General features: G+C 42.7%; 48 protein-coding genes. 40 read left to right on the top strand and 8 right to left on the bottom strand.

Features of this window, described 5'->3' with window-relative positions:
• Positions 1–117 precede the first annotated feature (117 nt).
• The 27 genes from tepA to MOF34_RS16585 all read left to right on the top strand — a co-directional run bounded on the left by tepA (position 118) and on the right by MOF34_RS16585 (position 30,334).
• The gene (gene tepA / locus MOF34_RS16715; RefSeq protein WP_003220980.1) at positions 118–855 is read left to right on the top strand and encodes a translocation-enhancing protein TepA; all 738 of its coding nucleotides are present in this window, start codon (positions 118–120) and stop codon (positions 853–855) included.
• On the top strand, positions 852–1,064 hold the full coding sequence (locus MOF34_RS16710; RefSeq protein ID WP_019714450.1) for a YlzJ-like family protein: 213 nt from the start codon (positions 852–854) through the stop codon (positions 1,062–1,064). Before tepA ends, MOF34_RS16710 begins: the two co-directional genes overlap by 4 nt.
• 129 nt (positions 1,065–1,193) lie before the next feature.
• Positions 1,194–3,557, top strand: a complete 2,364-nt coding sequence (gene spoIIIE, locus MOF34_RS16705; protein ID WP_268400942.1) for a DNA translocase SpoIIIE — start codon at positions 1,194–1,196, stop codon at positions 3,555–3,557.
• Positions 3,558–3,700: 143 nt separating this feature from the next.
• Positions 3,701–4,426 carry a GntR family transcriptional regulator gene (locus MOF34_RS16700; RefSeq protein WP_019714452.1) on the top strand — a complete coding sequence of 242 codons (726 nt, stop codon included), beginning with the start codon at positions 3,701–3,703 and terminating at the stop codon, positions 4,424–4,426.
• Positions 4,427–4,564: 138 nt separating this feature from the next.
• Complete coding sequence (bcbE, locus tag MOF34_RS16695) at positions 4,565–5,776, top strand: bacillibactin exporter BcbE (protein WP_268400941.1); 1,212 nt, start codon at positions 4,565–4,567, stop codon at positions 5,774–5,776.
• Positions 5,777–5,977: 201 nt separating this feature from the next.
• Positions 5,978–7,258 (top strand): EF-P 5-aminopentanol modification-associated protein YfmF, encoded by a 1,281-nt coding sequence (yfmF, locus tag MOF34_RS16690; protein ID WP_268400939.1) that lies wholly within the window; start codon positions 5,978–5,980, stop codon positions 7,256–7,258.
• The gene (yfmH, locus tag MOF34_RS16685) at positions 7,255–8,541 is read left to right on the top strand and encodes an EF-P 5-aminopentanol modification-associated protein YfmH (protein ID WP_268400938.1); all 1,287 of its coding nucleotides are present in this window, start codon (positions 7,255–7,257) and stop codon (positions 8,539–8,541) included. The genes yfmF and yfmH overlap by 4 nt, the downstream gene beginning before the upstream one ends.
• A gap of 53 nt (positions 8,542–8,594) precedes the next feature.
• Positions 8,595–9,323 carry an elongation factor P 5-aminopentanone reductase gene (gene ymfI / locus MOF34_RS16680; RefSeq protein WP_268400936.1) on the top strand — a complete coding sequence of 243 codons (729 nt, stop codon included), beginning with the start codon at positions 8,595–8,597 and terminating at the stop codon, positions 9,321–9,323.
• A gap of 80 nt (positions 9,324–9,403) precedes the next feature.
• On the top strand, positions 9,404–9,661 hold the full coding sequence (locus tag MOF34_RS16675) for a DUF3243 domain-containing protein (protein WP_003220996.1): 258 nt from the start codon (positions 9,404–9,406) through the stop codon (positions 9,659–9,661).
• Positions 9,662–9,790: 129 nt separating this feature from the next.
• Complete coding sequence (locus MOF34_RS16670) at positions 9,791–10,582, top strand: DUF3388 domain-containing protein (RefSeq protein WP_003220998.1); 792 nt, start codon at positions 9,791–9,793, stop codon at positions 10,580–10,582.
• An 18-nt stretch (positions 10,583–10,600) separates the two neighbouring features.
• A complete protein-coding gene (gene rodZ / locus MOF34_RS16665; protein ID WP_419901036.1) occupies positions 10,601–11,515 on the top strand; it encodes a cell shape determination protein RodZ in 915 nt (304 codons plus the stop codon).
• Positions 11,516–11,564: 49 nt separating this feature from the next.
• Complete coding sequence (gene pgsA, locus MOF34_RS16660) at positions 11,565–12,146, top strand: CDP-diacylglycerol--glycerol-3-phosphate 3-phosphatidyltransferase (RefSeq protein ID WP_014113836.1); 582 nt, start codon at positions 11,565–11,567, stop codon at positions 12,144–12,146.
• 17 nt (positions 12,147–12,163) lie between these two features.
• Positions 12,164–13,414, top strand: a complete 1,251-nt coding sequence (locus tag MOF34_RS16655; RefSeq protein ID WP_019714459.1) for a competence/damage-inducible protein A — start codon at positions 12,164–12,166, stop codon at positions 13,412–13,414.
• Between the two features lie 172 nt (positions 13,415–13,586).
• Complete coding sequence (recA, locus tag MOF34_RS16650; protein ID WP_019714460.1) at positions 13,587–14,633, top strand: recombinase RecA; 1,047 nt, start codon at positions 13,587–13,589, stop codon at positions 14,631–14,633.
• Between the two features lie 177 nt (positions 14,634–14,810).
• On the top strand, positions 14,811–15,986 hold the full coding sequence (locus tag MOF34_RS16645; RefSeq protein WP_268400935.1) for a serine hydrolase domain-containing protein: 1,176 nt from the start codon (positions 14,811–14,813) through the stop codon (positions 15,984–15,986).
• Positions 15,987–16,262: 276 nt separating this feature from the next.
• The gene (gene rny / locus MOF34_RS16640; protein ID WP_003221010.1) at positions 16,263–17,825 is read left to right on the top strand and encodes a ribonuclease Y; all 1,563 of its coding nucleotides are present in this window, start codon (positions 16,263–16,265) and stop codon (positions 17,823–17,825) included.
• Positions 17,826–17,895: 70 nt separating this feature from the next.
• The gene (gene ymdB / locus MOF34_RS16635; protein ID WP_019714462.1) at positions 17,896–18,690 is read left to right on the top strand and encodes a 2',3'-cyclic-nucleotide 2'-phosphodiesterase; all 795 of its coding nucleotides are present in this window, start codon (positions 17,896–17,898) and stop codon (positions 18,688–18,690) included.
• A gap of 199 nt (positions 18,691–18,889) precedes the next feature.
• Positions 18,890–19,150, top strand: coding sequence for a stage V sporulation protein SpoVS (gene spoVS, locus MOF34_RS16630; protein WP_003154135.1), 261 nt, complete (start codon positions 18,890–18,892; stop codon positions 19,148–19,150).
• A 266-nt stretch (positions 19,151–19,416) separates the two neighbouring features.
• Positions 19,417–20,460: an L-threonine 3-dehydrogenase gene (gene tdh, locus MOF34_RS16625; protein WP_019714463.1), complete on the top strand. Its 1,044-nt coding sequence runs from the start codon at positions 19,417–19,419 to the stop codon at positions 20,458–20,460.
• Positions 20,461–20,473: 13 nt separating this feature from the next.
• Positions 20,474–21,652: a glycine C-acetyltransferase gene (locus tag MOF34_RS16620; RefSeq protein ID WP_268400934.1), complete on the top strand. Its 1,179-nt coding sequence runs from the start codon at positions 20,474–20,476 to the stop codon at positions 21,650–21,652.
• A gap of 144 nt (positions 21,653–21,796) precedes the next feature.
• Positions 21,797–23,326 carry a tRNA (N6-isopentenyl adenosine(37)-C2)-methylthiotransferase MiaB gene (miaB, locus tag MOF34_RS16615; protein ID WP_268400933.1) on the top strand — a complete coding sequence of 510 codons (1,530 nt, stop codon included), beginning with the start codon at positions 21,797–21,799 and terminating at the stop codon, positions 23,324–23,326.
• A 1-nt stretch (position 23,327) separates the two neighbouring features.
• The gene (ricA, locus tag MOF34_RS16610; RefSeq protein WP_019714465.1) at positions 23,328–23,759 is read left to right on the top strand and encodes a regulatory iron-sulfur-containing complex subunit RicA; all 432 of its coding nucleotides are present in this window, start codon (positions 23,328–23,330) and stop codon (positions 23,757–23,759) included.
• A gap of 259 nt (positions 23,760–24,018) precedes the next feature.
• On the top strand, positions 24,019–24,564 hold the full coding sequence (cotE, locus tag MOF34_RS16605; protein WP_019714466.1) for an outer spore coat protein CotE: 546 nt from the start codon (positions 24,019–24,021) through the stop codon (positions 24,562–24,564).
• Positions 24,565–24,696: 132 nt separating this feature from the next.
• Positions 24,697–27,273: a DNA mismatch repair protein MutS gene (mutS, locus tag MOF34_RS16600; RefSeq protein ID WP_268400931.1), complete on the top strand. Its 2,577-nt coding sequence runs from the start codon at positions 24,697–24,699 to the stop codon at positions 27,271–27,273.
• Positions 27,274–27,288: 15 nt separating this feature from the next.
• The gene (gene mutL / locus MOF34_RS16595; RefSeq protein ID WP_268400929.1) at positions 27,289–29,175 is read left to right on the top strand and encodes a DNA mismatch repair endonuclease MutL; all 1,887 of its coding nucleotides are present in this window, start codon (positions 27,289–27,291) and stop codon (positions 29,173–29,175) included.
• 431 nt (positions 29,176–29,606) lie between these two features.
• A complete protein-coding gene (locus tag MOF34_RS16590; RefSeq protein WP_268400928.1) occupies positions 29,607–30,107 on the top strand; it encodes a hypothetical protein in 501 nt (166 codons plus the stop codon).
• Between the two features lie 11 nt (positions 30,108–30,118).
• Positions 30,119–30,334 carry a type II CAAX prenyl endopeptidase Rce1 family protein gene (locus MOF34_RS16585; protein WP_268400944.1) on the top strand — a complete coding sequence of 72 codons (216 nt, stop codon included), beginning with the start codon at positions 30,119–30,121 and terminating at the stop codon, positions 30,332–30,334.
• Between the two features lie 44 nt (positions 30,335–30,378).
• On the opposite strand, the gene MOF34_RS16580 is transcribed toward MOF34_RS16585, so the two are convergent.
• Together MOF34_RS16580 and MOF34_RS16575 are read right to left on the bottom strand one after the other, a co-directional pair.
• Positions 30,379–30,834 (bottom strand): regulatory YrvL family protein, encoded by a 456-nt coding sequence (locus tag MOF34_RS16580; protein WP_268400926.1) that lies wholly within the window; start codon positions 30,832–30,834, stop codon positions 30,379–30,381.
• 145 nt (positions 30,835–30,979) lie between these two features.
• A complete protein-coding gene (locus MOF34_RS16575; RefSeq protein ID WP_268400925.1) occupies positions 30,980–31,537 on the bottom strand; it encodes a hypothetical protein in 558 nt (185 codons plus the stop codon).
• 120 nt (positions 31,538–31,657) lie between these two features.
• Between MOF34_RS16575 and MOF34_RS16570 the strand changes: the two genes are divergently transcribed.
• Positions 31,658–32,254: a TetR/AcrR family transcriptional regulator gene (locus MOF34_RS16570; RefSeq protein ID WP_268400924.1), complete on the top strand. Its 597-nt coding sequence runs from the start codon at positions 31,658–31,660 to the stop codon at positions 32,252–32,254.
• A gap of 172 nt (positions 32,255–32,426) precedes the next feature.
• On the opposite strand, the gene MOF34_RS16565 is transcribed toward MOF34_RS16570, so the two are convergent.
• The 3 genes from MOF34_RS16565 to aprX all read right to left on the bottom strand — a co-directional run bounded on the left by MOF34_RS16565 (position 32,427) and on the right by aprX (position 35,124).
• Positions 32,427–32,783 carry a hypothetical protein gene (locus MOF34_RS16565; protein WP_268400922.1) on the bottom strand — a complete coding sequence of 119 codons (357 nt, stop codon included), beginning with the start codon at positions 32,781–32,783 and terminating at the stop codon, positions 32,427–32,429.
• 78 nt (positions 32,784–32,861) lie between these two features.
• Entirely contained in the window at positions 32,862–33,686 is an 825-nt protein-coding gene (locus MOF34_RS16560) for an MBL fold metallo-hydrolase (protein WP_268400921.1), read from the bottom strand.
• A 109-nt stretch (positions 33,687–33,795) separates the two neighbouring features.
• Positions 33,796–35,124 (bottom strand): serine protease AprX, encoded by a 1,329-nt coding sequence (gene aprX, locus MOF34_RS16555; protein ID WP_268400919.1) that lies wholly within the window; start codon positions 35,122–35,124, stop codon positions 33,796–33,798.
• Positions 35,125–35,339: 215 nt separating this feature from the next.
• Here aprX and MOF34_RS16550 point away from each other — a divergent pair, with 215 nt between their 5' ends.
• The 3 genes from MOF34_RS16550 (at position 35,340) to MOF34_RS16540 (ending at position 37,088) form a co-directional block, all read left to right on the top strand.
• Positions 35,340–35,570, top strand: coding sequence for a hypothetical protein (locus MOF34_RS16550; RefSeq protein WP_268400917.1), 231 nt, complete (start codon positions 35,340–35,342; stop codon positions 35,568–35,570).
• 283 nt (positions 35,571–35,853) lie between these two features.
• The gene (locus tag MOF34_RS16545; RefSeq protein ID WP_268400916.1) at positions 35,854–36,561 is read left to right on the top strand and encodes a poly-gamma-glutamate hydrolase family protein; all 708 of its coding nucleotides are present in this window, start codon (positions 35,854–35,856) and stop codon (positions 36,559–36,561) included.
• Between the two features lie 74 nt (positions 36,562–36,635).
• Entirely contained in the window at positions 36,636–37,088 is a 453-nt protein-coding gene (locus MOF34_RS16540) for an OsmC family protein (protein WP_268400914.1), read from the top strand.
• 11 nt (positions 37,089–37,099) lie between these two features.
• Here MOF34_RS16540 and ebrB read toward each other — a convergent pair whose 3' ends face one another.
• The 3 genes from ebrB to MOF34_RS16525 all read right to left on the bottom strand — a co-directional run bounded on the left by ebrB (position 37,100) and on the right by MOF34_RS16525 (position 38,172).
• On the bottom strand, positions 37,100–37,453 hold the full coding sequence (ebrB, locus tag MOF34_RS16535) for a multidrug efflux SMR transporter subunit EbrB (RefSeq protein ID WP_268400912.1): 354 nt from the start codon (positions 37,451–37,453) through the stop codon (positions 37,100–37,102).
• Between the two features lie 13 nt (positions 37,454–37,466).
• Positions 37,467–37,784, bottom strand: coding sequence for a multidrug efflux SMR transporter subunit EbrA (gene ebrA, locus MOF34_RS16530; RefSeq protein WP_268400911.1), 318 nt, complete (start codon positions 37,782–37,784; stop codon positions 37,467–37,469).
• A gap of 139 nt (positions 37,785–37,923) precedes the next feature.
• Positions 37,924–38,172 (bottom strand): hypothetical protein, encoded by a 249-nt coding sequence (locus MOF34_RS16525; protein ID WP_268400910.1) that lies wholly within the window; start codon positions 38,170–38,172, stop codon positions 37,924–37,926.
• Positions 38,173–38,261: 89 nt separating this feature from the next.
• Between MOF34_RS16525 and MOF34_RS16520 the strand changes: the two genes are divergently transcribed.
• The 9 genes from MOF34_RS16520 (at position 38,262) to MOF34_RS16480 (ending at position 45,131) form a co-directional block, all read left to right on the top strand.
• Entirely contained in the window at positions 38,262–38,675 is a 414-nt protein-coding gene (locus MOF34_RS16520; RefSeq protein WP_268400909.1) for a YmaF family protein, read from the top strand.
• 99 nt (positions 38,676–38,774) lie between these two features.
• Complete coding sequence (gene miaA / locus MOF34_RS16515; RefSeq protein ID WP_268400908.1) at positions 38,775–39,719, top strand: tRNA (adenosine(37)-N6)-dimethylallyltransferase MiaA; 945 nt, start codon at positions 38,775–38,777, stop codon at positions 39,717–39,719.
• A gap of 39 nt (positions 39,720–39,758) precedes the next feature.
• On the top strand, positions 39,759–39,980 hold the full coding sequence (gene hfq, locus MOF34_RS16510) for an RNA chaperone Hfq (protein WP_003221097.1): 222 nt from the start codon (positions 39,759–39,761) through the stop codon (positions 39,978–39,980).
• Between the two features lie 191 nt (positions 39,981–40,171).
• Positions 40,172–40,444 (top strand): YmzC family protein, encoded by a 273-nt coding sequence (locus MOF34_RS16505; protein WP_268400907.1) that lies wholly within the window; start codon positions 40,172–40,174, stop codon positions 40,442–40,444.
• 81 nt (positions 40,445–40,525) lie between these two features.
• On the top strand, positions 40,526–40,756 hold the full coding sequence (locus MOF34_RS16500) for a hypothetical protein (RefSeq protein ID WP_003238362.1): 231 nt from the start codon (positions 40,526–40,528) through the stop codon (positions 40,754–40,756).
• A 243-nt stretch (positions 40,757–40,999) separates the two neighbouring features.
• A complete protein-coding gene (nrdI, locus tag MOF34_RS16495) occupies positions 41,000–41,392 on the top strand; it encodes a class Ib ribonucleoside-diphosphate reductase assembly flavoprotein NrdI (protein WP_268400906.1) in 393 nt (130 codons plus the stop codon).
• Positions 41,352–43,454: a class 1b ribonucleoside-diphosphate reductase subunit alpha gene (gene nrdE, locus MOF34_RS16490; protein WP_041907113.1), complete on the top strand. Its 2,103-nt coding sequence runs from the start codon at positions 41,352–41,354 to the stop codon at positions 43,452–43,454. The genes nrdI and nrdE overlap by 41 nt, the downstream gene beginning before the upstream one ends.
• 17 nt (positions 43,455–43,471) lie before the next feature.
• Positions 43,472–44,461, top strand: coding sequence for a class 1b ribonucleoside-diphosphate reductase subunit beta (gene nrdF, locus MOF34_RS16485; protein ID WP_003221108.1), 990 nt, complete (start codon positions 43,472–43,474; stop codon positions 44,459–44,461).
• A 49-nt stretch (positions 44,462–44,510) separates the two neighbouring features.
• Complete coding sequence (locus MOF34_RS16480; protein WP_268400905.1) at positions 44,511–45,131, top strand: hypothetical protein; 621 nt, start codon at positions 44,511–44,513, stop codon at positions 45,129–45,131.
• The last annotated feature ends 135 nt before the right edge of the window (positions 45,132–45,266 follow it).

Raw genomic sequence — 45,266 nt, 5'->3', positions numbered from 1 at the left:
TACTTGACAGGGGTAAGACCACTGCTCCGGTCTTTATTTTTTTGCCTTTCAAGCCGGGATTGAATTGAGTATCTTTGTTCATAATACAAAGAGAAAATCGGAAAGGGTGAAAGCGAAATGGATCATCGTATGGAAAACGCAGAAGAAGAGCGTCCTGAAAAAAATGACGCGAAAGACAGCATTATGAATAAAATACAGCAGCTTGGTGAAACGACGCTTCCGCAGCTGCCCCAAGATACAAATATTCATTGTCTGACCATTATCGGACAAATAGAAGGCCATGTTCAGCTTCCTCCGCAAAACAAAACAACAAAATATGAGCATGTCATCCCGCAGATCGTGGCGATTGAACAAAATCCCAAAATTGAAGGCCTGCTGATTATATTAAATACTGTCGGAGGAGATGTTGAGGCGGGTCTCGCAATAGCAGAAATGCTGGCATCGTTATCAAAACCGACCGTTTCCATTGTGCTTGGCGGAGGTCATTCCATCGGCGTTCCGATTGCGGTATCTTGTGATTACAGCTATATTGCTGAAACAGCAACGATGACGATTCATCCAGTTCGGCTGACCGGGCTGGTAATAGGTGTGCCGCAAACGTTTGAATATCTGGATAAGATGCAAGAAAGAGTTGTTAAATTTGTGACAAGCCACTCAAATGTAAACGAAGATAAGTTCAAAGAGCTGATGTTTTCAAAAGGAAACTTAACACGTGACATCGGAACAAATGTCGTTGGTAAGGATGCTGTCGAGTACGGATTGATCGATCACGTCGGAGGAGTCGGACAAGCGATCAATAAACTGAATGAGCTGATTGAGGAAGCAAGAGCAGAAGAAGGACGGATGATTCAATGATTCTGTATACTATGATGCCGCAGGAAATTGTTTTTGCTGAACAGAACCAACAGACAAGCGCACATGAGCAAATTGAATATAGAGGTGTGCCGCTTCTCGTTGAGATGAAAGGCAATGAAGCGGAAGTGATTCAAATCATGAGCACCAATCCAATGCATTTTCTGCACCCGGACATTTCACCGGGACAAAAGCTGAAAATAAACCTATAAGATCCACCCCTTTTTTAAGGGCAAAATATGCTATAATAGGGGAATCCTACAGAAAAAACGCAGCCTGTAAACGGCTGCTTTCTTCATTATGTATGAACTTACATTTTTTAACGCAGTAAGGTGATGAGTGTGGCAAAGAAAAAACGTAAATCAAGAAAAAAACAGGCGAAACAGCTCAATATAAAATACGAACTCAACGGATTGCTGTGTATAGCCATTTCAATTATTGCAATTCTGCAGCTGGGGGTAGTCGGGCAAACCTTTATTTACTTGTTCCGCTTTTTTGCTGGAGAGTGGTTTATCTTATGCTTATTAGGTTTATTAGTGTTAGGAGTCTCGCTGTTTTGGAAGAAGAAAACGCCAAGCCTATTAACGAGACGAAAGGCCGGGTTGTACTGTATTATGGCCAGCATATTGCTGCTTTCTCACGTACAGCTGTTTAAAAATTTGACGCACAAAGGGTCTATTGAGTCTGCAAGCGTGGTGCGCAACACATGGGAATTGTTCTTGATGGACATGAATGGCAGCTCCGCTTCACCTGATTTAGGCGGAGGAATGATCGGTGCGCTGCTATTTGCTGCTTCACACTTTTTATTTGCGTCAACTGGTTCTCAGATCATGGCGATTGTTATGATTTTGATCGGGATGATTTTAGTCACAGGGCGCTCTCTTCAAGAAACGCTGAAAAAGTGGATGAGCCCGATTGGCCGCTTTTTAAAAGAACAATGGTTTGCATTTATTGATGATATGAAATCCGTCAAAACCAATATGAAGTCATCGAAAAAAACGAAAGCGTCGAGCAAAAAACAAAAACCCGCCCGCAAAAAACAGCAACTGGAACCGGAGCCTTCTCCTGAAGAGGGGGATTTAGAAACGGTATCGCCTCTTATTCATTCAGAGCCGATTATCTCAAGCTTTTCAGATCGCAATGAAGATGAAGAGTCTCCAGTCATAGAAAAACGCACTGAACCTGTATCAGAGCCAATTCAGGACATCCAGACTGAAACAGGTGATCAGGAAACTGTTTCTGCTCCGCCTATGACCTTTACGGAGCTTGAAAATAAGGATTATGAGATGCCGTCACTTGATATACTGGCAGATCCGAAGCATACTGGCCAGCAGGCCGATAAAAAGAATATTTATGAAAATGCGAGAAAGCTCGAACGCACCTTCCAAAGCTTTGGCGTAAAGGCGAAAGTCACACAGGTTCATCTTGGGCCGGCCGTAACAAAATATGAAGTGTATCCTGATGTCGGAGTGAAGGTTAGTAAAATTGTCAATTTAAGCGATGATTTGGCTCTTGCACTTGCTGCAAAGGATATCAGGATCGAAGCACCAATACCAGGCAAATCTGCAATCGGAATTGAGGTTCCGAACGCAGAAGTGGCGATGGTATCGCTGAAGGAAGTGCTAGAGTCCAAGTTAAATGACAGACCGGACGCAAAGCTGCTAATCGGACTCGGCCGCAATATTTCAGGTGAAGCTGTGCTGGCTGAGTTAAACAAGATGCCCCATCTTTTAGTCGCAGGGGCAACAGGAAGCGGAAAAAGCGTCTGTGTCAACGGCATTATTACAAGTATTCTGATGCGCGCGAAACCGCATGAAGTGAAAATGATGATGATCGATCCTAAAATGGTAGAGCTGAATGTCTACAACGGGATACCGCATTTGCTAGCTCCGGTAGTAACGGATCCGAAAAAAGCGTCACAGGCTTTGAAAAAGGTTGTCAATGAAATGGAGCGGCGGTACGAGTTATTTTCTCATACGGGTACACGAAATATTGAAGGATACAATGATTATATAAAACGTGCCAACAATGAAGAAGGAGCGAAACAGCCGGAGCTGCCGTATATCGTTGTGATTGTGGACGAGCTTGCCGATCTCATGATGGTCGCTTCATCTGATGTGGAGGATTCGATTACGAGATTGTCCCAAATGGCGCGGGCTGCCGGCATCCATCTCATTATTGCGACACAGCGGCCGTCGGTTGACGTAATCACAGGGGTCATCAAAGCGAATATTCCGTCACGAATCGCGTTCAGCGTATCTTCACAGACGGATTCAAGGACGATTCTTGACATGGGTGGCGCTGAAAAGCTGCTCGGCCGCGGCGATATGCTGTTTTTGCCTGTCGGGGCTAATAAACCTGTCCGTGTGCAGGGAGCATTTTTGTCGGATGACGAAGTGGAAAAGGTCGTCGACCATGTGATTACGCAACAGAAAGCGCAATATCAGGAAGAAATGATTCCTGAGGAGACGACGGAAACTCATACCGAGGTTACAGATGATCTTTATGATGAAGCTGTTGAATTAATCGTCGGCATGCAGACAGCATCTGTTTCAATGCTGCAAAGAAGATTCAGAATCGGTTATACGAGAGCGGCGCGTCTGATTGACGCCATGGAGGAACGGGGCGTTGTTGGGCCGTATGAAGGCAGCAAACCTAGGGAAGTCTTATTATCAAAAGAGAAATATGATGAGCTCTCTTCTTAATGAAGGGAGTTCAGCTTTCTTCAATTATCAATAATAACATTATGTAAACTGACAACCTTTCTATTTATTTTTTCGACAAAACATGATATAGTTGTCCCAATTGTTCAATAATTTTTATCGAAAGTGGTTTACGGAGGGGAAACATGTCTACAAAAGCTGATAACCGGCACTTGTATTTAAAAGTAATTGAACGAATTAAAGAGGATATTAAAAATGGCATCTACACAGAGAAGGAAAAGCTGCCTTCTGAATTTGAGCTTTCCAAAAAGCTTGGTGTCAGCAGAGCGACGCTTAGAGAAGCCTTGCGGATACTGGAAGAAGAGCATGTCATTATCAGAAGGCATGGTGTAGGCACTTTTGTCCATTCTAAGCCGTTATTTCTTTCGGGCATTGAACAGCTGAACAGTGTAACGAAGATGATAGAACAGGCAAATATGACGCCTGGTACGATTTTTCTATCATCCCAAGTGCTTATGCCGACTGAAGATGATAGCAAGAGATTTCATATGGAAGATGGACAAGAACTTTTTTACCTCGAACGAGTCAGAACCGCTAACGGACAGCCGATTGTGTATTGTATAGACAAAATTCCGATGGATATTTTGCCGAATTCTTTCTCTCATCAGCAAGAATCAATGTTTGACCTGCTTGAGAAAAATTCAGGCTCCGTGATCAGCTATGCCGTGACTGATATTGAACCGATCGGCTATCATGATACCATTTCGCCAGTGCTGGAATGCGATCCGGAAACAGCTCTTTTACTGTTAAAACAAACCCATTACGATCAGCACGATAAACCGGTGCTTTACTCATTAAATTATTTTAGAGCGGATAAATTCAGATTTCATGTTTTGCGTAAACGATTCTAAAACGGGCGCTGTAAATGTGTCTGTTTTTTTATTTGCACTGATTCATGTTTCTTTGTACATACTTTCACTCCTGTTAACGCAATATATAAGGGATGACAAGAAAGTGAATGGGTGAAAATGTTGAGAGAGAAAAATGGAATGAAAAATATTATTGCATTGTCTTCTGTACCGCTTGTGATGACACTAGGGAACTCCATGCTGATTCCTGTTCTTCCAATGATGGAGAAAAAGCTGGGAGTGACTTCATTTCAAGTGTCTTTAATTATTACTGTATATTCAGTAGTAGCGATTATTTGCATTCCAATTGCCGGATATTTATCAGATCGATTCGGGAGAAAAAAAATATTGCTTCCATGCCTTCTCATAGCAGGATTAGGTGGGTTGGTGGCTGCTTTTGCCTCAACTTATATGAAAAGTCCTTATGCTATGATTTTGGCGGGTCGGGTTCTTCAAGGTATTGGCTCTGCAGGGGCAGCTCCTATCGTTATGCCGTTTATCGGCGATTTGTTTCAAGGAGACGATGAAAAGGTCAGCGCCGGCCTTGGTGATATTGAAACTGCCAACACGTCAGGGAAGGTATTGAGTCCTATACTAGGCGCCTTACTAGCTTCTTGGTACTGGTTTGTACCTTTTTGGTTTATTCCGTTTTTCTGTTTGATCAGCTTTTTGCTCGTGTTGTTTCTGGTGGCCAAGCCTGAAGAAGATGAAGATGCGCCAGCGGTTTCTGAATTTATCAAGAGTGTGCGAAAAATTTTTAAGCAGGACGGACGCTGGCTTTATACGGTCTTTATTATCGGGTGTGTCATTATGTTTCTGTTATTCGGCATATTATTTTATTTATCAGATACGCTGGAGAAGAAGTATGCCATTGACGGAGTAGCTAAAGGCGGATTACTGGCAATCCCACTTTTATTTTTGTCAACGAGTTCTTATATAGCTGGCAAGAAAATTGGTAAAGATAAAGGCCGAATGAAGTTTTGTGTTGTTACAGGAATGACTCTGTTAACCCTGTCGTTTATTGCCTTGTGGTGGAACCACAGTTTTTATTTTTTATTTGTCTTTTTAAGCTTTGGAGGGATTGGGATTGGAATGGCGCTTCCTGCTTTAGATGCACTGATAACCGAAGGAATTGAAAGTGAGGAATGCGGAACCATTTCCTCCTTTTACAATAGCATGCGCTTTATAGGAGTAGCTATCGGTCCGCCTGTTTTTGCGGCGTTAATGTCTAATGCAAACTGGCTGATTTTCATTCTATCGGCGTTTTGCAGCATCGTTTCTTTATTCTTAGTGCTCTTTACTGTAGATGCTAAAAAAAGTGAAGAGGAAGAAAAAAACTTAGGGACGGTCTAGCCAACCGTCTCTCTTGCAGTTTACAATTGTCGTGCTGCAGGCGCAAATGAATTAACCTATACAGCCTCCGTCCTGTCGGGCGGAGGTTATTGTTTCCTTATAAATCCTACAGTTGCTATAATTACATGAAAGAGTGTTTCTGCGTATGCTGAAAATTGGTCATAATACATACTAATAAGAAATGAACGAAGGAGGTTCCATATGTCATATGTAAATGAAATCAAAACAAAGCACGGCGGTTTAACCGCACACATCGTAAAAACAGAAAAATTCAAAACCGTCTCGCTTATTTTTAAAATGCTTGCACCGCTGACAAAGGATCAAGTCACTAAAAGAGCGTTGCTTCCGCATGTGCTTCTTCGCGGTACAAAAAGCCATCCGAAAACCGCAGAGTTGCGTTCTTATTTGGATGAACTATACGGGACGTCCGTTTCGGCAGATCTTTCGAAAAAAGGAGAGCGGCACGTCATTACGTTCAGGCTTGAAGTCCCGAATGAAAAATATTTAAGAGATCAAACGCCGCTTCTTGAAAAAGGACTGCAGCTCCTTGCAGAAATCGTCTTTTCACCTGCTTTAGAGGGAGGCGCATTTCAATCACAATATGTGGCTCAGGAAAAACGGACGCTCAAGCAAAGAATCCAAGCCGTCTATGACGACAAAATGCGCTACTCTAATTTAAGGCTGATACAGGAAATGTGCAAAAATGAGCCTTACGCGCTTCATGTCAATGGGGAAATCGACGATGTCGATGCCATTACAGCCGATCAATTATATGAAACATATCAAAGCGCTATCCAAAAAGATCAGCTCGATCTTTATGTCGTTGGCGATGTGGACAGTAACCAAGTGCAAGCGGCAATTGATAAGTATTTCCAAGCAAAAGAGCGTAATATCGGCATGCCAGAAAACAATCATGCTGAGCAAAAAGCCCAGCCTAAAGAAGTAATTGATGAAGAAGACGTCAAACAAGGAAAGCTGAATATCGGCTACAGCACCAGCATCACTTATACGGATCAGGATTATGCTGCTTTGCAAGTGTTTAACGGATTGTTCGGCGGATTCTCTCATTCCAAGCTTTTCATCAATGTTCGGGAAAAAGCCAGTCTTGCATACTACGCCGCTTCACGTATAGAAAGTTTTAAAGGCTTATTAATGGTGATGTCGGGCATTGAAGTGAAAAATTACGAACAGGCTGTTTCTATTATTGCTGAGCAATTTCAGGCAATGAAAAACGGCGACTTCAGTGAGCAGGACATCGCTCAGACAAAGGCTGTCATTCGAAATCAAGTGCTGGAAACCATTGATACAGCGTACGGTTTATCTGAATTTTTGTATCAGCAGGCCGCTGCCCAAGTCGATATTCCTATCGAAGACTTTCTTGCCAATATTGAGCAAGTCACAAAAGAGGATATCGTGAAAGCCGGTGAAAAGATTCAGCTTGATACGACTTATTTCTTAAAAGGGACGGAGGGTGCATCTTGATCAAACCAATCGAATACGAACAGCTTCAGGAGACGCTGTACCATGAAAAAATGTCAAACGGCCTTGACGTTTACGTTTTGCCGAAAAAAGGCTTCAACAAAACATATGCGGTTTTTACAACAAAGTACGGCTCTATAGATAACCGGTTTGTCCCTTTAGGTAAAAATGAGATGGTTCACGTACCGGACGGCATCGCCCATTTTCTTGAGCACAAGCTGTTTGAAAAAGCGGACGGAGACGTTTTTCAAGATTTCAGCAAACAGGGCGCTTCTGCCAATGCGTTTACATCATTCACAAGAACGGCTTATCTTTTCTCATGCACATCAAATGTTGAACGTAATTTAGAGACGCTGATCGATTTCGTACAGGACCCGTATTTTACTGAAAAAACGGTTGAAAAAGAAAAAGGGATTATCGGGCAGGAGATTAACATGTACGATGACAACCCCGATTGGAGGCTTTACTTCGGGGTCATTGAAAACATGTACAAAGAACACCCTGTCAGAATAGACATAGCGGGAACGGTGGAAAGCATTTCACATATTACAAAAGATCTTCTTTATGAATGCTATGAAACGTTTTATCACCCGAGCAACATGCTCCTCTTTATTGTCGGACCTGTAGATCCAGAAGCGATCATTTCTCAGGTAAGAGAAAATCAAGAGAGAAAGCCATATACTGACCAGCCGGAGATCAAACGGGAAGAAGTGAAAGAGCAAGAAGCTGTTTTCCGAAAAGAAAAAGAGATCAAAATGAATGTGCAGGGTCCGAAATGCCTTGTCGGGCTGAAATCAAAGAATCCGTTTAAACTAGGCAAAGAGCTGTTGAAGCATGAACTTTCCATGAACTTATTGCTGGAATCTCTTTTCGGCAAAAGCTCTGCCCAGTACGAATCACTTTATGAAAAAGGGTATATTGACGAAACGTTCAGCTTTGATTTTACAGCTGAATATGGTTTCGGTTTTGCGGCGATCGGCGGCGATACACCCGAGCCTGATCAATTGGCTGAAGATATATCAAGCATGCTTCTGCGGGCCGGTGAACTGATTAATGCTGAAAAGATTGAACTTGCCAGAAAGAAAAAGATCGGCACGTTCTTAAAAGCGCTGAATTCACCTGAATACATTGCCAACCAATTTACCCGCTATGCTTTCTTGGATATGAGCCTGTTTGACGTCGTAACGGTTCTCGAGCAAATTACTCTCGAGGATGTCCAGAAAGTCATACAAGAGGAAATTGCTGCGGACAGACTGACTGTCTGCAAGGTTGTTCCTAAATCATAAACAAACATCCCTCCAGTGTGGGGGGTGTTTTTCTGCGGAAAGAAGGAAAGAGGATGAACAAAACAGCACTAATCACCGGAGCAAGCGGCGGCATCGGCAAAAGCATAAGTGAAGCCCTTGCGGCAGAGGGATACAATCTGCTTTTGCATTATCATACAAATCAAAACGCGGCAGCGGAGCTTGCTGAAAAACTAAGAGAGACCTTTGGCGTGCGTGCTGAAAGTTTGCAAGCCGATCTGTCCGCGCCAGAAGGAGCAGATAAGCTGACAAGTTCAATTGTTCAGCCGGTTGATGCGATTGTTTTAAATAGCGGAAGAAGCCATTTTGGACTGATTACGGATGTGGATAATGCAACAGTTCAGGAAATGGTTCAGCTCCATGTGGCGAGTCCGTATATGCTAACGAGAAACCTTCTTCCAGGCATGATCCGGAATAAATCAGGAGCGATTGTGGCTGTCAGCTCTATTTGGGGCGAGACTGGAGCATCTTGTGAAGTGCTGTACAGCATGGCAAAGGGAGCTCAGCACTCGTTTGTAAAAGGACTGGCTAAAGAGCTGGCGCCTAGCGGAATCAGGGTAAACGCCGTAGCGCCGGGCGCGGTTGATACAAATATGATGAATCAATTTACCCCTTCTGAAAAAGAAGAGATTGCGGATGAGATCCCGATTGGCCGGCTGGCACGGCCGCAAGAAATTGCCGATGCAACAGCTTTTCTCCTGTCTGAAAAAGCATCATATATTACTGGCCAAATTCTGTCGGTGAATGGCGGCTGGCACTGCTGATTCGAAAATATTCGGTGCATAGTTTCTTTTGCGACGGACACAATAATCATGTAACTTCACATGAAATGGAGGAAACGAGCATGTCAGTATTAGAAAACTGGGATAACTGGAAAAACTTCCTTGGCGACCGTCTGAACTATGCGCAAGATAAAGGTATGAGCCAGGATACGATTACAGATCTTGCGACAGAAATCGGCAGTTACTTGGCTAATGAAGTGGAATCTAAGAACGAGCAGGAAAAAGTGCTGGCAGATCTTTGGAGCGTAGCATCAAAAGATGAACAGCACGCAATTGCCAATATGATGGTCAAGCTTGTTGAAAATAACAGCACTCACTAAGAAGAGAGGGGATTTTTCCTCTCTTTTTTATGTTTTCCTCATCACAGCAACATTCTTCTTTCTAATTAGAGAAAAATGCTTTATGATAAAGGAAGGTAAAATTTTGCCACAATGAAGGGGGTATATCATTTGGCAAAGCTCGAATGGTATTTTGAATATGAAATTCAAGTGAACCGCCCCGGACTGCTCGGGGATATTTCATCTCTTCTTGGGATGCTTTCTATTAACATCGTAACGATAAACGGCGTCGATCTTTCCAGAAGGGGAATGCTTCTCAGGTGCCGCCATATAGATCAAATTAAACGATTAGAATCAATCTTAAAAACGATGGAAACAATTAAAGTAACGAAGCTGAGAGAACCGAGGCTTCGTGACCGTCTTGCCGTCCGTCACGGCCGTTACATTCAAAGGGATGCCGATGACAAGAAAACCTTCCGCTTTGAACGGGACGAGCTAGGCTTATTAGTCGATTTTATGGCCGAACTGTTCAAAAAAGAAGGCCATAAATTAATCGGAATCAGGGGGATGCCGCGTGTCGGAAAAACGGAATCGATTGTGGCCTCGAGCGTGTGTGCAAGCAAAAGGTGGCTGTTTGTGTCATCAACCTTGCTGAAGCAGACGATAAGAAGCCAGCTGATTGCCGATGAATACAGCACTGAAAATGTCTTTATCGTTGACGGAATTGTGTCAACACGAAGAGGATCAGAACGCCATCTCCAGCTGGTCAGAGAAATCATGAGGCTGCCTGCAACAAAAGTGGTGGAGCATCCGGACATATTCGTTCAAAATACAGAGTATACACTAGATGACTTTGATTATATTATTGAACTTAGAAATGACCCTGATGAGGTTATTACATATGAACATGCCGAAGAACCCCAAATGTTTGATCAATCCGGGTTTTCAAGCTTTGATTTTTAAAATTGGAAGGTGTTTGTTGTGACTGAACTAGGAATCCGGCTCAAAGAAGCCAGAGAGGAAAAAGCAATGTCATTGGATGATCTCCAAGCGGCAACAAAGATTCAAAAAAGGTATTTAACTGCCTTGGAGGAAGGAAACTATGACATTATTCCGGGGAAGTTTTATGTTCGGGCATTCATCAAGCAATATGCGGAAGCTGTAGGGCTTGATGCGGATCAGCTGTTTGAGGAGCATAAAAAAGATATCCCAAATACGTATCATGACGATGTGTCTGAAAAGATCTCCGGCATGAATCTTCAAAAGGAAATGCCAAAACCAGCATCTAAGGTGCTGGAACTGCTGCCAACGATACTTGTCATTCTCGGCGTCATTGTCGTGATTGCGATCGTGTACGCGATCATTCAATTTATGAATCACAAAAACAGTGATGATAACAATGCCGCATCTGAAAAAACAATTACACAAAGTGAAAGCAAGTACGAAATCCCAAAAGATTCAACGCTAAAAGAGAATCAAAGCAACAGCTCTGAAAAAGAGACAGATACTAAAAAAGTAACGAAAGAAAAAGAAGATAAAAAAGAAGAAAGCGACAGTGATAAACTGGAGATTAAAGCAACTGGCACTGAAGGGTCATTAACGACTTATGAAGTGTCCGGCGCTGATAAAATCGAACTCGAACTGAAGGCATCAGACAGTTCTTGGATTCGAGTGCGCGATGAAAACAGCAGTTCGTTAAAAGAGGGAACGCTAAAAAAAGATGAAACTTATAAAAAAGATATAACTGATCAGAAACAAGTTGAAATCCGCACCGGATATGCACCTAATCTGAAAATTAAAATCAACGGTAAGGTTCTCTCATATGAACTTGATCCGAAAAAAGTGATGGCACAAACCATAAAGATTGTAAATAACCAGGAAGAAAAGTCATCTTAATTACCAGATGACTTTTCTTCACGTCCGAGTATGAAATTGGAGGGGCTTTATGTTTAACTTACCAAATAAAATCACACTAGCTAGAATCGCATTAATCCCAATCTTCATGATTATCATGCTGGCGCCATTTGACTGGGGCAGGCTCGAATTTGGAGACGAATCGATTCCGGTCGCACACTTGGCGGGGGCTATCCTATTTATTATTGCATCCACAACAGACTGGATAGACGGATATTATGCTCGAAAACTGAATCTCGTTACAAACTTCGGGAAATTTTTAGATCCGCTTGCGGACAAACTGCTTGTATCCGCAGCGTTAATTATCCTTGTTCAATTTGATCTTGCTCCGGCCTGGATGGTCATTGTGATTATCAGCCGGGAGTTTGCCGTGACAGGTTTAAGGCTTGTCTTAGCTGGAACAGGAGAAGTTGTAGCTGCTAACATGCTTGGTAAAATTAAAACCTGGGCACAAATCATTGCGGTTTCCGCATTGCTTCTTCATAATCTTCCGTTTGAACTTGTGTCATTCCCGTTTGCTGATTTAGCGCTGTGGGTAGCTGTCTTCTTTACTGTCGTATCAGGCTGGGAATATTTCGCTAAAAACTGGGAAGCGTTAAAAACATCTAACTAAGAAAGAAGGACTTCGTCATGGAATTTCCAAAAAAAGCAGAAATTATTGCAGTCGGTTCAGAGCTGTTGCTTGGCCAGATCGCTAATACAAATGCTCAGTTTATTAGCAAACAGCTCGCTGAAATCGGAGTGAACGTATTTTACCATACAGCAGTCGGAGATAACCCGGAGCGGCTGAAGCAGGTCATCCGCATTGCTGAAGAACGCTCTGACTTCATTATTTTTTCAGGAGGTCTCGGACCGACAAAAGATGATTTGACGAAAGAAACGATTGCAAATGCGCTGGGGCGTCCGCTTGTGTTAAATGATGAGGCGTTCCAATCCATTGAGGACTATTTCAAACGAACAAAACGCACGATGTCACCCAATAACCGAAAACAAGCGCTTGTGATCGAAGGATCTGACGTACTGGCAAATCACTTTGGAATGGCACCGGGAATGCTCACTGAGCATGAATCGCGCTTTTATATGCTTCTTCCTGGGCCGCCAAGTGAATTGCGTCCCATGTTTGAAAATGAAGCAAAACCTCTTCTGATGAAAAAGATGGGTTCCAATGAAAAAATTGTGTCAACCGTTCTTCGCTTTTTCGGTATCGGAGAATCTCAGCTTGAAGCCGATTTGGAAGATATTATTGATGCACAAACCAACCCGACAATCGCTCCATTGGCGGCAGATGGAGAGGTAACGCTTCGTCTGACAGCCAAGCATGCTGACGAAAAGGAAACAGAGCGTCTGTTAAAAGAAACAGAGGCTGTTATTTTAGAACGTGTCGGTGAATTTTTCTATGGTTACGATGATACTTCTCTTGTAAAAGAGCTTTCTAAAGCATGTAAGGAAAAAGGCCTTACGATTTCCGCGGCGGAAAGTTTTACCGGCGGGCTGTTTTCTGAATGGCTGACGGATCTGAGCGGTGCTTCAAAACGATTTGCCGGCGGCGTCGTTTGCTATACAAACGACGTGAAACAGAATGTGCTTGGCGTCAAGAAGGAAACATTAGATCAATTTGGCGCGGTCAGCAAGGAGTGCGCATCAGAGCTGGCAAAGGGTGTTCAAAAGCTCACTGGCAGCGACATCGGCATCAGCTTTACCGGTGTAGCAGGACCGGATACTCAAGAAGGGCATGAGCCTGGACATGTGTTTATCGGTATTTCAGCAAATGGAAAAGAAGAGGTTCACGAGTTTCACTTTGCGGGTTCCAGAACGGGAATCAGAAAACGCGGTGCTAAATACGGCTGCCATTTACTCTTGAAGCTTTTAGAGCGAAAATAATATTTTCAGTACCTTATCCTCCTAAGAAAACATGATTTCTCTGATACATTATGTTATTTTGATAGAAATCACGCCAAGAAAAAATCCGAATATGCGTTCGCTTTTTTCTTGGCAAATCCCTTCAAACAGGGTATAGTATATGTAGTGGTAACATAAAGGAGGAAAAAATAGAATGAGTGATCGTCAGGCAGCCTTAGATATGGCTCTTAAACAAATAGAAAAACAGTTCGGCAAAGGTTCCATTATGAAACTGGGAGAAAAGACAGATACAAGAATTTCTACTGTCCCAAGCGGCTCCCTCGCTCTTGATACAGCACTGGGAATTGGTGGATATCCGCGCGGACGGATTATTGAAGTATATGGTCCTGAAAGCTCAGGTAAAACCACTGTGGCGCTTCATGCGATTGCTGAGGTTCAGCAGCAGGGCGGACAAGCCGCGTTTATCGATGCGGAGCATGCGCTAGATCCGGTATACGCGCAAAAGCTCGGAGTCAATATCGAAGAGCTTTTACTGTCTCAGCCTGATACAGGCGAGCAGGCGCTTGAAATTGCGGAAGCGCTGGTTCGAAGCGGTGCAGTTGACATTGTTGTTGTCGATTCTGTGGCAGCTCTCGTGCCGAAAGCGGAAATTGAAGGAGACATGGGGGATTCACATGTCGGTTTACAAGCACGCTTAATGTCTCAAGCGCTTCGTAAGCTTTCAGGGGCCATTAACAAATCGAAGACAATCGCAATTTTCATTAACCAAATTCGTGAAAAAGTCGGCGTTATGTTCGGGAACCCGGAAACAACTCCTGGCGGCCGTGCGCTGAAATTCTACTCTTCCGTGCGTCTTGAGGTGCGCCGTGCTGAACAGCTGAAACAAGGCAACGACGTAATGGGGAACAAAACGAAAATCAAAGTCGTGAAAAACAAGGTAGCCCCGCCGTTCCGTACAGCCGAGGTTGACATTATGTACGGAGAAGGCATCTCAAAAGAAGGCGAAATTATTGATCTTGGAACTGAACTTGATATCGTGCAAAAAAGCGGTTCATGGTACTCTTATGAAGAAGAGCGTCTTGGCCAAGGCCGTGAAAATGCAAAACAATTCTTGAAAGAAAATAAAGATATCATGCTGATGATCCAGGAGCAAATTCGCGAACATTACGGCTTGGATAATCACGGAGCAGCTCAGCAGCAAGCTGGAGACACACAAGAAGAACTCGAATTTGAAGAATAAAAATAAAATAAGTTTGAAATGATACAAAAGGCTGAGTTAAAAAACTCAGCCTTTTTGTATTTTTGCAAAAAAATGATAAAAATATTGCTTTTTTTGACAACTTTTTCAGTGCTTTATTCGTCTAACAAAACGTGTGCAAAATGGAATTTATTTTGGGAGGAAAAGAGGAAAAAATGAATGACAAGCCCAACCCGCAGAAGAACTGCGAATCGCAGACGGAGTAAACTAAATAAAAGAGGAAAACTTTTGCTTGGTCTTTTAGCTGTGATGATTTGCTTTGCGATTTTGAATGCGCTACACCGAAATAGTAAAGAGAACCAGCTATCTCAAGAAACTGCAGCTGTTTCAGATAACGGCCAGAAAAAAGAAGTCAAAAAGAAAACCGCCAAAAAAACAGAGGAACAAATCAAAACAGTCGACCGTAATCAAAAAATCAGCAATTATTTAAAAGAGATCGGTTTCAGCGGTACAGCCATGATTGTCAGAAATGGAGAAATCGTAACAAATAAAGGTTTTGGTTATGCAGACCGTAAACACCACATTCAAAATAATCCATTGACATCTTTTTATGTCGGTTCATCACAAAAAGCATTGATTGCAACCGCTATTTTGCAGCTTGAGGAAAAGGGGAAACTGCAAACAAGTGATCCGGTAAGCACATATTTACCTCATTTTCCTAACGGTCAAACGATTACTTTGAAGAATCTGCTAACACATACATCGGGAATAAACGGACATATTGAAGGCAACGGGGCAATCGCTCCGGACGATTTAATACAAGACATAGAACGTCAGGGAATCAAACGCCAGCCGGGCGTATGGGACTATAAGGATTCCAATTATTCTGTTCTCGCTTATATTATTGCTGAAGTAAGCGGTGAGCCCTATGAACAGTACATAACGAATCATATTTTTAAACCAGTGGGTATGACGCATGCAGGCTTTTATAAAACATATCATAAAGAACCTTATCCTGCTGTCGGGTATAAGCTGAAGGGCAGCAGAATTGTTACACCGTATATGCCTGATTTATCTCAGTTGTATGGAGCCGGTGATATTTATATGAGCGCTATAGATATGTACAAATTTGACCAAGCGCTGATAGACGGCAAACTGTATTCGCAAAAAAGCTACGAAAAGATGTTTACGCCAGGGAGCAGCTCCACATATGGTATGGGATTTTATGTCGCTCCCGGGAGCTATTCAAACCATGGTGTCATGCCGGGCTTTAATATCTTGAACAGCTTTAGCAAATCAGGGCAAACCATTGTTATTTTGTTGTCAAACATTCAAAATAACGCTAAATTAGGCCAAGTGAACAATAAGATATACCAGCTTCTGAATCAAGAATAGTTTATGATCTTCTTTGGAAGGATTGCATTCGGCACGTGAAAAGACGGCAGGTCGGTAAACGTTAAGATGGCAAGCTTGACAAGTATTTCCGACACATTTACAATGAAGTTGTAACATTTGTTTTTTTAACATGATTGTTAAACCATTTTAAACTTGACAAGGGCGATGAAAATACTCATTCCCTGTGAAGGTTCTGTATGTTGAGAAAACTAGACAATGTACATGCCGACACTTATGTAAGCAACAACCAAGTTCATAGCAAGAGGAGGTGAAAGTATGACCCCAATTATGATGGTTCTCATCTCCATTTTGCTGATTCTACTCGGTTTAGTTGTTGGCTACTTTGTTCGTAAAACCATTGCCGAAGCGAAAATTGCGGGCGCACGCGGTGCAGCCGAGCAAATTCTTGAAGATGCAAAGCGTGATGCTGAAGCACTGAAAAAAGAAGCTCTGCTTGAAGCAAAGGATGAAATCCACAAACTTCGAATAGATGCTGAACAGGAAGTTCGTGAAAGACGAAATGAGCTTCAAAAACAAGAAAACCGTTTACTCCAAAAGGAGGAAAACCTTGATCGCAAACATGAGGGAATTGATAAACGGGAAGCGATGTTGGAGAAGAAAGATCATTCTCTGAATGAACGACAACAACATATTGAAGAGATGGAAAGCAAAGTGGATGAGATGATTCGTATGCAGCAGTCAGAGTTGGAACGAATTTCGAGTCTGACTCGTGATGAAGCAAAACAAATCATTCTTGAGCGGGTTGAAAACGAGCTTTCACATGACATCGCCATCATGACAAAAGAAACTGAAAACCGCGCGAAAGAAGAGGCGGATAAGAAAGCGAAAAACATTCTTTCACTCGCCTTACAGCGCTGCGCAGCGGACCACGTTGCCGAAACAACGGTATCAGTTGTCAATCTTCCAAATGATGAGATGAAAGGACGTATCATCGGACGGGAAGGGCGTAACATTCGTACGCTTGAAACGCTGACAGGAATTGACCTGATTATTGATGATACGCCTGAAGCTGTCATTCTTTCTGGATTTGATCCGATCAGACGTGAGACAGCAAGGATTGCTCTTGATAAACTCGTTCAGGATGGCCGTATTCATCCGGCACGGATTGAAGAAATGGTTGAAAAATCTCGCCGCGAGGTCGATGACTATATTCGTGAGATGGGGGAGCAAACGACATTTGAGGTTGGCGTTCACGGCCTCCACCCAGATCTCATCAAGATCCTCGGCCGCTTAAAGTTCCGTACAAGCTATGGTCAAAATGTGCTTAAGCATTCTATGGAAGTCGCATTCTTGGCTGGTTTAATGGCATCGGAACTTGGAGAAGACGCAAAGCTTGCTAAACGTGCGGGACTTCTTCACGACATCGGGAAAGCAATTGACCATGAAGTAGAAGGAAGCCACGTTGAAATCGGGGTAGAGCTTGCAACCAAATATAAAGAGCACCCAGTCGTGATTAACAGTATTGCATCACACCACGGGGATGAAGAGCCGACTTCTATTATCGCTGTCCTGGTAGCTGCAGCAGATGCGCTTTCAGCTGCAAGACCTGGCGCAAGAAGCGAGACGCTCGAGAATTATATTCGAAGACTTGAAAAGCTCGAAGAAATTTCTGAGTCCTACGAAGGTGTTGAAAAATCATTTGCCATTCAGGCTGGACGTGAAGTGCGTATTATGGTGAAGCCGGATTCAATTAATGATCTTGAAGCTCATCGACTGGCGCGAGATATCCGTAAGCGAATTGAGGACGAGCTCGATTATCCAGGTCATATTAAAGTGACAGTAATCAGAGAAACTCGAGCCGTAGAGTATGCAAAATAAAGTGATGCGCTAAGCATCACTTTATTTTTTTGACGGCTAAGAAATTTTTAAGATAGAAGGGAATTACAAAATGAGGATTTTATTTATCGGAGATGTCGTCGGTTCACCGGGCCGCGACATGGTAAAAGAATATGTACCAAAGCTAAAAACAAAATATAAGCCGCACTTTACCATTATTAATGGTGAAAACGCCGCACATGGAAAAGGATTGACTGAAAAGATTTATCACAGCCTAATCCAGTCCGGCGCAGATGCCATCACGATGGGGAACCACACATGGGATAAAAAAGAAATTTTCGATTTTATAGATGATGTTCCGAACTTGGTTCGCCCCGCAAACTTTCCTGAAGGAACACCGGGGAAAGGGATCACATATGTGAAAGCAAACGGCAAAGAGCTTGCCGTCATGAATTTACAAGGGCGTACGTTTTTACCGCCGCTTGATGACCCGTTTTTAAAAGCGGATGAGTTGATTGCCGAAGCCTCGAAAAGAACGCCGTACATTTTTATCGACTTCCATGCCGAAGCGACAAGTGAAAAGCTTGCACTCGGCTGGTACACAGACGGACGGGCATCAGCTGTCGTTGGAACTCATACACACGTGCAAACAGCGGATAACCGCATTTTGCCGAAGGGGACGGCATATATTACTGATGTAGGGATGACTGGACCATACGATGGTATACTGGGGATGGACAGAGAAACGATTATTAAGCGATTTAAAACGAATCTCCCGGTCCGTTTTACTGTCGCTGAAGGAAAAACAACACTGAGCGGGGTCGTCATTGACATTGACGATCAAACGAAAAAGGCTGTCAAAATTGAACGTATTCTAATCAATGATGATCACATGTTCTTTGAATAATTGAACATATGGTTATTTTATAAAAATATTAAAAAGAAAAGCAGGAATATAGCAACTCCTTAGTGAATATAGTAAAAATGGAAGGTAGCCCGCTATTTTTGAAAAGCATTGTGGGGATGGCTTTTTGGATAGCAACATCTAATAATGATTGTTCTAATGAACACTCACTTATCCATTGTAAAACTAAGGGGGAGCAGAAATGGAAATCTTAAAAGTTTCAGCAAAATCAAGTCCAAATTCAGTGGCAGGTGCGCTTGCAGGTGTGTTAAGAGAGCGAGGAGCCGCCGAGATTCAAGCGATTGGAGCGGGTGCATTAAACCAGGCTGTAAAAGCTGTGGCGATTGCCAGAGGATTTGTGGCGCCTAGCGGCGTTGATTTGATTTGTATTCCGGCTTTTACAGATATTCAGATCGATGGGGAAGAAAGAACAGCAATTAAATTAATCGTAGAGCCTCGCTAAAAACAAATAAAGCATTCTCAACCTGTTTGCCGAGGGCAAACAGGTTGTTTTTCATTTATTGTGATATTTTCTTCCTATAGTATTTTCAGCATGTAAATCGAGGAAATGCAAAAGTTAGAAATGATCTGGAACGTTTCAGAAAAAAATTTGCGCCCATTTTTCAAGACGGAAACTTTTGTCTTTCTCAGAAAGACAGTGATGTTTACGCTTATTCCATATCATGGTACAATCCGAATGTAACAAGAAATTTTCAAGGAGGATTGTACATGCAGAGTGGAAAGATGAAAGCTCTAATGAAAAAGGACGTGGCGTTCGGTGCTGTACTGACTGAAGTTCCCATTCCTGAGATTGAAAAACATGAAGTCCTCATAAAAGTGAAAGCTGCTTCCATATGCGGTACGGATGTGCACATTTATAATTGGGATCAATGGGCACGCCAGAGAATCAAAACTCCCTATGTTTTCGGCCATGAGTTCAGCGGGATTGTTGAAGCTGTAGGAGAGAATGCCGGCAATATAAAAGTAGGGGAATATGTGTCTGCGGAAACGCATATTGTCTGCGGTAAATGTGTCCCTTGCTTAGCCGGAAAATCTCATGTTTGCACCAATACAGCTATTATCGGGGTGGACACGGCAGGATGTTTTGCGGAGTATGTGAAAGTCCCCGCTGATAACGTTTGGAAGAATCCCGCCGATATGGACCCGGCGATTGCTTCCATTCAAGAACCTTTAGGAAATGCGGTTCACACAGTACTCGAGAGCCAGCCTGCAGGAGGAACAGCTGCAGTCATCGGATGCGGACCGATTGGTCTTATGGCTGTTGCGGTTGCAAGAGCAACAGGTGCTTCTCAGGTGATAGCGATTGATAAAAATGAATACAGATTGGCGCTTGCCAAACAAATGGGAGCCACACGTACGATTTCAATTGAAGAAGAAGATCCGCTCAAAATTGTAAGCGCTTTAACGAATGGGGAAGGAGTGGATCTCGTTTGTGAGATGTCGGGTCATCCCTCAGCGATTGCCCAAGGTCTTGCGATGGCTGCGAATGGCGGCAGATTTCATATTCTCAGCTTGCCGGAACATCCGGTGACAATTGATTTGACGAATAAGGTAGTATTTAAAGGACTTACGATTCAAGGAATCACCGGAAGAAAATTGTTTTCAACATGGCGGCAGGTGTCTCAATTGCTCAGCTCAAACGTGCTCGATCTTTCACCTGTTATTACCCATCAGTTTCCGTTAGAGGAGTTTGAGAAAGGATTCGAACTGATGAGAAGCGGCCAGTGCGGAAAAGTAATTTTAATTCCATAAAAGGGGGATAAACATGACGAAGGAATTTGAGTTTTTAAAAACAGAGCTTGATAAAATGAAAGAAAATCATACATGGCAAGAGATAAAACAGCTTGAATCAATGCAGGGCCCATCTGTCACAGTGAATCACAAAAACGTCATTCAGCTTTCTTCTAATAATTACCTCGGATTTACTTCACACCCAAGACTCATCAAAGCCGCGCAGGAGGCCGTTCAGCAATTTGGAGCAGGCACCGGATCAGTGAGAACGATTGCCGGTACATTTACAATGCATCAAGAGCTTGAGAAAAAGCTGGCAGCCTTTAAAAAAACGGAGGCGGCACTTGTATTCCAATCAGGCTTTACAACAAATCAGGGCGTACTTTCAAGTATTCTTTCAAAAGAGGATATTGTCATCTCAGATGAATTGAACCATGCCTCTATTATTGATGGAATCCGATTGACAAAGGCGGGTAAAAAGGTGTATCAGCATGTCGATATGAGTGATTTAGAGAGGGTGCTGAGAAAGTCAATGAATTTTCGGATGCGTCTGATTGTGACAGACGGTGTATTTTCCATGGATGGCAACATAGCTCCGTTGCCTGATATTGTAGAACTCGCTGAGAAATATGACGCATTTGTGATGGTGGATGACGCCCATGCATCGGGAGTGCTTGGCGAAAACGGCAGGGGGACGGTGAATCACTTCGGTCTGGACGGCAGAGTCCATATTCAGGTCGGAACGCTAAGCAAGGCAATCGGAGTGCTCGGCGGCTATGCTGCCGGTTCAAAGGTGCTGATCGATTATTTGCGCCATAAAGGCCGTCCGTTTTTATTTAGCACGTCCCATCCGCCGGCAGTCACTGCAGCTTGTATGGAAGCGATTGATGTCTTGCTGGAAGAGCCGGAGCATATGGAGCGCTTGTGGGAGAATACAGACTATTTTAAATCTATGCTTGTGAAAATGGGTCTGACTCTCACGCAGAGTGAGACGCCAATTCTTCCTATTTTAATAGGTGACGAAGGTGTAGCAAAGCAATTTTCTGATCAGCTCCTATCTCGCGGCGTTTTTGCTCAAAGCATCGTTTTCCCGACTGTAGCAAAGGGAAAAGCCAGAATTCGCACGATTATTACCGCCGAGCACACTAAAGAAGAACTGGATGAGGCCCTTGACGTCATCGAAAAGACGGCTAAGGAGCTTCAGCTGTTGTAAGAGGAAGAGCATACTCTTCCTCTTTTGATTCCTTATTGATTATTATTCTCAATGATTGTACAATGATAGGTTGCCAGTTGTGCAGAGCTTCAATAACCTTTATACTGAAGGGTGGAAGTTTGGTTTGAAAGGAGAAATTATGACATGAATGAAAAGCAAAAATTAGAGAGCGGACAAGTTAATCCATCGGACAAAAAATCCGAGAAGGATTACAGCAAGTACTTTGAAGCTGTGTATATTCCGCCTTCCTTAAAAGATGCGAAAAAACGAGGCAAGGAAGCCGTTACTTATCATAATGACTTTAAAATTTCTGAACAATTTAAAGGTTTGGGAGACGGAAGAAAGTTCTATATCCGTACGTATGGCTGTCAAATGAATGAACACGATACAGAGGTTATGGCAGGGATCTTTATGGCGCTCGGTTACGAAGCGACAAATTCTGTTGATGATGCCAATGTGATTTTGTTAAACACATGTGCGATCCGTGAAAATGCCGAGAACAAGGTGTTTGGTGAGCTGGGGCATTTAAAAGCGCTGAAAAAAAACAATCCCGATCTCATTTTAGGCGTGTGCGGCTGTATGTCCCAAGAGGAATCAGTCGTGAACCGGATTTTGAAAAAGCATCCGTTTGTCGATATGATTTTTGGAACGCATAACATACATCGTCTGCCAGAGCTTTTGTCAGAAGCATACCTTTCAAAAGAAATGGTCATCGAAGTTTGGTCCAAGGAAGGGGACGTTATTGAAAACCTTCCGAAAGTCCGGAACGGAAAAATTAAGGGCTGGGTCAATATTATGTACGGCTGTGACAAATTCTGTACGTATTGCATTGTGCCTTACACACGCGGAAAAGAAAGAAGCCGCCGCCCTGAAGAGATCATTCAGGAAGTGAGAAGGCTCGCTAGTGAAGGCTATAAGGAAATTACACTATTAGGCCAAAACGTAAACGCGTACGGAAAAGATTTTGAAGATATGACGTACGGACTTGGTGATTTGATGGATGAACTGAGAAAAATCGATATCCCGAGAATCCGTTTTACTACGAGTCATCCACGCGACTTTGATGACCGTCTCATTGAAGTGCTGGCAAAAGGCGGCAATCTGCTTGATCACATTCATCTTCCGGTTCAATCAGGAAGCTCAGAGGTTCTGAAGCTGATGGCCCGCAAATATGACAGAGAGCGTTACATGGAGCTCGTGCGAAAAATTAAGGCAGCAATGCCAAACGCATCTTTGACAACGGACATTATCGTCGGATTCCCGAACGAAACGGACGAACAGTTTGAAGAAACGCTTTCTCTATACCGTGAAGTAGAGTTTGACAGCGCCTATACGTTCATTTATTCTCCGCGTGAGGGTACTCCAGCTGCCAAAATGAAAGATAATGTACCGATGCGCGTGAAAAAAGAACGTCTGCAGCGCCTGAACGCATTGGTAAATGAAATTTCTGCTAAAAAAATGAAGGAATACGAAGGCAAGGTTGTCGAAGTATTAGTTGAAGGTGAAAGCAAAAATAATCCTGATATTCTTGCAGGCTATACTGAAAAAAGCAAGCTTGTCAATTTCAAAGGGCCGAAGGAAGCCATCGGCAATATCGTCCGCGTGAAAATCCAGCAAGCGAAAACATGGTCGCTTGACGGAGAAATGGTAGGAGAAGCAATCGAGGTGAAATAAGATGACGCTCTACTCAAAAAAAGACATTGTGCAGCAGGCTCGAAACCTTGCAAAAATGATCTCTGAAACAGAAGAGGTTGATTTTTTCAAACGGGCTGAAGCGCAAATCAATGAAAATGACAAAGTGTCTACAATTGTTAATCAGATTAAAGCCCTGCAAAAGCAGGCTGTCAATCTGAAGCATTATGAAAAGCATGAAGCACTCAAACAAGTAGAAGCAAAAATTGACGCGCTGCAAGAAGAGCTTGAAGAGATTCCTGTCATCCAGGAATTCAGAGACTCGCAGATGGTAGTAAATGACCTTCTGCAGCTCGTTGCGCACACCATTTCCAATCAAGTCACAAATGAAATTATCACGTCAACCGGAGGAGACCTCCTGAAAGGGGAAACCGGTTCGAAGGTGAAACATTCAAATAATAGCTGTTCTCTCTAAACACGGTGCCTTTACAGGCCCGTGTTTTTTTAATTCAAATGGATAAAGATGAACTAAATAATCTATGTGCCAAGTGTTCAATGTGTTTTTCTCTGCTCGGCCGCAAGTAAACTTTATCGCACTTAAAAGTAAAGTTTCTAGGCGGGCCTGCATACAATGGAACAGAAACTTTGTATTTTTATATTTTATTTATAAAAATGCACACTAGACAAATGCCCAGCATAAGATAACACGAAGAAGAACAAGGAGGCATGCCGGAATGTCTGAATACAGGGAAATTATTACGAAGGCGGTAGTAGCGAAAGGCAGAAAATTCACCCAATGCACCAATACCATCTCCCCTGAGAAAAAACCGAGCAGCATTTTGGGCGGTTGGATCATTAACCACAAGTATGATGCTGAAAAAATCGGGAAAACGGTAGAAATTGAAGGGTATTATGATATAAACGTATGGTACTCTTACGCGGACAACACAAAAACAGAGGTTGTCACAGAACGGGTGAAATACGTAGATGTCATCAAACTCAGATACAGAGACAACAATTACTTAGATGATGAGCATGAAGTGATTGCAAAAGTTCTTCAGCAGCCTAACTGTCTAGAAGTGACCATTTCACCGAATGGAAATAAAATTGTTGTGCAGGCAGAAAGGGAGTTTTTGGCGGAAGTGGTAGGAGAAACAAAGGTAGTGGTTGAGGTCAATCCTGATTGGGAAGAGGAAGACGAAGAAGATTGGGAAGATGAGCTTGAAGAAGAACTGGAAGACATCAACCCGGAATTTTTAGTAGGAGATCCAGAAGAATAAAAAAGGGACTAGGGGAGACAGTACCCCCAAGTCTCTTTTTTATATTGATATATCATTCTTTTATCACTTTTTGTTTATGTTATAATGAAGGCTGGAAAATAGAAACGTTGATACATAGTGAGGGATTAAACAATGGCCGGTTATACGCCTATGATACAGCAATATTTAAAAATAAAGGCAGAGCACCAGGATGCCTTTTTATTTTTTCGCCTTGGTGATTTTTACGAAATGTTTTTTGAGGACGCCAAAAAAGCGTCACAAGAGCTGGAAATTACGTTAACAAGCAGAGACGGCGGTGCGGCTGAAAAAATACCGATGTGCGGTGTGCCGTATCATTCTGCTTCCGCGTATATCGAGCAGTTGATTAAAAAAGGGTATAAAGTGGCTATCTGTGAACAGACGGAAGATCCGAAAGCCGCAAAGGGCGTTGTGAAACGTGAAGTGGTTCAGCTTATTACACCCGGAACTGTAATGGACGGCAAGGGTATCCATGAATCAGAAAACAACTTTATCGCATCTGTTTCCGCTTGCTCGAACGGATACGGGCTGGCGCTGTCTGATTTAACAACGGGAGAAAATTTGGCTGTCTTGATTGAACGGCTCGAAGATGTCATATCAGAAATTTATTCAGTCGGCGCACGGGAAATCGTCGTTTCAGGCAGCCTGGATGCGGATACGGTCGCACAGCTGAAAGAGCGGTGCGGTGCCACGATCTCGATTGAAGATGGTGAAACAGACGAACACGTCATGATCATTGAGCATTTAGATAATGAAGATGTGACAAAAACATTTTTGCGCTTGTATACGTATCTGAAAAGAACTCAAAAGCGCAGCCTTGATCATCTTCAGCCCGTAAAGGTGTATGAGCTTGAGGAAGCGATGAAAATTGATTTGTACTCAAAGCGAAATCTGGAGCTGACTGAAACGATCCGTTCGAAAAATAAAAAAGGCTCTCTTTTGTGGCTGCTGGATGAAACAAAAACTGCAATGGGAGGCCGGCTGCTTAAACAGTGGATTGACCGGCCGCTTATTAGAGTCAATCAAATCGAAGAACGCCAAGAAATGGTGGAAACATTGATGTCCCATTTCTTTGAACGGGAAGATCTGCGTGAGCGGTTAAAAGAAGTATATGACTTAGAACGACTTGCAGGCCGTGTCGCATTTGGGAATGTCAATGCACGGGATTTAATTCAGCTGAAGGAATCGTTAAAGCAAGTGCCTAGCATCAAACAGCTGGTTGCTTCACTGGCTCATGACAAGGCCAAGGAACGTGCGGAGCGCATTGATCCTTGCGGGGATGTGCTTGAACTGCTGGAAGAAGCGCTGTATGCAAACCCTCCTTTATCGTTAAAAGAAGGGAACCTGATTAAAGACGGATATAATCAAAAGCTTGATGAATACCGTGACGCAAGCAGAAACGGAAAAGACTGGATTGCCCGCCTGGAACAGCAGGAGCGAGAATACACAGGCATTCGCTCTTTAAAGGTCGGTTTCAATAAAGTTTTCGGTTATTATATTGAAGTGACAAGAGCGAATCTGCATTTGCTTGAGGAAGGGCGCTATGAGCGGAAGCAGACGTTAACGAATGCAGAGCGCTACATTACACCTGAATTAAAAGAAAAAGAGGCGCTCATTTTAGAAGCGGAAAATAACATCTGCGAGCTGGAATACGAGCTGTTCACCGAGCTGCGTGAGAAAGTGAAACTGTATATTCCGAGGCTGCAGCAGCTTGCCAAACAGATGAGCGAGCTTGACGCACTGCAGTGCTTTGCGACAATCAGTGAAAATCGTCACTATACGAAACCGAAGTTCTCTAAAGATGAAGTCGAAGTGGTAGAAGGCAGACACCCGGTTGTGGAAAAGGTCATGGACAGCCAGGAATACGTCCCGAACAATTGTATGATGGGCGATAATAGACAAATGCTTCTCATTACCGGTCCAAACATGTCAGGGAAGAGCACGTATATGAGACAAATTGCGCTCATTTCTATTATGGCGCAAATCGGCTGCTTTGTACCCGCGAAGAAAGCGGTGCTTCCGATTTTCGATCAAATTTTCACGCGAATCGGCGCTGCGGATGATTTGATTTCCGGACAAAGTACATTTATGGTGGAAATGCTTGAAGCTAAAAATGCGATTGTAAATGCGACGAAAAACAGCCTGATTCTGTTTGACGAAATCGGGCGGGGAACGTCCACTTATGACGGCATGGCGCTGGCACAGGCCATTATCGAATATGTTCACGATCATATCGGCGCCAAGACGCTGTTCAGCACGCACTATCACGAGCTGACTGTTCTTGAGGACAAGCTGCCGCAGCTGAAAAATGTTCATGTCCGCGCTGAAGAATATAACGGAACGGTTGTCTTTCTTCATCAAATTAAAGAAGGAGCCGCTGACAAAAGCTACGGAATCCATGTAGCCCAGCTTGCTGAGCTGCCGGAAGATCTTATTTCGCGCGCTCAAGATATTTTAAAAGAGCTTGAGCATTCTGGGAACAAACCGGAAGTGCCGGTGCGGAAACCCCAAGTAAAAGAAGAACCGGCACAGCTGTCCTTTTTTGACGAAGCAGAAAAGCCGGCTGAAGCGCCAAAGCTTTCAAAAAAAGAAAAGCAAGTGCTCGATGCTTTTAAATCACTTAATATATTGGATATGACGCCGCTTGAAGCGATGAATGAAATGTATAAGCTGCAAAAGAAATTACATTAAAACGGGGTGATGAATGTGGCAAAAGTCATCCAGCTGTCAGATGAGCTTTCAAATAAAATAGCGGCGGGCGAAGTTGTGGAGCGGCCCGCCTCAGTCGTCAAGGAATTAGTGGAAAATGCGATTGACGCTGACAGCACAGTCATTGAAATCGATATTGAGGAAGCAGGTCTTGCATCCATTCGGGTACTTGATAACGGCGAAGGAATGGAAAATGAGGATTGCAAGCGTGCTTTCCGCCGCCACGCAACGAGTAAAATAAAAGATGAAAATGATTTATTCAGGGTGAGAACGCTTGGTTTTAGGGGAGAAGCACTGCCGAGTATCGCGTCAGTCTCTCATCTGGAGATGACAACCAGCACCGGTGAAGGAGCAGGGACGAAGCTCGTACTCCAAGGAGGAAACATCATTTCCGAATCGCGTTCCTCGAGTAGGAAGGGAACCGAAATTGTCGTTTCCAATCTGTTTTTTAACACACCGGCCCGCTTAAAATATATGAAAACCGTTCATACAGAGCTTGGGAACATTACAGATGTGGTCAACCGTATAGCACTTGCCCATCCGGAGGTATCGATCCGCCTGCGCCATCATGGGAAAAACCTGCTTCAAACGAACGGGAACGGAGATGTGCGCCATGTACTGGCAGCGATTTATGGCACAGCTGTCGCCAAAAAAATGCTTCCGCTGCATGTGAGCTCTTTGGATTTTGAAGTAAAGGGATATATCGCTCTCCCAGAGATCACACGGGCGTCGAGAAACTATATGTCGTCTGTGGTCAATGGCCGTTACATTAAAAATTTCCCGCTCGTCAAAGCGGTTCATGAAGGATATCATACGCTTCTGCCGATCGGACGCCATCCAATTACTTTTATAGAAATTACGATGGACCCGATTTTAGTTGATGTCAATGTGCATCCATCGAAGCTTGAGGTCCGTCTCAGCAAGGAAACAGAGCTTCATGACTTAATTCGTGACGGAATTAAAAATGTGTTTAAACAGCAGCAGCTGATTCCAAGTGCCCAGCTCCCGAAAAGATCAGCACCTGTCATCAAAAATGAGCAGCAGTTCATAACCTTTGATGAAAAGCCTGCTGAAAGAAAAGTACCGGAAAAAGCGCCTGCACCATCTTATTCGCCAATGAAGCTCAGCTCAGTCGTGAAAGAGCCGGTTAACCCGGAGGAAGAATGGTCCTCTGCCCAATTTAATGCACCACCTATTGTTAATCAGGAACAAAGCATTGAAGTGCCGGATGTTTCAGAGGATCAGCCTGTGGCACTTGAGCAGGAACACCATCAAGAAGAACAGTCGGAGCCAACGACTGAGCGGGTTCCGATTATGTACCCGATCGGCCAGATGCATGGGACTTATATATTGGCGCAAAACGAAAACGGCCTGTATATTATCGACCAGCATGCCGCCCAAGAACGTATTAAATACGAATATTTCCGTGAAAAGGTGGGGGAGGTTGAGCCTGAGGTGCAGGATATGATCGTGCCGCTGACGTTCCACTACTCCACGAACGAGGCACTGATTATTGAACAGCACAAACAAGAACTCGAAAGCATCGGTGTCTTTTTAGAGTCATTCGGCTCAAACAGCTACATCGTCCGCTGCCACCCGGCCTGGTTTCCAAAGGGGGAAGAAGCTGAGCTGATTGAAGAAATCATTCAGCAGGTGCTCGATTCCAAAAATATTGATATTAAAAAACTGCGCGAGGAGGCAGCGATTATGATGAGCTGCAAGGGCTCCATCAAAGCAAACCGCCACCTCAGAAATGACGAAATCAAAGCACTTCTGGACGACCTCCGAAGCACATCAGACCCATTTACATGCCCGCACGGCCGTCCGATCATCATTCACCATTCCACGTATGAGATGGAAAAGATGTTCAAACGCGTGATGTAGTTGGGTTTGGCGAAGGGTAAATTTAGCATTGAGACATTCTTTGAATGGATCAATGCTTTTTTTGTACTCATTTGGTGTAATACGTTAAGAATCAGTTGAAACGTTCAAAATAGTGACAAGTGTTATACTTTCTAATGAGTTTATGGATATATCTCATACCATAATAAAAATGTATACAAATAATTGAAACAAATGTATATTTTGAGTTAAGGAGGTGGGAATATGACATTCGAACCGAATAGAATCATCCTTTTGGATGAGCTTGAGCATGAGATTGAAGGAATTATTTATGAATGCAGAATCTAAATCAAATCAGCATTGTTTTGCTTCCTGTTTTATGAACAGGGAGTTTTGTTTTTTATTGAGAGCGTTTGGGCTGTCGTCCGATTTTATAAATGAATAATCTTAAAGTAAAAGGAGGGTGTTTAGTGATGGAAATGTATTTTGGGGCGTTCATTCTATTTTTATTGATCTACGACCCGATATATGGATACATTGATTTTCAAAAGTTTAAAAGAAACATTAAGACTGGTGAAAATGGAAATGAGAGAGTGAAGTATTATGTTCGTATAATGATCGGATTATGGGTTCCAGCTTTGTTTATTTTAGCTTTAGTGGCTTTTACCCCCGATCTCTCATTCAAACAAATGGGATTCACTATGCCGACAATACATACAGCTCCTCTCGGTCCTCTTGCATCCTATCTTTTGCTGGGATTAGGTGTTTTATATGTAATCCTTGTGATGTATTGTATTATTGGTTTTAAGTTTAGCCCGAAGATCAGGGAAGGTATAATAAATAAAAAAGCGGAAGAGTTAAAGACCTCGGCTGCCGCGCCCATCCTGCCTGTTTCATTGAATGAGAAAAAGGTTTGGAATTATGTATCCTTAACAGCCGGTGTAACGGAGGAAATCATTTATGGGGGTTTTTAATATTTGTTCTTGTGTTTTTGTTCCCGCAAGTTTCAATCTGGGTCATCATCCTGCTTGCATCACTCCTTTTTGGAGTAGCTCATACATATCAGGGGCTGTGGCAGGGAGTGATCAGAACTTCACTGGTTGGGGCTTTGTTTTCTGCTTTATATATCATCATTGATTCTATTATTCCACTCATCTTTTTACATTTTTCTTGTGGATTATTTAGCAAAATTAGACGATGAGACTGATATAAAAGCAAAAACCGCTTGAATCATCATAGGCGGTTTTAAGCCGCTTTCCCATTTGGCCGGTCATCAAAGGCAAGTTCAATGAAAGCCATCAACACTGATATCAAAACAAGAAAGACATCTGGAATATATATAGACTGTATAAAGTAATCTGCAAAACAGATCGTTATGAAATTGCTCACAAAGTACAGTATAAAAGCAAAAAGTGCAGTCTTTTTCAATGAGAGTGATCTTGCCAAAATGATAGAGACAACCTTTGTGAGTGGGTCTATGATCAAGCCGACAGCAAAACAGACTAAAATAAATAAAACTAATGTTTGATTTGAATCATATGTGAGGCCCAGTATGAAGAATAATCCTTTTAACCCAAAGAAATAGCCGCCGAAGATCACTACAAGTGCAATGGCAACGATGAAAGTGATCGATACAATTCCGATTAATCTTGATCTCAGGCTACAATCTTTAGAGTGCTCGTTCTGTTCTTTTTGGCTCATGTATGACACTCCCTTCACCTGCTTACTCATACCCTTGAAGGAGCCCAAAAGATCTATAAGTCTGTTTTCTAATGAAAATAGTATAACATATTTTTACAAAACCGAAAAAGGTCCTTTCCGCTGGGGAAGGACCTTTTTCATCGTGTTAACTCCTGAGATTCGCCGAAGCTTTCTCTTTTTTTGGCCAAATAAAATAGCTGGCTGTAATGAGAAAATCAATGCCTACGATGACAGTCCACAGTTTCAGAATGCCGCTTAATGCCTCGGTTCTGGCAGAATCATTGATGAAATAGACCATCCCTGCTAATAATCCCGCACCAATAAGGTATGCCAGCACATGTTTGATCCAGCCTTTCGCATAGTGCTTGGCATGATCCATTCCAAAACGTTTCATCGGTTTGGCGCCTTTTTTTGTCACATAATATTGAAATGTTTCATCTGCCCATTGAATCATTTGTTTCCCATAGGCGATCGATACCCCGATGTAAACAGCAGCAATCCCGTGGGCAGCAGTCGCTGAGGCACCGCGGTAAAGGTCCACACCAGTTGCCGATAATAAGATCAAATCAATAATTGGAGTTAAGGCAAGGAATAGCAGTCCTAATGTATGCTGTTTGAATAGGTAGCGTACAGATAGCCCTAAAACAATCACAACCCAAAACGCAATTTCACAGAAGACAATCATCCATGCAATACCGTTCAATCCATCTCCCTCTTTTCAATACAGCTGTATTACGTAAATAATATGTTACCACCTTTGTTTTTGCAACACAAATGTATTATAAAAATTGCTCTCTTATTTTTTTCTTGTTACAATAAAGCTATGCCAAAACAAATTGACCATGAGAAAAGAAGAAAAGAAATTGCAGAAGCAACGTGGCGGGTAATTTTAGAACGGGGGATGGAGGGAGCCTCAGCCAGAAACATTGCGAAGGAAGCAGGATTGTCATTAGGTGCGCTGCGCCATTATTTTTCTACTCAGGATGACTTGCTTGTTTTTGCAATGAAACTCGTTCAAGAAAAGGTGATGGCCCGAATTAAGGACATTACGATGAGGGATATGCCCCCTAAGGAAAAAGTGTTACATATTTTGCTTGACATTGTCCCAACGAATGAAGAAACGGTTAGAGAGATGGAGGTGTGGTTTGCTTTTACGGTTTACGCCAGACATAAACAGGATATGTTTGATGCAAATCATGACGGGATTTACAGCGGTATGCGGAATCTGATTGCCTATTTAGATGAATTCAATTTACTGAGGCAGGATGCTGATAAAGATATTGAAGCTGAGAGACTTTACGCGCTTATTGATGGCTTGGCTTTGCATGCGATGCTTGACCCTGTGAGAGTGAATAAAGACAGAATCAAACGTGTCATTATGCAGCATGTAGAATCAATTTGTGTAAATGGGAACATATGAGACAAAGGGGAGGGAATATTAATAAAGCTGTAAAAAGAAAAGGGTCAAATCACTAAGTATAGAATGTATAAACTATGTACTCCTACGTGATATGCTTTTTGAAAGAGACCATGTAAAGCAGCGCCTTTGAATGAAAGCTCAAAGGCGCTAAGCTGTATGATTTAATTGACTGTCAGCTGTGCTGGACATCAAATGTATAGACTGCACGATCTGTTATAACCTTCAATCCTTCGTTTTCTTGGTGAATATGCATATCGCCTAATAAAGGAATCTCATAGGCATTTTGCGGAAGCGGTACGTTGCCGTCCTCAGTGAATGTTGTTCCTTCGCCTTCTAAAACGAGTTCTTCTTTTGCAACATAGTCATCAGGATGATTCGTGCTGCGTATACCCACTTTTTGAAGGTGGAGAACAATCTGATCCAAGTCTGCAATCTCTTCATCATGGGTCAATTCACCTTTTCTAATATCAAGCGTTTGGCCTACTTTTGATTCCAGCCATTGAGAAAGCTGTGTATTCGTGTGTGCCATCAATATTCCTCCTTTTGATCTACACGATACTATTCCCAATTGCTGCATCTTTTACACGGAAAAGAGCCGCCTCACCCTCTATGTATAAAACAATTCGCTGTTCAGAGCCTTGATATAACGTACGGCAGAACGCTGGACCGCTTCGCCGGCATTTTCTTTGACAACTTTTGAAAAAGCATTATAAATCCGGTTAAATTGAAGCGGTTCTACTTTGGCTGCTATTTCTTCAACTTTGGAGGCGGGGAGGGGAATGAGATTTGGATAGCTGTACATAAAGCTGACCCAGTTCCGATCCGCCGTAACTGTAATGATATCCCCGGTCAATAGGCAGCCTTTCCCAGCATTGCCGCTGCTCCAATGAAGAACGGCGCCGCCCTTAAAATGTCCGCCCAGGCGGTAAAGGTCCAGTCCCGGCTTCATGTTAAGAGTTTCTCCTGTCCAGAAATGAATGTAATTGCTGGGCCTTGTCACCCATTCTTTGTCATCCTCGTGAATATAAATCGGAGCCTGAAACGGTTCAGCCCATTCAACCTGAGTAGAGTAATAATGTGGATGAGACAAAGCGATGGCTTGAATACCGCCTAATTCTTTGATGTGGTCAATTGTCTTTTGGTCAAGATATGAAATGCAATCCCACAGCACGTTGAAGCCCTCATGCTGGATCAAATGTGCTGTTTGTCCGATCGCAAACTCTGGTTCCGTTTTGATGCTGTAAAGATGCTCTTCTTCCTTTTTGAGGTTGTTTTGAAGGTTTTTTTTCTCACGCATGTCTTCAAGGGTAGTCCAAGATTGTCCATCCGGAGGAATATACTGCCTTTCATCATCGCAAATCAGACATGAACTCGGCGGATGCACAGTCTGCGCATGTTGTACTCCGCATGTTTTGCAGATATAATAAGGCACTTTTGTCACTTCCTTCATCCATTTTCTATTATTTTAGCCCATTATTATGAAAATTAAAAATATAAAACCGGCAGTTCCACAGAGAGAATTGCCGGCTATATGGTACTGTTTATTGGCCGGGAACTGAATTTTCCGCGTTGACAGCGCCCGCTCCGTAAACATTCGGATCTTCATTTTTCCATTTGTCCGTGCCGTTTTTCAAAAGCTCTTTCACTTCATCAGGTGTAAGGTCCGGGTTTTGCTGAAGGATTAAAGCCGCAATTCCTGCACAGATCGGTGTTGCCATCGACGTTCCAGACATTGTAAAGTACTGAGATCCTACACGGCTTGACTTTTGAAGCTTATCGATATAAGAATTCGGAGAGCGAAGTGAAATAATATTAACACCCGGTGCTAAAATATCGGGCTTTTCTTTTCCGTATACTGTCGGCCCGCGGCTTGAAAATGAAGCGACCGTATCATCATCGCTGTTTGCGGTATTGTTATCGTCAAGGGCACCTACTGTAATTACCTTTTCGCTCACGCCTGGGCTTGCAATAGTTTGTGGATCAGGCCCTGAGTTTCCGGCAGCGACACAGACGACAATCCCTGCGTTCCACGCTTCGTCAACCACTCTGACTAACGGGTCTTCCTGTTCATTATCATATCTAAGCGCATCACCACCGAGCGACATACTGATAATATTAATCGGTTCATTCGGGTTGTCCTCATTGTATTGAATACACCATTCTACACCTTCGATAATATCTGCTAACGTTCCTGAACCTTGCTTGTTCAAAACCTTCACACCGATTAGATTGGCTTCCGGTGCAGGCCCGCGGTATTGGCCGGAAGAGGATGCGCCGCTGCTTGCGACATCACCTGCACAGTGTGTGCCATGGCCGTTATCATCATACGGTTCTGTTTTTTGATTGACCATGTCCGCAAATCCGATAATTCTGCCTTCTAAATCAGGATGCGGGTAAATGCCTGTATCGACAACAGCGACAGTAACACCTTTTCCTGTCAGGGTTTGCCCGTTTCTGACGACTTCCTTCGCATGGCTTGCTTCGGTTGCCGTGTCTAGAAGCGCTTTGACTTCGCGGTTTAAATACACTTTGCGAATATCGCTGCATTCAGAAAGAAGGGAATGTAACGCTGAAGGGGTAATCTCCGCGGTGCAGCAATTGATTTTATTGAAGCGGCTTTTTAGCTTGCTGCGCTTTTCTTTTTGCAGCACCTCTCCAGCCATTTGAAAGCCGGTCTCTTGACAGCCTTCTTCAAATTCAATAATGACTGACATTTTTTTTCTGTTTTTCAATTTGGTTTCAAAAAACTGATGCAAGAAGCAAGGAGTCCATTTGAAGGGTTTGTAAAGCTGCAAGACGCTCTCCCGCAACGGCCAATCTAGCTTATGAGCATTTGCTCTCACCATTTGTACCATAGAGTACCCAAACATGTATTTTCCTCCTATTATAATGTTCTCTGTATACTCTATGAACAGATGGTAGCTTTGGTAAGTTTGTTTGTCCTTTAGAAGAGGTGGACAAGAGTTGGTTTTTATGAATCTTTCGAATCAGATTCAGGAGTCATGGCAATCATTGGGGATTGAAAAGGAACGTTTGTTCGTATTATAATGATGTCATATCAAACTGGCAAGGGGAGAGCAGCTGTATGAATTTCTTCTTACATCGGTCTTTGGAAAGCCAAATACCAATCAGCATTATATATATGAAGAAAGACGGAACGATTAGTAAAAGAACGATTATTGTAAGACAGAAAAAACAAACACTAATCAAAGCATTTTGTTTTTCGAAACAACAGATCAGAACGTTTTTGTTGGATTCGATCCTCTCCTGTGACTTTGTGAGAACAAATACACAAAACCTCTATTTCGAAAATTGATAACAGGCTGTCCGTGTCATAAACCGGGCAGCTGCTAATAAAACCCCTCCTTAAACCTTTATACATGTAATTGCCAAGTGAGGTTATGCCTACTTTTTTTATCTTTCCTCTCAATCTTTTATCACTCATATTTCAAATGAATCGCTATGATCCGTGACAATCAATTGATTTTTTGAAACCGGGAACTTTTTCACTGATGATATACTGTATACAATGGTAAGATAAAACCTATTGGCTAAACCTCATATAATGAACCTCGCCATTCTTATGAAAGGAGTTAAACATGAGAAGATTTATACTAAATGTCATATTAGTCTTAGCCATTGTCTTATTCCTGAGATATGTTAATTACTCATTAGAACCTGAACCATCTAATCAGCCAGATACATATTCAAATTTCAGCAGCTTGGCAGAAAATGAGAGCCCAGCCGATTATGATATTTCTTATAGTGAAAAAAAAGGAAGCAAATTGTTAATTATGTCTCCACACGGAGGAAGAATTGAAGGTGGAGTAAGCGAGCTTGTGCGGTATTTCAATAATGAATTCTCTACATACCTGTTTGAAGGGTTGAAGTCACACGATAACCAAATGCTTCACATTACAAGCACTAACTTTGATGAGCCATTGGCCGAAAAGAAAATCAAGGAGCACCAATATGTTGTGGCTTTTCACGGATATAAGGGGGAAGATAAGAATACACTTGTTGGAGGGACAGATCGAAAGCGGGCGAAAATGATCGTAAGAGCCCTTGAGAGAAGAGGGTTTTCCGCTGAGCTAGCGTCGTCTAAAAGCGGTCTTGCAGGGTTGAGTGCCGAAAACATTAACAACCAAGGGGAAACGGGGCTGAGTATCCAGCTGGAGATCAGCCGCGAGCAAAGAGAAGCATTTTTCGATGACTTTTATTATAAAAATAGGAAATATACAAAGAACAGTGAATTTTATTCTTATGTACGTGCGATCAAAAGTGTCCTTGAAAAAGAGTATTCGTAACAAGCAGTTCAGAAGACAAAATAAGAGAAGATCAGTAGACTGAAATAGGATTATAAAAGGAGGCAAAACATACGATGGCAGATCATCATTTTTATTTAAAAGCGAACTGGCCGGGTAACCGCAATGACGTTGGTACGATCGAAAGTGAGAACTTAATCACATCTATTTCCATTCCTAAAGAAATGGATGGGCCGGGAGAGGGGACCAACCCAGATGAAATGCTTCTCGGCGCGGCAGCTACCTGTTACATTATTACACTTGCTGCGATGATGGAAAGAAGCGGGATAGATAAGGAAGACTTGCAAATGGAGTCAGAAGGTATTGTTGACGTCACAAAAGGAGTTTTTACATACAAAAAGATTATTCACCGTCCCTCCGTCGTGCTCAAACATGATGCCTCACAAGAAGATGTCGCATTGGCGCACAGGCTTTGTGAAAAGGCGGAGTCGTCATGCATGATTTCACGCGCAATTCAAGGTAATGTTGAGCTGCAGCTTGAAGCCTCTGTAAAACGGGCTGGAGAATAAGAAACAGACGGTCATTCACAGACCGTCTGTTTTTTTTCTTTAGCAGGGGCTTTCGACCGATTTAATACGACGACGCCTGCAATGACAAGCGTGAGCCCGAACACGCCCTTTAAACTGATGGTTTCGCCAAAAAGCATAAATCCGACAATGGCTGTAAGCGCCGTTCCAACGCCAGACCATGTCGCATACGCGCTTGATAAGTCAATTGTTTTTAAAGAAAAGCTTAGAAAGGTAAAAGCAGAAAGAAATCCGGCAATGACTCCAACAACGGGCCAGGCCTGTGTAAATCCTTCTGAAAGCTTTAGCATTGTGCTCCCGAAAACCTCAAATACAATGGCAAGAGCCAAATAAAGCAATCCTTTCATCATTATCACTCCTTTACTGCCAGTTAAGTAACACGACCCCTGATAGTAATAAAAGAATCCCGATAAGCTCTTTGACATTCAATTCTTCCTTAAACCATTTCACTCCGATCACTGCCGTCAGCACCGTGCCTACACCACTCCACGTCGCATACGAGAGGCTGAGGGGGATATGGTTTAAGGTGAGCGACAGCATATAAAAGGCGAGGGAATAGCCAATCACGACTAAAGCGCTTGGCTTCCATTTATTGAAACCGTCAGATACTTTCAGCATGGCCGCTCCAATCGATTCCGAGCAAATGGCAATCGTGAGGAATATATATCCTACCAACATGTTACATTCTCCTCACTTCAACTACATTTTTAGATTTGAAAAGATCTATAGAGAAAAATATTAGTGTATACTTATGTATGAGTCAAGAGATTCATTTTCAATCACCTAAAAAGACCCCTTTTGAAGAGGCCTTTTGTGTTTAATAATAGTAAGGAAATGGAGCGTACGGATAATAGGGATATCCGCCATAAAAATAAGGATTAAATAAAGCGCTTCCTACCAGCCCGCCAACTAGGCCGCCGAAAAAAGGTCCCCCGTAAAAACCGAATGGCCGGCCAAATCCGAATCCAGGTCTTCCAAACCCGTAGCCGAATCCAGGCCTCCCAAATCCGAAGGGTCTTCCAAATATTCTTGTATCTTCAGCAGTAAAATTGCTTACCTCGTTCATCTTTTCTTTCCTCCTGAAATAAAGTGTAGATGATGCAGTGTATTCAGCCTACCCAGATTTGATTGGGCGTTTGATGAAAAGGAAGGGGTGTGATCACTTTGGGCCTGTATCCGTCTGACTGGTCAAAAGCGCCGCCTCACGCACACGCTTATCATGTCAAAACGACGAGAGAACAGGGGCATTATCATCTCATTGAAGGATTTACTCAGCCGGCTAATGGATCGAATACCGATCAGCATACCCATTACTTTACAGGGATCACTTCTTTTGAAAACGGCCATTTTCACCGATATTACGGAATCTCAGGGCCTGCAATTCCCTTAGCAGACGGCACACATTATCACGAAATCGAAGAAACGACATATCTGGCCTATAATGATCCGATTGACATCCGGTACGGAGGCGTTGTGTATGATCCGAAAGATGACGGAAAAAAAACGCATCGGCATGCCCTGAAAGGAAAGACGAGAGAAATCGTCGGCAATGAGCCCCTCGGGTGGTAGAAAGATGTTTACCGGTTCAAAAAAAGGGCAAAATGGATAGGTGGTTGTACATGATGAATGCTATAATGGGGGGAGATTTATAAAAGAGAGTGATACACATTGAATAATACGAAGCAGCCCGTTGTCATATTAGTCGGACCGACGGCAGTGGGGAAAACAAATTTAAGTATTCAGCTGGCTAAATCTTTGAACGCGGAAATTATCAGCGGGGATTCGATGCAGGTTTATAAAGGAATGGATATTGGAACAGCTAAAATCACTGAACAGGAGATGGAAGGGGTACCCCATCATCTCATTGACATTTTAGACCCCCAAGATTCCTTCTCCACCGCCGATTATCAAAGCTTAGTGAGAAACAAAATCAGCGAGATTGCAAAAAGAGGAAAGCTTCCGATGATTGTCGGCGGTACAGGGCTTTATATACAATCTGTGCTTTACGATTATACATTTACGGAAGAGGCGAACGATCCTGCGTTTCGACAGAGCCTGCAAGTAGCCGCCGAGCGGCAAGGCGCTGATTTTCTTCATGCCAAACTTGCTGCGGCAGATCCAGAGGCAGCAGCTGCGATTCATCCCAATAATACGAGAAGAGTCATTCGTGCGCTGGAAATTTTACATACGTCCGGAAAAACGATGTCTCAGCATTTGAAGGAACAAAAACGAGAACTTCTGTACAATGCAGTGTTAATCGGACTGACAATGGATAGAGACACGCTTTACACAAGAATTAATCAGCGGGTCGATATGATGATGGAGGCAGGTCTTCTTCCGGAAGTGAAACGACTCTACGACAGGAATGTGAGAGACTGTCAATCGATACAGGCAATAGGCTATAAGGAGCTATATGCATATTTTGACGGTTTTGTGACACTTTCTGATGCCGTCGATCAGCTAAAGCAGAATTCAAGGCGGTACGCGAAACGCCAGCTGACGTGGTTTCGCAACAAAATGCAGGTTACCTGGTTCGATATGACACCGCCCGTTGATATGGAGCTGAAAAAAAAGGAAATTTTCAAACATATAGCAGGAAAACTCGAACTTTAATCGAAACTGTATGATATAGAGAATCAAGGAGGACGAAACATGAAACCGATTAATATTCAGGATCAGTTTTTGAATCAAATCCGGAAAGAAAATACGTATGTCACTGTTTTTTTGCTGAATGGCTTTCAGTTGCGCGGCCAGGTGAAAGGCTTTGATAACTTTACCGTATTGCTGGAATCGGAAGGTAAGCAGCAGCTTATCTATAAACATGCGATCTCAACATTTGCACCGCAAAAAAACGTCCAGCTTGAACTCGAATAGATCATAAAATACCATGTCAAGACATGGGGAGGCTGTCGGGGGAATCCCGTCAGCCATTTTTTTTGATCCACTTTCGTTTCAAGCTTTTTGGTAAGCGGACCATGCAAGGCACGGTCTTTTTTTATGAAATCAACATATGCAAGACGAACTCGAATATCATGTGAAAAATCGTAACTGGGAGTGGCGCGGCCTTGTTTGAAAGTGAAGCAGAACTGAGACGAATCAGGATTGCACTTGTGTGGATAGCTGTTTTTTTACTGTTCGGGGCGTGCGGGAATCAAGATACCATCATCGAAACAGACAGCGGCGATTCAGACTATGAAACGCCTCGGCCAACCTCGTTCCCGCTTGAACATAATCATTTTGGTGTTGTGGAGAACGGCTATATCAAAATTTATGAGTATAATGAATCGCGAAATGAGGTAAAGCTGAAGAAAGAATACCCGGATGATGGGCTTGAATAAAATTCACAAGCATCCGAATTTACAAAGCGAATGCTACCCGCTAAACTAAATACAGACACAGATCAAACAGAGGGTGAAAAAATGAAGCATAAAGTGATCGTGAATCATTGGGAAGAAATTTGTGAAGATGATTCTTGCTATGAATACGGAACAAGCATCATTGTAAATGGAAAAGAATTAATCAGAGAAGCGTCAATTATCAGCGCTTTGAAGGCGGTTTTAGAAGAGATCGGTGCGGATGTTGAAATAGAAGAAACAGTAGAGAGCGAAAAATGCTGTGATAGCTTAAGAAAAAAAAATCTAGACTACTAAGCAGTTTTTTTTCATGTTATGATATACATCGGCTTAAAAACGACACCATGAGTAGGACGAGAGATGATTCTCGTTCTGCTCTCTTTTTTGGGCCCTTATGAGTCTGCCCAATTGCCTGATTTGATCATAATATGAATTTCCCACAAAAACAAATCTATATATTGTGTTTTTGTTAGAGGATAGTATACTATATATAGTGCTAGTGATGAGAGATTCATATTTTTTGATAGGTCGTGATAAAACGTGGTACAAATCATATTTGATTCGAATACAGGAAATGTTCAGCGGTTTGTGAATAAAATAGGCTTTCAGCAGATACGCAAGGTGGACGAAATTGATCACCTGGACACTCCGTTTGTTTTGGTCACCTACACGACAAACTTCGGTCAGGTACCGGCATCAACACAATCATTTCTCGAAAAATACGCCCATCTTTTATTAGGAGTCGCTGCGAGCGGCAATAAAGTATGGGGCGATAACTTTGCAAAAAGCGCCGATACCATTTCAAGACAATATCAGGTGCCGATCTTGCACAAATTTGAACTCAGCGGCACATCTAAAGACGTTGAATTGTTTACTCAGGAGGTAGAAAGAGTTGTCACAAAATCAAGTGCCAAAATGGATTCAGTTAAATAACGAAATCATGATCCAAAAAGATGGAAAATTTCAGTTTGATAAGGATAAAGAGGCTGTACATAGCTATTTTGTAGATTATATCAATCAAAACACAGTTTTCTTTCACGATTTAAAAGAGAAGCTGGATTATTTGATTGAAAACCAATACTACGAAGAGGAATTCTTAAGCCTTTATTCTTTTGAAGACATTAAAGAAGTGTTTAAGACAGCTTACGCTAAGAAGTTTCGTTTTCCTTCCTTCATGAGTGCGTTTAAATTCTATAATGACTATGCTTTGAAAACGAATGACAAGAAGAAAATCCTCGAGCGTTATGAGGACCGAATCTCAATTGTTGCGCTGTTCTTCGCAAACGGCGACACTGAGAAAGCAAAAGAATATGTGAATCTGATGATTAACCAGGAATATCAGCCAAGCACACCGACATTTTTGAACGCGGGCAGAAAACGCCGCGGAGAACTGGTGAGCTGCTTCTTGCTCGAAGTCAATGATTCATTAAACGATATTTCAAGAGCGATCGATATCTCCATGCAGCTTTCTAAACTAGGCGGCGGGGTTTCTCTTAACCTGTCCAAGCTTCGCGCGAAAGGTGAAGCCATTAAAGATGTTGAAAATGCCACAAAAGGCGTTGTAGGCGTCATGAAGCTTCTTGATAACGCGTTCCGTTATGCTGATCAAATGGGGCAAAGACAAGGATCTGGCGCGGCGTATTTAAACATTTTCCACCGCGATATCAATGATTTTCTCGATACGAAAAAAATTTCTGCCGATGAGGATGTGCGCGTCAAAACACTTTCAATCGGTGTAGTCATTCCGGACAAGTTCGTTGAGCTTGCGCGTGAGGACAAAGCGGCTTATGTATTCTATCCGCATACCATCTATAAAGAGTACGGACAGCACATGGACGAAATGGACATGAATGAAATGTACGATAAGTTCGTCGACAATCCTCGGGTGAAAAAAGAGAAAATCAACCCGCGGAAATTGCTCGAAAAACTGGCGATGCTTCGCTCTGAATCAGGCTATCCATACATCATGTTCCAGGATAATGTCAACAAAGTACATGCGAATAACCATATTTCAAAGGTGAAATTTTCTAACCTTTGCTCTGAGGTACTGCAGGCATCTCAAGTTTCTTCTTACACAGACTACGATGTGGAAGATGAAATCGGTTTGGATATTTCATGCAACCTAGGATCGCTTAACATTCTCAACGTGATGGAGCACAAATCGATTGAAAAGACTGTTAAGCTTGCGACTGATTCTTTAACTCACGTTTCTGAAACGACTGATATCCGTAATGCGCCTGCTGTAAGACGGGCAAACAAAGCGATGAAATCAATCGGTCTCGGCGCTATGAACCTCCACGGATACCTTGCGCAAAACGGGATCGCGTATGAAAGCCCAGAAGCGCGCGACTTTGCGAACACATTCTTTATGATGGTGAACTTCTACTCTATCCAGCGTTCTGCGGAGATCGCAAAAGAGAAGGGCGAGACGTTTGATCAATATGAAGGATCAACCTATGCAACTGGTGAATACTTCGATAAGTACGTTTCAACTGATTTCTCGCCGAAATACGAAAAAATCGCAAATCTGTTTGAAGGTATGCATATCCCGACGACAGAGGACTGGAAACAATTAAAAGCTTTTGTCGCTGAACACGGCATGTATCACAGCTACAGATTATGCATTGCGCCGACAGGCTCTATTTCATACGTTCAGTCAAGCACGGCATCTGTCATGCCGATTATGGAACGGATCGAAGAAAGAACATACGGCAACTCAAAAACGTACTACCCAATGCCTGGTCTTGCATCTAATAACTGGTTCTTCTACAAAGAAGCCTATGATATGGATATGTTCAAAGTTGTAGATATGATCGCGACTATCCAGCAGCACGTTGATCAGGGAATCAGCTTTACATTGTTCCTGAAAGATACAATGACGACTCGTGATTTAAACCGGATTGATTTGTATGCACATCACAGAGGAATTAAAACCATTTACTATGCAAGAACGAAAGATACTGGGCAAGACAGCTGCCTTTCTTGTGTTGTTTGATTAAAGGAGAGTTTATAGTGACAAAAATTTATGACGCAGCAAACTGGTCAAAGCATGAAGACGACTTTACCCAAATGTTCTATAACCAAAATGTGAAACAGTTCTGGCTTCCGGAAGAGATTGCTTTAAACGGCGATCTCCTCACATGGAAGTACCTCGGGAAAAATGAGCAAGACACATATATGAAGGTACTGGCCGGACTGACTCTTCTTGATACAGAACAGGGGAATACAGGAATGCCGATCGTGGCTGAACACGTAGACGGCCACCAGCGGAAAGCCGTGCTGAACTTTATGGCGATGATGGAGAACGCTGTTCACGCAAAATCGTACTCTAATATTTTCATGACCCTGGCACCGACTGAAACCATCAATGAAGTATTCGAGTGGGTTAAACAAAATAAATATTTGCAGAAAAAAGCGCAAATCATCGTCGGACTTTACAAAGCCATTCAAAAAGATGACGAAATTTCATTGTTCAAAGCGATGGTTGCTTCCGTCTATCTGGAAAGCTTCCTCTTCTACAGCGGTTTCTATTATCCGTTATATTTCTACGGACAAGGAAAACTAATGCAAAGCGGGGAAATCATTAACTTGATCCTTCGTGATGAAGCGATTCACGGCGTCTATGTAGGTCTCCTTGCTCAGGAAATCTACAATAAGCAGACAGAAGAGAAAAAAGCAGAGCTTCGCGGATTCGCAATCGACCTTCTGAATGAGTTATATGAAAATGAGCTTGAGTATACAGAAGACTTGTACGATCAAGTTGGACTCTCACACGACGTAAAGAAATTCATCCGCTATAATGCCAATAAAGCGCTGATGAACCTTGGATTTGATCCATATTTTGAAGAGGAAGATATTAATCCGATCGTTTTAAACGGATTAAATACAAAAACAAAATCACATGACTTCTTCTCTATGAAGGGGAACGGCTATAAAAAGGCGACTGTTGAGCCGCTCAAAGACGATGACTTTTATTTTGGAGATGAAAAAGAGCAGATATAATATCTGCTCTTTTCGGCTTGAAGATTCAAATGAGGAGGATGCAGTAATCATGGGAAAAATGGACGAAAAGATTTTAGTCGCCCCGCGCGAGGACGTGTTTAAGAAAGAAAGCTTAACCTTCCAGGGTGTGAACAGTGAAGATAGCAAAGTAGCAGAAATCAAGGCTCAGATCGAAGCGGGCTATCGTGAAATGAGAAGGGGAGACGCAGAAGAAGATCCGCATTTCAAGCAGCCAATTCCTTATGTCGTCATTAAGCGCAAAGATGAAGTTTTCCTTTACGAACGGCTGGCTGGCGGCGGAGAATCACGTCTGCACAATAAGCTTTCTCTCGGCTTTGGAGGCCATATGAACGCGATTGAAGGAGCAGCCTCATTTGCTGAAGTCTTAAAGCTGAACACAGACCGTGAGCTTGACGAAGAACTGCAAATAAACGAAGAAGATAAACAAGCGATTGTCACATTGGGACTCATCAATGATGATGAAAACAGTGTCGGTAAAGTACATATCGGTATTCTATCTGCGCTTCAATTAAAACCAGACTCACAAGTGGAAGTAAAGGAAAAAGAACAAATTGCTGGAAGATGGATGAAAGTCTCTGAATTAAAACAGGACGACATCTATAAACGGCTGGAAACATGGTCACAGTTTGTTGTTGATATTCTTGAATAAAAAAACCCGGTTTCTCGTGATGAGGTGATATTATCCCCTCTAAGTAGACAGTGTAAAAAGCCCACTTTTCAAAAGTGGCTGTTACACTATACTTGGAGGGGATTTTTTTATGACGCGAAAAGGACAACACTTTCA

The organism is Bacillus sp. T17B1, assembly GCF_026796395.1.
Lineage (GTDB): Bacteria > Bacillota > Bacilli > Bacillales > Bacillaceae > Bacillus > Bacillus spizizenii_A.
Note: the sequence above shows the minus strand (reverse complement) of the source record. Positions and strands in the feature narration are given on the sequence as shown.

What these genes read in the sequence shown, in the direction of transcription:
- ebrA (WP_268400911.1), bottom strand. Translation starts at nt 37,784, where the DNA reads ATGTTGGTAGGATATATATTCCTCACGATTGCCATTTGCTCGGAATCG.
- spoVS (WP_003154135.1), top strand. Translation starts at nt 18,890, where the DNA reads ATGGAAATCTTAAAAGTTTCAGCAAAATCAAGTCCAAATTCAGTGGCA.
- mutS (WP_268400931.1), top strand. Translation starts at nt 24,697, where the DNA reads ATGGCCGGTTATACGCCTATGATACAGCAATATTTAAAAATAAAGGCA.
- rny (WP_003221010.1), top strand. Translation starts at nt 16,263, where the DNA reads ATGACCCCAATTATGATGGTTCTCATCTCCATTTTGCTGATTCTACTC.
- MOF34_RS16620 (WP_268400934.1), top strand. Translation starts at nt 20,474, where the DNA reads ATGACGAAGGAATTTGAGTTTTTAAAAACAGAGCTTGATAAAATGAAA.
- MOF34_RS16580 (WP_268400926.1), bottom strand. Translation starts at nt 30,834, where the DNA reads ATGAGCCAAAAAGAACAGAACGAGCACTCTAAAGATTGTAGCCTGAGA.
- ebrB (WP_268400912.1), bottom strand. Translation starts at nt 37,453, where the DNA reads ATGAAAGGATTGCTTTATTTGGCTCTTGCCATTGTATTTGAGGTTTTC.
- ricA (WP_019714465.1), top strand. Translation starts at nt 23,328, where the DNA reads ATGACGCTCTACTCAAAAAAAGACATTGTGCAGCAGGCTCGAAACCTT.
- yfmF (WP_268400939.1), top strand. Translation starts at nt 5,978, where the DNA reads ATGTCATATGTAAATGAAATCAAAACAAAGCACGGCGGTTTAACCGCA.
- recA (WP_019714460.1), top strand. Translation starts at nt 13,587, where the DNA reads ATGAGTGATCGTCAGGCAGCCTTAGATATGGCTCTTAAACAAATAGAA.
- MOF34_RS16645 (WP_268400935.1), top strand. Translation starts at nt 14,811, where the DNA reads ATGACAAGCCCAACCCGCAGAAGAACTGCGAATCGCAGACGGAGTAAA.
- MOF34_RS16700 (WP_019714452.1), top strand. Translation starts at nt 3,701, where the DNA reads ATGTCTACAAAAGCTGATAACCGGCACTTGTATTTAAAAGTAATTGAA.
- ymdB (WP_019714462.1), top strand. Translation starts at nt 17,896, where the DNA reads ATGAGGATTTTATTTATCGGAGATGTCGTCGGTTCACCGGGCCGCGAC.
- bcbE (WP_268400941.1), top strand. Translation starts at nt 4,565, where the DNA reads ATGAAAAATATTATTGCATTGTCTTCTGTACCGCTTGTGATGACACTA.
- MOF34_RS16570 (WP_268400924.1), top strand. Translation starts at nt 31,658, where the DNA reads ATGCCAAAACAAATTGACCATGAGAAAAGAAGAAAAGAAATTGCAGAA.
- tdh (WP_019714463.1), top strand. Translation starts at nt 19,417, where the DNA reads ATGCAGAGTGGAAAGATGAAAGCTCTAATGAAAAAGGACGTGGCGTTC.
- MOF34_RS16500 (WP_003238362.1), top strand. Translation starts at nt 40,526, where the DNA reads ATGAAGCATAAAGTGATCGTGAATCATTGGGAAGAAATTTGTGAAGAT.
- MOF34_RS16550 (WP_268400917.1), top strand. Translation starts at nt 35,340, where the DNA reads ATGAATTTCTTCTTACATCGGTCTTTGGAAAGCCAAATACCAATCAGC.
- MOF34_RS16540 (WP_268400914.1), top strand. Translation starts at nt 36,636, where the DNA reads ATGGCAGATCATCATTTTTATTTAAAAGCGAACTGGCCGGGTAACCGC.
- MOF34_RS16525 (WP_268400910.1), bottom strand. Translation starts at nt 38,172, where the DNA reads ATGAACGAGGTAAGCAATTTTACTGCTGAAGATACAAGAATATTTGGA.
- MOF34_RS16655 (WP_019714459.1), top strand. Translation starts at nt 12,164, where the DNA reads ATGGAATTTCCAAAAAAAGCAGAAATTATTGCAGTCGGTTCAGAGCTG.
- aprX (WP_268400919.1), bottom strand. Translation starts at nt 35,124, where the DNA reads ATGTTTGGGTACTCTATGGTACAAATGGTGAGAGCAAATGCTCATAAG.
- pgsA (WP_014113836.1), top strand. Translation starts at nt 11,565, where the DNA reads ATGTTTAACTTACCAAATAAAATCACACTAGCTAGAATCGCATTAATC.
- ymfI (WP_268400936.1), top strand. Translation starts at nt 8,595, where the DNA reads ATGAACAAAACAGCACTAATCACCGGAGCAAGCGGCGGCATCGGCAAA.
- MOF34_RS16480 (WP_268400905.1), top strand. Translation starts at nt 44,511, where the DNA reads ATGGGAAAAATGGACGAAAAGATTTTAGTCGCCCCGCGCGAGGACGTG.
- MOF34_RS16710 (WP_019714450.1), top strand. Translation starts at nt 852, where the DNA reads ATGATTCTGTATACTATGATGCCGCAGGAAATTGTTTTTGCTGAACAG.
- MOF34_RS16565 (WP_268400922.1), bottom strand. Translation starts at nt 32,783, where the DNA reads ATGGCACACACGAATACACAGCTTTCTCAATGGCTGGAATCAAAAGTA.
- hfq (WP_003221097.1), top strand. Translation starts at nt 39,759, where the DNA reads ATGAAACCGATTAATATTCAGGATCAGTTTTTGAATCAAATCCGGAAA.
- MOF34_RS16590 (WP_268400928.1), top strand. Translation starts at nt 29,607, where the DNA reads ATGGAAATGTATTTTGGGGCGTTCATTCTATTTTTATTGATCTACGAC.
- MOF34_RS16545 (WP_268400916.1), top strand. Translation starts at nt 35,854, where the DNA reads ATGAGAAGATTTATACTAAATGTCATATTAGTCTTAGCCATTGTCTTA.
- cotE (WP_019714466.1), top strand. Translation starts at nt 24,019, where the DNA reads ATGTCTGAATACAGGGAAATTATTACGAAGGCGGTAGTAGCGAAAGGC.
- miaB (WP_268400933.1), top strand. Translation starts at nt 21,797, where the DNA reads ATGAATGAAAAGCAAAAATTAGAGAGCGGACAAGTTAATCCATCGGAC.
- tepA (WP_003220980.1), top strand. Translation starts at nt 118, where the DNA reads ATGGATCATCGTATGGAAAACGCAGAAGAAGAGCGTCCTGAAAAAAAT.
- MOF34_RS16675 (WP_003220996.1), top strand. Translation starts at nt 9,404, where the DNA reads ATGTCAGTATTAGAAAACTGGGATAACTGGAAAAACTTCCTTGGCGAC.